Annotated in this window: 52 protein-coding genes, 1 tRNA gene and 1 pseudogene (2 of these 54 cut by a window edge); 39 read left to right on the top strand and 15 right to left on the bottom strand. The window is 63.6% G+C overall.

Annotated features, from left to right (window positions below):
• Positions 1-1,014, bottom strand: partial view of a LacI family DNA-binding transcriptional regulator gene (locus ABIA96_RS27645; protein ID WP_354140199.1) — the 5' portion only. Its footprint begins 39 nt before the window's first position; the window shows 1,014 of its 1,053 coding nt (coding positions 1-1,014); its start codon is at positions 1,012-1,014; its stop codon lies off the left edge, out of view.
• Positions 1,015-1,206: 192 nt separating this feature from the next.
• On the opposite strand from ABIA96_RS27645, the gene ABIA96_RS27640 reads away from it, so the two are divergent.
• The 16 genes from ABIA96_RS27640 (at position 1,207) to ABIA96_RS27565 (ending at position 19,509) form a co-directional block, all read left to right on the top strand.
• Positions 1,207-2,505, top strand: coding sequence for an ABC transporter substrate-binding protein (locus tag ABIA96_RS27640; RefSeq protein WP_354140198.1), 1,299 nt, complete (start codon positions 1,207-1,209; stop codon positions 2,503-2,505).
• Positions 2,506-2,565: 60 nt separating this feature from the next.
• A complete protein-coding gene (locus tag ABIA96_RS27635; protein WP_354140197.1) occupies positions 2,566-3,453 on the top strand; it encodes a carbohydrate ABC transporter permease in 888 nt (295 codons plus the stop codon).
• A 4-nt stretch (positions 3,454-3,457) separates the two neighbouring features.
• Positions 3,458-4,285 carry a carbohydrate ABC transporter permease gene (locus ABIA96_RS27630; protein WP_354140196.1) on the top strand — a complete coding sequence of 276 codons (828 nt, stop codon included), beginning with the start codon at positions 3,458-3,460 and terminating at the stop codon, positions 4,283-4,285.
• 7 nt (positions 4,286-4,292) lie between these two features.
• The gene (locus ABIA96_RS27625) at positions 4,293-5,297 is read left to right on the top strand and encodes a zinc-dependent alcohol dehydrogenase family protein (RefSeq protein WP_354140195.1); all 1,005 of its coding nucleotides are present in this window, start codon (positions 4,293-4,295) and stop codon (positions 5,295-5,297) included.
• A 6-nt stretch (positions 5,298-5,303) separates the two neighbouring features.
• Positions 5,304-6,377, top strand: coding sequence for an ABC transporter ATP-binding protein (locus ABIA96_RS27620; protein WP_354140194.1), 1,074 nt, complete (start codon positions 5,304-5,306; stop codon positions 6,375-6,377).
• Positions 6,374-7,333 carry a sugar kinase gene (locus tag ABIA96_RS27615; protein WP_354140193.1) on the top strand — a complete coding sequence of 320 codons (960 nt, stop codon included), beginning with the start codon at positions 6,374-6,376 and terminating at the stop codon, positions 7,331-7,333. Before ABIA96_RS27620 ends, ABIA96_RS27615 begins: the two co-directional genes overlap by 4 nt.
• The gene (locus tag ABIA96_RS27610; protein ID WP_354140192.1) at positions 7,330-8,367 is read left to right on the top strand and encodes a tagatose 1,6-diphosphate aldolase; all 1,038 of its coding nucleotides are present in this window, start codon (positions 7,330-7,332) and stop codon (positions 8,365-8,367) included. Before ABIA96_RS27615 ends, ABIA96_RS27610 begins: the two co-directional genes overlap by 4 nt.
• A gap of 39 nt (positions 8,368-8,406) precedes the next feature.
• Positions 8,407-9,531, top strand: a complete 1,125-nt coding sequence (locus ABIA96_RS27605; RefSeq protein WP_354140191.1) for a mandelate racemase/muconate lactonizing enzyme family protein — start codon at positions 8,407-8,409, stop codon at positions 9,529-9,531.
• Positions 9,532-9,765: 234 nt separating this feature from the next.
• The gene (locus ABIA96_RS27600) at positions 9,766-10,998 is read left to right on the top strand and encodes a branched-chain amino acid ABC transporter substrate-binding protein (protein ID WP_354140190.1); all 1,233 of its coding nucleotides are present in this window, start codon (positions 9,766-9,768) and stop codon (positions 10,996-10,998) included.
• A gap of 118 nt (positions 10,999-11,116) precedes the next feature.
• Entirely contained in the window at positions 11,117-12,064 is a 948-nt protein-coding gene (locus ABIA96_RS27595; protein ID WP_354140189.1) for a branched-chain amino acid ABC transporter permease, read from the top strand.
• The gene (locus ABIA96_RS27590; RefSeq protein WP_354140188.1) at positions 12,061-13,353 is read left to right on the top strand and encodes a branched-chain amino acid ABC transporter permease; all 1,293 of its coding nucleotides are present in this window, start codon (positions 12,061-12,063) and stop codon (positions 13,351-13,353) included. Before ABIA96_RS27595 ends, ABIA96_RS27590 begins: the two co-directional genes overlap by 4 nt.
• Positions 13,350-14,120, top strand: a complete 771-nt coding sequence (locus tag ABIA96_RS27585) for an ABC transporter ATP-binding protein (RefSeq protein ID WP_354140187.1) — start codon at positions 13,350-13,352, stop codon at positions 14,118-14,120. The genes ABIA96_RS27590 and ABIA96_RS27585 overlap by 4 nt, the downstream gene beginning before the upstream one ends.
• A complete protein-coding gene (locus ABIA96_RS27580) occupies positions 14,120-14,815 on the top strand; it encodes an ABC transporter ATP-binding protein (protein WP_354140186.1) in 696 nt (231 codons plus the stop codon). Before ABIA96_RS27585 ends, ABIA96_RS27580 begins: the two co-directional genes overlap by 1 nt.
• Positions 14,816-15,039: 224 nt before the next feature.
• Complete coding sequence (locus ABIA96_RS27575; protein WP_354140185.1) at positions 15,040-16,251, top strand: ABC transporter substrate-binding protein; 1,212 nt, start codon at positions 15,040-15,042, stop codon at positions 16,249-16,251.
• A gap of 83 nt (positions 16,252-16,334) precedes the next feature.
• Positions 16,335-17,525 carry a CaiB/BaiF CoA transferase family protein gene (locus tag ABIA96_RS27570; protein WP_354140184.1) on the top strand — a complete coding sequence of 397 codons (1,191 nt, stop codon included), beginning with the start codon at positions 16,335-16,337 and terminating at the stop codon, positions 17,523-17,525.
• A 418-nt stretch (positions 17,526-17,943) separates the two neighbouring features.
• On the top strand, positions 17,944-19,509 hold the full coding sequence (locus tag ABIA96_RS27565) for a L,D-transpeptidase (protein ID WP_354140183.1): 1,566 nt from the start codon (positions 17,944-17,946) through the stop codon (positions 19,507-19,509).
• A 30-nt stretch (positions 19,510-19,539) separates the two neighbouring features.
• Here ABIA96_RS27565 and ABIA96_RS27560 read toward each other — a convergent pair whose 3' ends face one another.
• Entirely contained in the window at positions 19,540-20,352 is an 813-nt protein-coding gene (locus ABIA96_RS27560) for a class I SAM-dependent methyltransferase (RefSeq protein ID WP_354140182.1), read from the bottom strand.
• 306 nt (positions 20,353-20,658) lie between these two features.
• Between ABIA96_RS27560 and ABIA96_RS27555 the strand changes: the two genes are divergently transcribed.
• The 7 genes from ABIA96_RS27555 to ABIA96_RS27525 all read left to right on the top strand — a co-directional run bounded on the left by ABIA96_RS27555 (position 20,659) and on the right by ABIA96_RS27525 (position 27,164).
• On the top strand, positions 20,659-21,501 hold the full coding sequence (locus ABIA96_RS27555; RefSeq protein WP_354140181.1) for a shikimate dehydrogenase: 843 nt from the start codon (positions 20,659-20,661) through the stop codon (positions 21,499-21,501).
• Positions 21,502-21,522: 21 nt separating this feature from the next.
• Entirely contained in the window at positions 21,523-22,356 is an 834-nt protein-coding gene (locus ABIA96_RS27550) for an amidohydrolase family protein (RefSeq protein WP_354140180.1), read from the top strand.
• A 24-nt stretch (positions 22,357-22,380) separates the two neighbouring features.
• Positions 22,381-23,535 (top strand): ABC transporter substrate-binding protein, encoded by a 1,155-nt coding sequence (locus tag ABIA96_RS27545; RefSeq protein ID WP_354140179.1) that lies wholly within the window; start codon positions 22,381-22,383, stop codon positions 23,533-23,535.
• 257 nt (positions 23,536-23,792) lie between these two features.
• On the top strand, positions 23,793-24,323 hold the full coding sequence (locus tag ABIA96_RS27540) for a hypothetical protein (protein ID WP_354140178.1): 531 nt from the start codon (positions 23,793-23,795) through the stop codon (positions 24,321-24,323).
• A gap of 44 nt (positions 24,324-24,367) precedes the next feature.
• Positions 24,368-24,952, top strand: a complete 585-nt coding sequence (locus tag ABIA96_RS27535) for a HutD/Ves family protein (protein WP_354140177.1) — start codon at positions 24,368-24,370, stop codon at positions 24,950-24,952.
• Positions 24,953-25,067: 115 nt separating this feature from the next.
• Positions 25,068-26,276, top strand: a complete 1,209-nt coding sequence (locus ABIA96_RS27530) for an adenylate/guanylate cyclase domain-containing protein (protein WP_354140176.1) — start codon at positions 25,068-25,070, stop codon at positions 26,274-26,276.
• 90 nt (positions 26,277-26,366) lie between these two features.
• Positions 26,367-27,164, top strand: coding sequence for an adenylate/guanylate cyclase domain-containing protein (locus ABIA96_RS27525; RefSeq protein ID WP_354140175.1), 798 nt, complete (start codon positions 26,367-26,369; stop codon positions 27,162-27,164).
• Here ABIA96_RS27525 and ABIA96_RS27520 read toward each other — a convergent pair.
• The 3 genes and pseudogenes from ABIA96_RS27520 to ABIA96_RS27510 all read right to left on the bottom strand — a co-directional run bounded on the left by ABIA96_RS27520 (position 27,161) and on the right by ABIA96_RS27510 (position 29,082).
• A complete protein-coding gene (locus ABIA96_RS27520; RefSeq protein ID WP_354140255.1) occupies positions 27,161-28,234 on the bottom strand; it encodes a hypothetical protein in 1,074 nt (357 codons plus the stop codon). The genes ABIA96_RS27525 and ABIA96_RS27520 overlap by 4 nt on opposite strands.
• Before the next feature lie 108 nt (positions 28,235-28,342).
• Positions 28,343-28,660, bottom strand: a pseudogene (locus ABIA96_RS27515) (tetratricopeptide repeat protein); the annotation flags it as partial.
• A 293-nt stretch (positions 28,661-28,953) separates the two neighbouring features.
• Complete coding sequence (locus ABIA96_RS27510) at positions 28,954-29,082, bottom strand: hypothetical protein (RefSeq protein WP_283816809.1); 129 nt, start codon at positions 29,080-29,082, stop codon at positions 28,954-28,956.
• A gap of 282 nt (positions 29,083-29,364) precedes the next feature.
• On the opposite strand from ABIA96_RS27510, the gene ABIA96_RS27505 reads away from it, so the two are divergent.
• Positions 29,365-29,685 carry a type II toxin-antitoxin system RelE/ParE family toxin gene (locus tag ABIA96_RS27505; protein WP_354140174.1) on the top strand — a complete coding sequence of 107 codons (321 nt, stop codon included), beginning with the start codon at positions 29,365-29,367 and terminating at the stop codon, positions 29,683-29,685.
• An 11-nt stretch (positions 29,686-29,696) separates the two neighbouring features.
• Positions 29,697-30,017 (top strand): helix-turn-helix domain-containing protein, encoded by a 321-nt coding sequence (locus ABIA96_RS27500; RefSeq protein WP_354140173.1) that lies wholly within the window; start codon positions 29,697-29,699, stop codon positions 30,015-30,017.
• Between the two features lie 1,605 nt (positions 30,018-31,622).
• On the opposite strand, the gene ABIA96_RS27495 is transcribed toward ABIA96_RS27500, so the two are convergent.
• Positions 31,623-33,029: a DHA2 family efflux MFS transporter permease subunit gene (locus ABIA96_RS27495; RefSeq protein ID WP_354140172.1), complete on the bottom strand. Its 1,407-nt coding sequence runs from the start codon at positions 33,027-33,029 to the stop codon at positions 31,623-31,625.
• A gap of 264 nt (positions 33,030-33,293) precedes the next feature.
• Between ABIA96_RS27495 and ABIA96_RS27490 the strand changes: the two genes are divergently transcribed.
• The 3 genes from ABIA96_RS27490 to ABIA96_RS27480 all read left to right on the top strand — a co-directional run bounded on the left by ABIA96_RS27490 (position 33,294) and on the right by ABIA96_RS27480 (position 35,718).
• Positions 33,294-33,602, top strand: coding sequence for a hypothetical protein (locus ABIA96_RS27490; protein ID WP_354140251.1), 309 nt, complete (start codon positions 33,294-33,296; stop codon positions 33,600-33,602).
• A gap of 20 nt (positions 33,603-33,622) precedes the next feature.
• Positions 33,623-34,513 carry a sigma-70 family RNA polymerase sigma factor gene (locus tag ABIA96_RS27485; RefSeq protein WP_354140171.1) on the top strand — a complete coding sequence of 297 codons (891 nt, stop codon included), beginning with the start codon at positions 33,623-33,625 and terminating at the stop codon, positions 34,511-34,513.
• A gap of 326 nt (positions 34,514-34,839) precedes the next feature.
• The gene (locus ABIA96_RS27480) at positions 34,840-35,718 is read left to right on the top strand and encodes a class I SAM-dependent methyltransferase (protein WP_354140170.1); all 879 of its coding nucleotides are present in this window, start codon (positions 34,840-34,842) and stop codon (positions 35,716-35,718) included.
• A 145-nt stretch (positions 35,719-35,863) separates the two neighbouring features.
• On the opposite strand, the gene ABIA96_RS27475 is transcribed toward ABIA96_RS27480, so the two are convergent.
• Positions 35,864-36,055, bottom strand: coding sequence for a hypothetical protein (locus ABIA96_RS27475; RefSeq protein WP_354140169.1), 192 nt, complete (start codon positions 36,053-36,055; stop codon positions 35,864-35,866).
• 260 nt (positions 36,056-36,315) lie between these two features.
• Here ABIA96_RS27475 and ABIA96_RS27470 point away from each other — a divergent pair, with 260 nt between their 5' ends.
• From ABIA96_RS27470 to ABIA96_RS27460, 3 genes are all read left to right on the top strand, one after another.
• On the top strand, positions 36,316-37,416 hold the full coding sequence (locus ABIA96_RS27470; protein ID WP_354140168.1) for a ParA family protein: 1,101 nt from the start codon (positions 36,316-36,318) through the stop codon (positions 37,414-37,416).
• Positions 37,413-38,189, top strand: a complete 777-nt coding sequence (locus ABIA96_RS27465; RefSeq protein ID WP_354140167.1) for a RelA/SpoT domain-containing protein — start codon at positions 37,413-37,415, stop codon at positions 38,187-38,189. Before ABIA96_RS27470 ends, ABIA96_RS27465 begins: the two co-directional genes overlap by 4 nt.
• A gap of 216 nt (positions 38,190-38,405) precedes the next feature.
• Positions 38,406-39,485 carry an IS630 family transposase gene (locus tag ABIA96_RS27460; RefSeq protein ID WP_354140166.1) on the top strand — a complete coding sequence of 360 codons (1,080 nt, stop codon included), beginning with the start codon at positions 38,406-38,408 and terminating at the stop codon, positions 39,483-39,485.
• Positions 39,486-39,488: 3 nt separating this feature from the next.
• Here the strand turns inward: ABIA96_RS27460 and ABIA96_RS27455 are convergent, their stop codons facing one another.
• The 3 genes from ABIA96_RS27455 to ABIA96_RS27445 form a co-directional block, all read right to left on the bottom strand.
• On the bottom strand, positions 39,489-41,153 hold the full coding sequence (locus ABIA96_RS27455; RefSeq protein ID WP_354140165.1) for an amidohydrolase: 1,665 nt from the start codon (positions 41,151-41,153) through the stop codon (positions 39,489-39,491).
• 541 nt (positions 41,154-41,694) lie between these two features.
• A tRNA-Ile gene (locus tag ABIA96_RS27450) sits at positions 41,695-41,770 on the bottom strand.
• 346 nt (positions 41,771-42,116) lie between these two features.
• A complete protein-coding gene (locus tag ABIA96_RS27445; RefSeq protein WP_354140164.1) occupies positions 42,117-43,094 on the bottom strand; it encodes a Bug family tripartite tricarboxylate transporter substrate binding protein in 978 nt (325 codons plus the stop codon).
• A 106-nt stretch (positions 43,095-43,200) separates the two neighbouring features.
• On the opposite strand from ABIA96_RS27445, the gene ABIA96_RS27440 reads away from it, so the two are divergent.
• A complete protein-coding gene (locus ABIA96_RS27440; protein ID WP_354140163.1) occupies positions 43,201-44,178 on the top strand; it encodes a TAXI family TRAP transporter solute-binding subunit in 978 nt (325 codons plus the stop codon).
• Positions 44,179-44,204: 26 nt separating this feature from the next.
• On the opposite strand, the gene ABIA96_RS27435 is transcribed toward ABIA96_RS27440, so the two are convergent.
• The 3 genes from ABIA96_RS27435 to ABIA96_RS27425 all read right to left on the bottom strand — a co-directional run bounded on the left by ABIA96_RS27435 (position 44,205) and on the right by ABIA96_RS27425 (position 46,752).
• Positions 44,205-45,419 carry an ABC transporter substrate-binding protein gene (locus ABIA96_RS27435; RefSeq protein WP_354140162.1) on the bottom strand — a complete coding sequence of 405 codons (1,215 nt, stop codon included), beginning with the start codon at positions 45,417-45,419 and terminating at the stop codon, positions 44,205-44,207.
• 103 nt (positions 45,420-45,522) lie between these two features.
• Positions 45,523-46,416 carry a substrate-binding domain-containing protein gene (locus ABIA96_RS27430; RefSeq protein ID WP_354140161.1) on the bottom strand — a complete coding sequence of 298 codons (894 nt, stop codon included), beginning with the start codon at positions 46,414-46,416 and terminating at the stop codon, positions 45,523-45,525.
• Positions 46,417-46,425: 9 nt separating this feature from the next.
• A complete protein-coding gene (locus ABIA96_RS27425; protein ID WP_354140160.1) occupies positions 46,426-46,752 on the bottom strand; it encodes a hypothetical protein in 327 nt (108 codons plus the stop codon).
• 29 nt (positions 46,753-46,781) lie between these two features.
• Here ABIA96_RS27425 and ABIA96_RS27420 point away from each other — a divergent pair, with 29 nt between their 5' ends.
• The 5 genes from ABIA96_RS27420 to ABIA96_RS27400 are packed head-to-tail and all read left to right on the top strand — an operon-like array spanning position 46,782 to position 52,273.
• A complete protein-coding gene (locus tag ABIA96_RS27420; protein WP_354140159.1) occupies positions 46,782-47,615 on the top strand; it encodes an ABC transporter substrate-binding protein in 834 nt (277 codons plus the stop codon).
• 54 nt (positions 47,616-47,669) lie between these two features.
• Entirely contained in the window at positions 47,670-48,776 is a 1,107-nt protein-coding gene (locus ABIA96_RS27415) for a molybdopterin-binding protein (protein ID WP_354140158.1), read from the top strand.
• 13 nt (positions 48,777-48,789) lie between these two features.
• On the top strand, positions 48,790-50,739 hold the full coding sequence (locus tag ABIA96_RS27410; protein ID WP_354140157.1) for a molybdopterin biosynthesis protein: 1,950 nt from the start codon (positions 48,790-48,792) through the stop codon (positions 50,737-50,739).
• Positions 50,740-50,794: 55 nt separating this feature from the next.
• Positions 50,795-51,922, top strand: coding sequence for an FAD-dependent monooxygenase (locus ABIA96_RS27405; protein ID WP_354140156.1), 1,128 nt, complete (start codon positions 50,795-50,797; stop codon positions 51,920-51,922).
• Positions 51,923-51,973: 51 nt separating this feature from the next.
• Positions 51,974-52,273 (top strand): hypothetical protein, encoded by a 300-nt coding sequence (locus tag ABIA96_RS27400; RefSeq protein ID WP_354140155.1) that lies wholly within the window; start codon positions 51,974-51,976, stop codon positions 52,271-52,273.
• Between the two features lie 6 nt (positions 52,274-52,279).
• Here the strand turns inward: ABIA96_RS27400 and mobA are convergent, their stop codons facing one another.
• Together mobA and fdhD are read right to left on the bottom strand one after the other, a co-directional pair.
• Entirely contained in the window at positions 52,280-52,921 is a 642-nt protein-coding gene (mobA, locus tag ABIA96_RS27395) for a molybdenum cofactor guanylyltransferase MobA (protein WP_502918852.1), read from the bottom strand.
• Positions 52,902-53,792, bottom strand: coding sequence for a formate dehydrogenase accessory sulfurtransferase FdhD (gene fdhD / locus ABIA96_RS27390; protein WP_354140153.1), 891 nt, complete (start codon positions 53,790-53,792; stop codon positions 52,902-52,904). The genes mobA and fdhD overlap by 20 nt, the downstream gene beginning before the upstream one ends.
• 212 nt (positions 53,793-54,004) lie before the next feature.
• On the opposite strand from fdhD, the gene mobB reads away from it, so the two are divergent.
• A complete protein-coding gene (gene mobB / locus ABIA96_RS27385; RefSeq protein WP_354140152.1) occupies positions 54,005-54,532 on the top strand; it encodes a molybdopterin-guanine dinucleotide biosynthesis protein B in 528 nt (175 codons plus the stop codon).
• Positions 54,533-54,541: 9 nt separating this feature from the next.
• A protein-coding gene (locus ABIA96_RS27380) for a molybdopterin molybdotransferase MoeA (RefSeq protein ID WP_354140151.1) crosses the window boundary here: on the top strand, positions 54,542-55,646 show its 5' portion. It continues 152 nt past the right edge of the window; the window shows 1,105 of its 1,257 coding nt (coding positions 1-1,105); the start codon lies at positions 54,542-54,544; its stop codon lies off the right edge, out of view.

The raw sequence follows: 55,646 nt of genomic DNA, 5'->3' as shown, positions 1-55,646 counted from the left end.
AACCACCAGCGAGAAGTCGATCTCGCGATGCATGATGTTCTGCTCGCCGGCGAGGCTGCGCACCAGATATTCGCCGGCGCGCTGCCAGGTTTCTCCGGTCGGAACGTGGATCGTGGTCAGGCTTGGCCGCAAATGGCGGCTCCAGTCGAGGTCGTCGAAGCCGACGACCGACAGATCGCGCGGCACGGAGAATCCGTCGCGCTCGGCCTCGAGCAGCACGCCATACGCGATGACGTCGTTGCCGCACACCACGGCTGTCGGGCGATCTTTAAGGTTCAGGAGATAGCGCGCCGCCTCGCGCGCGTCGTCCAGCGTATAGGGTACTTCGACATGCCACTGCGGGGGAAGTTCGAGGCCGCTTTCCGTCAGCGCGCGGCGAAAGCCGGCGACGCGGGCGCTGGCGCGGTCGTTGTTGCGCTGGAGCGCCGAGACAATCCCGATGCGGCGATGGCCGAGCTCGATGACATGCGCAGCAGCGCGATGCGCAGCGGATTCGTTGTCGGTGCCGACACAGGGATAGGGCCGGTCAGGCTGGTAGATGCCGACGTTGATGAAGGGCACGGCGTTGTCGGCGAGCAGTTTTCGCAAGCCGTCGTGATGGCAATCGCCGCGCAGCACAAGGCCGTCGACACCGCGGCTGATGAGGTTGCGCGCCTGCTGCAATTCGACGTCGAGATCGTAGCCGCTGGTGGTGAGGAACAGCATGTATCCGACCGAGGACAGATACTGCTGCAGCGAGGCGATGCCGCGGGCGAACATCGTGTTGTCGATCGTCGGTATGATCGCGCCGAGGGTGCGCGAGCGACGTGAGGACAGGATGCGTGCCGGCGCGTGCGGGATGTAGCCGAGCGCGTCGATGGCCAGTTCGATGCGCGCACGCAGGGACGGACTCACGGCACCGGGATTGTTGAGGGCGCGCGAGACCGATGCGGTCGAAACGCCGGCGCGCGCCGCTACGGCGCGGATGCCCTGTTTCACAGACTTGTTCTCAGCCTTGGCGTTGATCAGTCCCATGAATGTAACGTTACATCCTGCAGCACAAACCGCATGGTAGCGGCAATGTCGCAAATCTGCCGTAGATTGTGCGCCTTGTCCATCGCTTGACTCCGCAGATGTGAGGTCTATTTTGTAACCGTTTTCAGATGCTGTTCAAACGTGTTCAAAATGGTCCGCCAGCTTAAGGCGGCCAGCCGGGAGGAGAATTCGATGAAGGCCAGGATGCTCGCGACGCATGTCGCGTTGCCCGTTCTCGCGATTGCCGCCAGCGCGCAGGCACACGCGGCCGATTTCGACTGGATGAAGTTCAAGGGCAAGACCGTCACCTTTCTCGCCAACAACAATCCGGTCTCGCAGGCGCTGCTGACCTACAAGGCTGATTTCGAGAAGCTGACCGGCATGACCCTGAAGGTCGACGGCTATCAGGAACAGCAGATGCGCCAGCGTCTGGTCACCGTCATGAACGCCAATAGCGACGAGGTCGACGTCTTCATGACGCTGCCTTCGCGCGAGGGCGAGCAGTTCGCCGCCGCCGGCTGGTACGGCGATCTCACCGCGATGGCCAGGAACGATGTGGCCAAGGACTACGACCCGGCCGGGCTCAGCCAGGCGCTGCTGAAGGCCGCGACCTTCGGCGGCAAGCTGACCAGCATGCCCATGAACATCGAAGGCCCGATCTTCTATTACCGCACCGACATCTTCAAGAAGTGCGGCCTCGAGGCGCCGAAGACCATCAAGGACGTCGAGGCTGCTGCCGAGAAGATCAAGACCTGCGACAGCGCGGTGACGCCGTTTGTCTCGCGCGGCCTCAAGCCCGCGGTCGCATATACCTTCAGCAACATGCTGCACAATATCGGCGGCAGCTACATCGCGAACGGCAAGTCGAACCTCTGCTCGGCCAAGGGCAAGGAGGCGCTCGACACCTATAGCCGGCTGCTGCGCGACTTCGGGCCGCCCGGCGTCGTCAACTACAGCTTCCAGCAGATTTCGGCGCTCTACCGCAGTGGCCGTGCCGCGATGGCGTTCGAATCGTCAAATGAACTGCGCACGGTGATGGACGGCGGCGCGCGCCTGAAGGACACCGGCCTGTTGCCGTTCCCGGCAGGCGATGCCGGCCAGGTGCCGACCACGATCGGCTGGGGCATGGCGGTGTCCTCGCACAGCAAGCAACCGGATGCGGCCTGGTACTTCGTGCAATGGGCAACCAGTCCCGAGGTACAGAAGAAGATGGCACTCCAGGGCATTGCGCCGCCGCGGCCGTCGGTTGCCAAAGATCCCGAGTACCGCAAGTGGATCGACGAGGAGCCGGTTCGCAAGGAATGGCAGGCCGCGCTCGACGTGCTCGCGACCAAGGGCTCCTCCGAGGTCGGCTATCCCATCGTCGCGAACCCTGAGTCGCGCGAGTTCATCGGCCAGGCGGTGCAGGACCTGATCCTGAAGCAGAAGCCGATCGACCAGGCCTGCGCGGATGCCGACAAGGCGCTCGATGCGCTGATCGCCCGGAAGTAGCGCCTTAACGCCGGCAGGCGTGCTGCCTGCCGCCACCTCACTCCTCAAGGAAACGGATGCATGTCGGACACGGCTGCGACACTCACGCAGGACCGGCAGAAGCTGGAGATGGCGGCGCTCTCGGCGCCGGCCGTGATCTTCACGGTCGCGATGATCGCGTTTCCGGTCGTGTACACGATCTGGCTCGGCTTCCAGACCTTTTCTTCGACCGGCAAGCAGTCCTTTGCGGGCCTCGCCAATTATTCGAAGCTGATCTCGGATTACGAGTTCTGGCACGGACTGTGGATCACCATCGCGCTGTTCGCGCTGTCGCTGGCGCTCCAGCTCGTCTTTGGGGTCTGGCTGGCACTGGTGCTGTTCCACGCCAAGCGGCTCCCGGGCCTCGTGCGCTCGCTGTTCATCTCGCCTTTCATGATGCCGCCAGTGGTGGCCGGCATGATGTGGCTCGTGATCCTCGATCCCTCGCTGGGTGCGGCCAACTATATCCTCCAGTCGTTCGGCCTGCCGCCGTCGGATTGGCTGGCCTCGCCGACATGGGTGATTCCGACCGTCGCGCTGATCGACAGCTGGCAGTGGACGCCCTACGTCGCCCTGATCGTGCTGGGTGGCCTGCAATCCCTGCCGCCGAGCGTCTACGAGGCCGCGCAGATCGACGGCGCGTCTCCGTTCAAGACGTTCCAGCGCATCACGCTGCCGCTGCTGCTGCCGACCATCGTCACCGCGGCGATCCTGCGCAGCGTCGATCTCCTGCGCTTCTTCGACATCATCTACATCACGACCCAGGGCGGTCCCGGCAACGCCTCGAACACACTCAACATCTATGGCTTCCGGGTCGGCTTCGAATTCTTCAACATCGGCTATGCCAGCGCCCTGATGCTGACGCTGACGGCGATCGTGTTCGGCGCCGTGCTCGCCTTCAACCGCCTGCGCGGCGCAGTGGCATGGTGATGTCATGAACGATGCAGCCAATACCGACCGCTGGATCCGCTGGCTCAACACATTGCAGCTCGTGATCGCCGGCGTGCTCATCATGGCGCCGACGGTCTGGATGGTGCTGTCCTCGTTCAAGCCGTCGTTCGAGGTCACGGCCTATCCGCCGACGCTGATCTTCTCGCCGACGCTCGACAACTATGTCGAGCTGACCAGGACCACGCCGTTTCTGAGCTACGCGCTCAACAGCCTCATCGTCACCGTCGGCTCGACCGCGCTGGGCTTGCTGTTTGGAATCCCCGCCGCCTTCGCCGTCTCCTGGACGCGCATTTCGTGGCCGGCGATCCTGACGCTGGCGGCGCGCATGGCGCCCGGCACTCTGTTCCTGCTGCCGTGGTACGTCATGTTCCGGCAAATCGGCCTGATCGGCTCTTACACCGCACTGATCCTCAGCCACGCCGTGATCACGCTGCCGATCGTGATCTGGGTTTTAATGCCGTCGTTCGACGGCATTCCGCGCAGCGTGTTCGAGGCCGCGCAGGTCGACGGATGCAGCGTCACACGCATCCTCTGGCGCATCGCGCTGCCGCTGGTGGCGTCCGGTGTCGCCGTGTCGGCGATCCTCGCCTTCGTGTTCTCGTGGAACTACTTCCTGTTTGCGCTGGTGCTCTCCAATGGCGACACCAAGACGCTGATCGCGGCGGCCTTCAACTTCATCGGCGAAGGCTCGACGCAGTGGGGCGCCCTCATGGCGGCTGCGACGCTGATCGCGTTGCCGCCGCTGGTACTGGCCGCCCTGGTTCAGCGCTGGCTGGTGTCCGGACTGACGCTCGGCGCAGTGAAAGGCTAGGTATCAGATGAACGTATCTCCCCGTCCGAACTCGATCATGCAGGCCGCGGTCTTCCACGGCAACGACCGCATCACCATCGAGCGCGTGGCGATGCCGGACGTCGGCACAGGCGAGGTGCTGGTGCGCGTTTCGCGCACCGCGCTGTGCGGCTCGGACTTCAAGCTCTGGCACAAGGGCGCCGAATTCACCGCCGGCCACGAAATTTTCGGCGTAGTCGAGCAGCCGGGCCACCGGCTGGATGGCCGTCGCTGCGCCGTCTACATTCCCTTGCACTGTGACCACTGCGCGGCCTGCAAGCGCGGCGATACGCAGATGTGCCTGGAGGTCTCCAGCCTGATCGGTTGGAACAGGCCGGGCGGCTACGCCGAATATGTGCCAGTGCCGGAAAACTGCCTGCTGCCGGTGCCCGACGACGTTGAGGACAGCCTCGCGCCGCTGCTGCTCGACACCATCGGCACATCGGGCCATGCCGTGCGCTTCGTCAGCCGTGTGGTGCCGCCGGGGGACGCGGGGCCGGTCCTCGTGATGGGCGCGGGGCCCGTCGGCCTCGGCGTCGTGCTGGCGCTCCGTGCACTCGGCTATCACGACATCCATGTTGCCGATCCGAACACAACGCGGCTGAAGATCGCGCAATCGTTCGGCGCAAAGGCTCATCCGGTCGGCGACACGTCGAAGCGCTTCGCCCTGATCATGGAATGCTCCGGCGCCCATGCGGCGCGCAACCTCGGCATCGAGCTGGTGCTGCCGCGCGGCGCGCTGGTGCTGGTCGGCGAAAACGCCGCGCCCTGGACCATCGAGGAAGGCAAGGTGTTCCGCCGCAAGGACTTTTACATGATCCGGACCTTCTACTTCCCGGTCTCGGATTTCGAGCCGAATGTCGAGCTGCTACGCAAGTACAAGGACGAATACCGCGTCCTCGTCGACGGCGAGTTCGCCCTGCAGGCGCTGCCTGATAATTTCGCCCGCTTCGCCAAGGGCGAGTTGATCAAGCCCGTGCTGGCGCTGGACTGAGCGATCATGGCCTCGATCTCGATCCGCAACCTCACCAAACGCTACGGGAATTTCACCGTGATCCCCGATCTCAATCTGGAGATCGCGGACCATGAATTCGTCGTCTTCGTCGGCCCGTCCGGCTGCGGCAAGTCGACCTTGCTGCGGATCATCGCCGGGCTCGAGCCGATTTCGTCGGGTGATCTCTATATCGGCGACAAGCGCGTCAACGGCGTTCAGGCTGCGCAGCGCGACATCGCGATGGTGTTCCAGGATTACGCGCTCTATCCGCATATGCGGGTCTACGACAACATGTCGTTTGCGCTGGAGCTGCGGGGAACGCCGAAGGCCGAGATCGATGCGCGGGTGAAGCGCGCGGCAGCCCTGCTGCACATCGAGCCTTATCTGGACCGCAAGCCGAAGGAGCTTTCCGGCGGACAGCGCCAGCGCGTCGCCATGGGCCGTGCCATCGTGCGCAATCCCAAGGCGTTCCTGTTCGACGAGCCGCTGTCCAATCTGGACGCAAAGCTGCGCGGGCAGGTCCGTGCCGAGATCAAGGCGCTGTCGCAGGAGCTGAAGACCACCATGGTCTTCGTCACCCACGACCAGATCGAGGCCATGACCATGGCCGACCGGATCGTGGTGCTCCAGAGCGGCACGATCCAGCAATACGACACGCCGGAGACGGTCTACGAGCGGCCGGCCAACCAGTTCGTTGCGGGCTTCATTGGCTCGCCCGCGATGAATTTCTTTCCGGTCGACTGGCGCGAGGAGCGCGCGATCCTCTCGCAAGGCGGCACGGCGGTGCCGTTGGACGGTGAAACCGCGAACCGTCTGCGTCAGGCTGGTAACGCCGTGCTCGGCATCCGCCCTGAGCACTTTGCCGTTGCCGCTGATGGAGCCGATGGTATCGCGATCGACGTCAAGCTGGTCGAGCCGCTCGGCTCGGATACGCTGATCCATTTCGATCTCGCCGGCGTCTCTGCCATCGCGCGGGTCGATCCGTCGCTGCGGCCGAAGGTCGGCGACCGCCTTACGCTACGCCCGCAACCGGGCAAGACGCATCTGTTCGATGACGCCAATGGGCAGGTTTTGCGGTGAGCGCATCGGTCGGCATTGGAGATATCTCGGCCCTCGCGAACGTCGCGTCCAGGGCGAAGCCCGTGCACGTGATCTGCCTCGGGCTCTCGGCGCTCGATCAGGTCTGGCGTGTCGATCGTCCCTTCGCGGGTGGAAGCGAGAAGATCAAGGCTGTCGAATACGGCACGCTTGGTGGCGGCATGGCCGCCAATGCGAGCGTGGCGGTGGCAAAGCTCGGTGCGTCCGTCGCGTTCTGGGGGCGGGCAGGGAATGATGCCGCCGGCCATGAGATGAAATCGGCCTTCACCGCTGAAGGCGTCGATGTCGATAACTTCCGGCTGTTTCCCGACGGCCGCTCGTCGGTGTCCGGAATCATCGTCGACAGTTCTGGTGAGCGACAGATCGTCAATTTCCGTGGCCTCTACCCGGAGGCCGCAGACTGGCTTCCGCTGGAATCCGTCGCGCGCGCATCCTCCGTGCTGGCGGACCCGCGCTGGGTCGAGGGCGCCGCGACGCTGTTCCGGGAAGCGCGATCGCGCGGCGTCGCGACGGTGCTCGACGGCGACGTGGCCGACGCCGAGGTGTTCGAGCGGCTCCTGCCGCTGACCGACCACGCGATCTTCTCCGAGCCCGCGCTCGCATCCTTTGCCGGTTCGGCCAAGGATGAGTCTCTGGCAGCCCTCGCGCGCTTCGGTTGCCGCGTCATCGCTGTCACCCGCGGCGAAGGCGGCGTGAGCTGGCACGAGAACGGCCAGCTGCACCGGCAGGCTGCCTACGCCGTCGATGTCGTCGACACCACAGGCGCGGGCGATGTCTTTCATGGCGCCTATGCGCTGGCGATCGGCGCCGGTCTCGACGTGCGCGCCGCCATGGCGTTTTCGGCGGCGGCCGCCGCCATGAAATGCCGCCGCGCCGGCGGCCGCAACGGAATCCCCACCATCAACGAGTGTCTTGTATTCATGAGGACGACGCCATGAGAACGATTGGAAAGAACCGCGGCCTGGCACGGCTTGCTGACGCGGATGGCCACTTTCGCATGGTCGCGCTGGATCAGCGGCCGCCCTTGTTCGATGCCATCGCGAAAGCAAAGGGCATCACGCGGGACCAGGTCCAATATTCCGACGTCACGGCGGCGAAGCGCCTCCTGGTCGAGAATCTCGCGCCGCATTGCAGCTCGATGCTGTTCGACCCGAATTTCGCGGTCCCCGCCGCGATCGATCTGCTGCCGCCGCGCTGCGGCCTGATCATGACGCTGGAAGAGCATCGCGTCGAGGAAACCGCGGCCGGCCGCAAGTCGCGTGCGATCACCAATTGGAGCGTCGAAAAAATCCGCGCCATGGGCGGCGATGCCGTCAAGGTGCTGGCCTGGTACCGGCCGGACGCCGATGCGGCCGTGAACGAGCACCAGAAGCGTTTTGTGCGCGAGATCGGCGAAGACTGCGCCCGCCACGACATTCCCTATGTCCTGGAGCTGCTGGTCTACCCGTTCCTCGGCAGTGCCAATCACACCGCCGACTACGTGGAATCGCCCGGCAAGCTGCCCGGCCTCGTCATCGACAGCGTGCGCGAGTTTGCCAAGCCGGAGTATTGCGTCGATCTCCTCAAGCTGGAGAGCCCGCTTGCGGCCAACAGCCTGCCGGCCCGTGATGGCGGCGCTGAAGCCAAGGCTGCGCAAAGGGAGTTCGACGCGATCGGCGACATCTGCCGCGAGCGGAGCATCCCCTGGGTGCTGCTGTCGGGCGGCGCTGCGCCGGACAAGTTCGAGCGGGTCCTCGACTACTCCTATGCTGCAGGCGCCAGCGGCTTCCTGGCGGGCCGCACCATCTGGCTCGACGCCGTCCTGAAGAATTTCCCGGACCGCGCGGCGGTGTCGGCCAGCCTGCGCAAGGATGGCCTGAATGTGCTGGAACGGCTCAATCAGCTGACGACGGCCAAGGGTACGCCCTGGAAGGCGCGCTTTCCGGTATTCACTGATATCAAGCAGGAGGGTGACTTCGCGCGCGCCTACTGAGATGGTAGCGGCTCCGCGTGGTCTCGCAGGATCTGCAATATGACTGACAGTTTCACCATCCGCTCGATCGAGGCGTTCTGCTATCGCTATCCGCTGGCAACGCCGGTGGTGACGTCGTTCGGCAGGATGCTGAACCGTCCCGCCGTCTTCGTTCGCGTTGTCGACGAGGACGGCGTCGAGGGATGGGGTGAAGCCTGGTCCAACTTCCCCGCTCCAGGCGCAGAGCATCGCACCCGGCTCGTCAATGAAGTGCTTGCGCCTGCTCTTGTCGGACGCAAGTTCGGCGATCCCGCCGAGGCCTTCGAGGCCCTGACTGGGGGCACCGAGGTGCTCGCACTTCAATGCGGCGAGCCGGGTCCGTTCGCGCAGGCGATTTCGGGTATCGATCTCGCGCTGTGGGATCTCACCGCAAGGCGGCAGCGCTTGCCGCTGTGGCGGCTGCTCGGCGGGCAGTCGAGCAGGATCAAGGTCTATGCCAGCGGCATCAATCCCGGTGGTGCCGCACAGACGGCCGAAGCCGCACTCGAGCGCGGCCATCGCGCGTTGAAGCTGAAGGTCGGGTTCGGTGCCGAGACCGATCTCGCCAACCTCTCCGCGCTGCGCGCTATCGTCGGTGCCGGCATGCTCGCCACCGACGCCAATCAGGGTTGGTCGGTGGATCAGGCATTGGAAATGCTGCCGCGGCTCTCCCAATTCGATTTGCGCTGGCTGGAGGAGCCGATCCGCGCCGACCGGCCGCGCGACGAGTGGCGCAAGCTGCGTGCGGGCGCGAAGATGCCGATTGCCGCGGGCGAAAACATTTCCAGCGTGGAAGGCTTCAAGGAAGTCGTTGCGGAGAATGTGCTCGGCGTGGTTCAGCCAGATATCGCGAAATGGGGCGGGCTCAGCGCCTGCGCCGGCCTGGCGCGTGACATTCTGAAATCGGGAAAGACCTTCTGCCCGCACTATCTCGGTGGTGGCATCGGGCTGCTTGCCTCGGCGCATCTGCTCGCGGGCATTGGCGGCGACGGCTGGCTCGAGGTTGATGCCAATGACAATCCGTTGCGCGATCTGTTCTGCGGCGCCGTCGCTGACGTGACGGATGGAACGATCGTCCTTGGCGAGGAGCCGGGGCTCGGGTTCACGCCTGACCTGTCAGGGATCGCAGACTATCGCAACCTCTAGCGGGCGCAGACGTGCGGCGATTCCACGCGAGTTCCTGCTTACGTCCTATTCCTTGCCGCGGAATGCTAGGGAGGAGATGGACTGCCGCATCACATTTCATAGCGGCGGCCCGAGCCATGTCCTGTTGCGCTTGAAAATCAAAGTTTGTTCTGCTCATTAGGGCTCTGAAATTGCGCTGCAACATGCGCAAAAAGTCCATCGACTAAAGTCGATAGTCAGCGAGGAAACGAAATAATGCGCAAGCTCACTTTGGCCATTGCCGTGATTGCCCCGATGCTCGGTCATGCCGCGTCCGCCGAGGACACCCTCAAAATCGGCTATATCGATCCGCTCTCCGGCGGCGGCGCCAGTGTCGGCGAGGGCGGTCTGAAGACGTTCCAGTATCTGGCCGACGAGATCAACGCCAAGGGCGGCATCCTCGGCCATAAGGTCGAGATTCTGCCGCTGGACAACAAGACCAATCCGCAGGAGAGCCTGGTGCAGGCCCAGAAGGCGATCGATGCCGGGGCCCATTACATCACGCAGGGCAACGGCTCCTCCGTCGGCGCCGCGCTGGAAGACTTCGTCACCAAGAACAACACGCGCAATCCCGGCAAGGAAGTCCTGTACTTCAACTACGCCGCCGTTGATCCGAGCATGACCAACGAGAAGTGCAGCTACTGGCATTTCCGCTGGGACGCGAACTCCGACATCAAGATGGAAGCGCTCACCAACTATATGAAGGACCTGCCTTCAGTTAAGAAGGTTTACCTGATCAATCAGGACTATTCGTTCGGCCAGTCGGTGCGCACCGAAGCGCGCAAGATGTTGGCTGCGAAGCGGCCCGACGTCCAGATCGTTGGCGATGAGCTGCATCCGCTGCTCAAGGTCACCGACTTCTCGCCCTACATCGCCAAGATCAAGGCGTCCGGCGCCGACAGCGTCGTCACCGGCAATTGGGGCCAGGACATCGCGCTGCTGCTCAAGGCCGCTGCCGATGCGGGCCTGAAGGTCAACTGGTACACCTACTACGCGGGCGGCGCCGGCGGCCCGACCGCGATCAAGCAGACCGGCCTCGACCATCAGGTCTTCCAGATCACCGAAGGCTTTGCCAACTCTGGCAATAAGGATGCGATGGACTATGAGAAGGCGTTCCGCGCCAAGGTCAATCTGTCGCTCTGGTACCCCCGTGCGGTCAACGAGATGCGGATGTTCAAGGTGGCAGCCGAGAAGGCGAACTCGATCGATCCGGTGAAGGTCGCGGCGGCGCTTGAGGACCTGAAGTTCGAGGTTCTCGATGGCGGCCAGGGCATCATGCGCAAGGACGACCACCAGTTCTTCCAGCCGATCTACATCTCCTCCTTCGGCAAGCTCGCTGCGAACGAGCCGTTCGACGAAGAAAACACCGGCTGGGGCTGGCATCTGGTCTCCAAGGTTGATACCGCGCAGGCGATGGTCCCCACGACCTGCAAGATGGCGCGGCCGTAATCACGAAACCAGCCGTTGTCCCGCGGTCGTGTTGGTCGCGGGACAGTGGCGGTCGGACTATTCTTGATTGGGCGATGTTCGCCGGGGCCATCTGGCCCCGGATATTCATGAGTGCGCTGTGCTTGAACTCATTGTCATTTCGACCCTGAACGGTGTGCTGTTCGGCATGCTGCTCTTTCTGCTGTCGAGCGGGCTGACCGTCATCTTCAGCATGATGGGCGTGCTCAACTTCGCCCATGCGAGCTTCTACATGCTCGGCGCCTTCTTCGGATTTCAGCTCACGAAATGGATCGGCTTCTGGCCGGCGCTCGTGCTGGCGCCGCTTCTGGTCGGCGCCATCGGCATGGCGGTGGAGCGCTACGGCCTGCGCAACACCCACAAGCACGGCCATGTCGCCGAGCTGCTGCTGACATTTGGCCTTGCGTTCGCGATCGAAGAGATCGTCTCGATGATCTGGGGCAAGAGCCCGCTCGACTATCGCGTGCCGGCTCTGCTCGACTTCCCGGCCTTCACGATCTTCTCGACCAACTATCCCGCCTACAAGATCTTCATGCTGGCCGTGTCGGTCGTGATCTTCATCGCGCTGCTGGTCGTACTCAAGCGCACCCGGGTCGGCCTCATCGTGCAGGCGGCGCTGACGCATCCCCACATGGTCGGGCATCTCGGCCATAATGTCGGACGCGTCTTCATGGCCGTGTTCGGGGTTGGCAGCGCGCTGGCCGGTCTTGCCGGCGTCATTGCAGGTCCCGCTTTGGTGACGCAGTCCGACATGGCCGCTTCGCTCGGGCCGATCCTGTTCGTGGTCATCGTGTTCGGCGGCCTCGGCTCCTTGCCGGGTGCCTTCATCGCCTCGCTCGTCATCGGACTGGTCCAGACCTTCGCGGTGGCGCTCGATGGCTCGCTGGCGAGCGTCTTCGGGCCGCTCGATCCGTCGGCGGGACCGTCCGTCCTGACCGACATCTGGAACGTCACGATCGCGCAGGTCGCGCCGATCGTTCCGTATCTCCTGCTGGTGATCATTCTGATCGTACGCCCCTTGGGCCTGATGGGGACGCGCGAGTCATGACCACGGCTACGAAAACGACCTCCAAGGCGGCGGTAGATCCCGGCGGCGGAGGCCTGCGCTTTTACGGCATCTGGCTGGTCGGCATCATCGTGCTGATCGTCCTGCCGACGATCTTCTCGTCGGGCGGCTCGCTGACATCCTTCAGCCTGATCGGCATCGCGATCTTGTTCGCGCTGTCCTACAATATCCTGCTCGGCCAGACCGGCCTGCTGTCGTTCGGCCACGCCGTTCACTACGGCCTCGGCGGCTTTGCGGCCTGCCACATGATGAATGCGGTGGTGTCGCACGGCTGGCCGATCCCGCTGCCCTTCATTCCGTTGTTCGGCGGCATCGGCGGTCTCGTCTTCGCGATCGTCATCGGCTGGGTGATGACCAAGCGCGCCGGCACCGTGTTCGCGATGATCTCGCTCGGCATCGGTGAACTGGTGGCCTCGTCCTCGCTGATCCTGCGCTCGGTGTTCGGTGGCGAGGCCGGCATCACCACGGACCGGACCGCGCTGCCGAAATTGCTCGGCTGGTCGTTCGGGCCGCAGCTTCAGGTCTATTATCTCATCGCCTTCTGGCTGGTGCTCTCTGCCATCGCGATGTACGCGCTGACCCGGACGCCACTCGGGCGGATCTGCAACGCGGTCCGCGACAATCCGGAGCGTGTCCAGTTCATTGGCTACGATCCCCACGTTGTCCGCTACATCGCCTATTGCTTTGCCGGGTTTTTCGCGGGCGTCGCCGGCGGCCTGACCGCGATCAATTTTGAGATCGCGAACTCCGCGCTGCTCGGTGCGATCCAGTCTGGCCTCGTGCTGTTCTCGACCTTCATTGGCGGCACCGCCTTTTTCTTCGGGCCGATCCTCGGCGCGATCCTGGTCACCTATCTCCAGCTCGGGCTAACCAACCTCACCACGGCCTGGCAGCTCTATTTCGGCATCATCTTCATCGGGATCGTGATGTATGCGCCGGGCGGCATCGCCGGCCTGTTGATGATGCATCGGCCGCTGATCCGCGCCGGGACGCTGTGGACGGTGATCCCGTCCTATCTCGTCGCGATCGTGCCGACGATTGCCCTGGCTTGTGGCGTGATCCTGACGATCGAGACGGTCGCGCGTTTCTCCGGCGGCGATCCCATCAATCTGTTCGGCATCGCCTTCAGTCCGACATCGCCGGTGACATGGATCGCGGCTGCGATTCTCGTTGTCGGCGGCTTCTTCATCGCGCGGCTGACCTGGCGGCGGATCACGGAGGCATGGGATCGGGCTGCCACGGTTGCACGTGACCGGGGGTATCTGGCATGAGCGGAGCGGGATCTGAAAAGAGCGCAGCCATCGAAGTCCGCGCCGTCGAAAAACGCTTCGGCAATGTCGGCATCATCCGTGACCTCAATCTCAGCGTCGCCAAGGGTGAACGTCACGCCATCATCGGCCCGAACGGTGCCGGCAAGTCGACGACGTTCAACCTGATCAGCGGACACATCGCGCCGACGTCGGGCGAGGTGAAGTTGAACGGCGATCTGATCTCCGGGCTGCGACCGTTCGAGATCAACCGGCGCGGCCTGTCGCGCTCGTTCCAGGTCACCAACGTGTTCGCGCGCATGACGGTGTGGGAAAACGTGCGCTGCGCCGTGCTTTGGGCGACCGGGCATCGCTACGCGTTCTGGAAAAACGTCGACAGCCTGCCCGAAGTGCGGGACCGCACGGCCAAGATCCTCGACGACATCCATCTCACGCACCGGCGCGATGTGCCGGCGGGACTTCTGACCTATGCCGAGCAGCGCGAGCTCGAGATCGGCATCACCATTGCGAGCGGCGCCACCGTCGTCATGCTGGACGAGCCGACCGCAGGCATGAGCAACGCCGAGACTGAGCGCGCCGTGGCGCTGATCCGTCGGCTAACGGAGGGCAAGACGCTTGTGATCGTCGAGCACGACATGAGCGTCGTGTTCGGTCTCGCCGACCGCATCTCGGTGCTGGTCTACGGCCACATCATCGCCTCGGGCACGCCGGAAGAGATTCGGCGCGATCCCAAGGTCAAGGAAGCCTATCTCGGCGAGGAAGCGCACTGATGCTCGAGGTCAGGGATCTCCACGCCTATTACGGCAAGAGCCACATCCTCCAGGGTGTCGACCTCGATGTCGGCGCCGGCGAGGTCGTGAGCCTGCTCGGGCGCAACGGCGTCGGCCGCTCCACCACGGTCAAGGCGATCATGGGCGAGGTCACCCCGCAAGGCACGATCCGCTTCAAGGGCAAGGACATCGCCGGCCTGCCCAGCTACAAGATCGCACGCCTCGGCCTCGGCTATGTTCCCGAGCATCGCGACATCTTCCCGAGCCTGACGGTTCGCCAGAACCTCGTGCTCGGCATCAAGGATACACGCCGTCCGGGCAAATGGCGGCTCCAGGACATGCTCGACATGTTCCCCAACCTCGCCGCGCGCGCCGATACGCCCGCGGGCGTGCTGTCCGGCGGCGAGAAGCAGATGCTCACGACGTGCCGGACGCTGATGGGCGATCCCGATCTGATCATGATCGACGAGCCCACCGAAGGTCTCGCGCCGCTGATCGTGCAGCAGGTCGGCGATCTCATCGCGCGGATCGCGCAGGCCGGCGTCGCCATTCTCCTCGTCGAGCAAAAACTGTCGATCGCGATGCGCATCTCCAAGCGCGTCTACATCATGGGCCACGGCCGCGTCGTGTTCGAGGGAACGCCGGATGAGCTGAAGGCGAATGCCGCCGTACGGCAGGAATGGCTCGAAGTCTGACGCTCACATTCCCGTGTGACGCGCGCATCAATCGAACGGCTGCAAGCTGCGCATACGCATCTGAATTCTAAGCTACATCTCACGCCTGATAATCAAGGTATCGTCTGCCTCGCTGCATCGCGAGCGATGCGGCAGATGACAACCAAGAACAGAAGTGGAGGACGTTGACGGCGGCCTGTGTGCCCGCGCGTCGACGCACTCCGCCAGGGAAGGAGATGCCGCGCATGCCCGGCCACAAATTCAAGTTCATCGGCGGAGCTGTCGCTCTGCTTGCCGTCCTGGGCACTGCCTCAACTGCTGGGGCCGGAAATTACGACACCGGCGCGACCGACACGGGCATCAAGCTCGGCCAGACCATGCCCTATTCGGGCCCGGCCTCGGCCTATTCGGCGATCGGCCGCGCCGAAATCGCCTATTTCAAGATGATCAACGAGAAGGGCGGCATCAACGGCCGCAAGATCGAGCTCCTCAGCATGGACGACGCCTACTCGCCGGCCAAGACCGTCGAGCAGACGCGCCGGCTGGTCGAGAGCGACGAAGTTTTGGCGATGTTCTCGATGCTCGGCACCGGCCCGAACATCGCGGCGCAAAAATATCTCAATGTCAAAAAGATCCCGCAGCTGTTCCCGTCGAGTGGCGCGAGCCGCTGGAATGATCCACAGCACTTCCCCTGGACCACCGGTTCGCAGCCGACCTACCGGACCGAGGGGCGAATCTACGCCAAGTGGATTCTGGCGAACAAACCCAACGCCAAGATCGCCGTGATCACGCCGAACGAAGATCCCGGCCGCGACTATCTCGCCGGCTTCAAGGAGGGGCTCGGCGAGCATGTCGACCAGATCGTGTCAGAAGCCGTATACGAGACGACGGACGCGACGGTCGACTCCCAGATCGTCAAGTTCAAGGCCGCCGGCGCCGACGTTCTCTTCAACGAGTGCACGCCGAAATTCGCGGCGCAAGCGATCAAGAAGGTCGCCGAGCTCGGCTGGAAGCCGCAGATCATCGTTCCCGCCGTCTCGAATTCCGTCGGCTCCGTGCTGGCCCCCGCCGGGCTCGAGAATTCCGTTGGTATCGTCACCGGGGCCTTCCTGAAGGATCCCGGCGATCCGCGCTGGGAGAATGATGCCGGCATGAAGGCCTGGCGCGAATGGATGAAGACCTACAATTCCGGAGCTGATCCCGCCGACATCTTCAACGTCACCGGCTACACCATGGCGCAGATGATGGGGATGGTGCTGCAGCGCGCCGGCAACGACCTTACGCGGGCCAATTTGATGAAGCAGGCGCAGTCGTTCAAAGATATCGAGCTGCCGATGCTGCTGCCGGGTATCAAGCTGAACACCTCGGCCGAGCAGGTGACGCCGATCCGCCAGCTGCAGATGGCGCGGTTCAATGGAAAGTCGTGGGAGCTGTTCGGCGACGTTCTCGGCGACTAGTCTCGATGTGTCGTGACAGGCGGGCAGGGCGCTGGCCCTGCCCGCCTGCCCGTGAATGCTTCTCCAACCACAGTGAAGAGACGATGGCACCAACCGGCCCCCTCAGCGGCATCCGCGTTCTTGATCTGACGAGCGTGCTGTTCGGTCCCTATGCCGCGCAGATGCTTGGCGATTGGGGCGCCGATGTCATCAAGATCGAACCGCTGTCGGGCGACACCTGGCGCTACACAGGCCTGTTCCGGAACCGCGGCATGAGCGGCCAGTTCATGGCGGTCAACCGCAACAAGCGCAGCCTCGCGCTCGACCTGAAACATCCGGACGGCAAGGCGGCGCTGGCCAGGTTGATCCCGACGGTCGATGCGCTCGTCACCAATGTGCGGCCGGCGGCGATGGCGAGGCTCGGCTTCGGCTACGGGGATTGCGCAAAGCTCAATCCGCGGCTGATCTACGCGGCCGCGACCGGCTTCGGCCAGGATGGCCCCTGGGCGGCGCGCCCCGCCTTCGACGAGATCATCCAGGCGGCTTCGGGCCTGGCATCATCGATCGGATCGGACGAGGAGCCGGAATTCATCCCGAGCCTCGTCGGCGACAAGATTTGCGCGATGGCAATGGTCGGCGCGGTGTCAGCGGCCTTGTTCCGGCGTGAGCGCACTGGCCAAGGCCAGATGGTCGAGGTGCCGATGCTGGAAACCATCGCCGGGTTCAACAGCATCGAGATGCTGGGCGGACATGCATTCGATCCGCCGATTGGCCCGACCGGCTACAAGCGTATGAAAAACCGGCGTCCAGTGAAGACCAAGGACGGCTGGCTGACGATGCTGCCTTATTCGGGCGACAATTGGTGCGCCTTCTTCGAGGCCGTTGGCCGCCCAGAGCTGATCGAGCAACTTGGCGTGCGCGATCCCGTGCTGCGCTCCCAGAACATCGACAAGGTCTACGATCGCATGAGCGAGATCGGACCGACCCGCACCACGGCGGAGTGGGAGGAATTGCTGCTGCGGCTCGACGTGCCGCACACCGCCTTCGCCCGGTTGACCGAGATCGGCGAGCAGCCGCACCTCGCGGCCGTCGGGTTGTTTGCGGATATCGATCACCCGACCGAGGGACGGATTCGCCAGGCGCGACCGGCGACGAAGTTCTCCGAGAGCCCCGCTGGCATCCACCGCATGGCGCCGCACCTTGGCGAGCATTCGCGTGAGGTGCTGCACGAAGCAGGTCTAAGTGATGCCGAAATCGAAACATTGGTTGCGAACAAGGCAGTTGGCGCCCCCTAGAGCGGGCGCGCCATTCTGATGTCGAGCGGCTATCGCTTGCCGTTGGCGGAGGCCGTCATGGTCGCCGGTCCAATCTGCGAGAGAGTTGAGGACATCCGCTCATCCTCCAATACGCCGTTCATCGAGATTACCGACGACAGTGCCGCGACCTGACGCAATTCCCCGTGATTCCGGTCACATCCCGTCCTCGCGGCCTCCCACGGCGGACATTCTGCCGCAGCGCGCGTCCGCCAGTTCCAGGCCGGCCTTGCCGCGGACCGACCTTTCGCCCGCGCGGACCGTCGTATAAGAGAGTTTCGTCGCCGGAACGGACCGAATATCGCCGGAAACGGAACGGATGGTGGCTGCGATTTCTTAATCCAAAGATCGCAATCTGACCGATGATTGACCAAGTGCGGACAGGCAACCGGGGAATGGCATGAAAGACCTGATGACGACGGCGCAATCCAATGGGGTGATGCGGCGTTGGGGGGCTCCCGGAATTGTGATGTTCGTAGCCGCGCTCGCACTGACCGCGCCGATCTCGAGCGCCATGGCGGCCAAGCAGCCGCGTCAGACCGCCGAGGCGGTGGCGCAGCGCGAGGCCGGCGAGCCGATCATGGCGATCGTGTCGATCAAGAGCCAGCAGGTCACGTTCTACGATTCCGAGGGCTGGATCCTGCGCGCGCCGGTCTCGACCGGCACGACCGGTCGCGAGACGCCCGCGGGCGTCTTTGCCGTCATCGAGAAGGACAAGGACCACCACTCTTCCATGTACGACGATGCCTGGATGCCGAACATGCAGCGCATCACCTGGAACGGGATCGCGTTGCATGGCGGACCGCTGCCCGGCTATGCGGCGTCGCACGGCTGCGTGCGCATGCCCTTCAACTTCGCCGAGGGCCTGTTCGACAAGACCAATATCGGTATGCGGGTGATCATCTCGCCGACCGACGCTGCCCCAGTCGATTTCTCGCATCCCTCGCTGTTCGTGCCGAGCAAGGAGGCCCTTGCCGCGGCTCCCGGCCGCATCGACAAACTTTCCGGCGAGGCTGAGGAGGCCATCAGAGAGGCCGTCGAGACCAAGAAGGCTGCTGCCGTGGCCGCGAAGGACGCACAATCGCTCCCGGCTTCGCTGCGCAAGCTCGAGCAGCAGAAGGCCCGCGCCGATTCCGAGAATGCCTATGCCGATAAATTGGTTGCGAATGCCAAAACCGACCAGGCCAAGGCGAAGGCCGACGAGCTGAAGCAGAAGGCCGCCACCAAGGCCGCGGATGCGGCGACTCAGCTGGACGCCGCCAAGGCCGCGGCACAGCCGAAGCGCGACGCCGTTGCCGCCACAAAGGATGCCGCCAAGGCCGCCGCGGCCAGGAAGGCCGATGCCGTGAAGGCTGCGACCGACGCAAAACTCGCGCTTGAGCCGGTCTCGGTCTACATCAGCCGCTCGACGCAAAAACTCTACGTGCGCCGAAATACTCACAAGCCCGCGCCGGACGGCGGCGGCGAGGTGTTCGACACCAGCATCGAGGTTCCCGTCACCATCCGCAATCCGGACCAGCCGCTCGGCACACACGTTTTCACGGCGATGGCGAAGAACGACACGGGCCTGCGCTGGAGCGTTGTCACCATCGACGACGGCGACACCGCCAAGGATGCGCTCGACCGCATCACCATCCCGCAGGAGGTGTGGGATCGCATCGCGCCGACCGCATTGCCGCGCTCGTCGATCATCATCTCGGACGAGCCGCTGAGCGCTGAGACCAATTACCGCACCGAGTTCGTCGCGGTCCTGAGCAACCATCCCCAGGGCGGGTTCATCACCCGCAAGCCGACTGCGCCTCCGATGGAAGTTGCCACTGACGATGGCTGGGGCAATGGCGGCAACGGCTTCGGCTTCTTCTTTGGGCAGCGCGATCCCAACCCGCAGCCGGTCAATCCGCGCCGGCGCGCCGGCCAGTACCAGTACTATCAATCGACGCAGCCGATGCAGCGGAGCTTTTGGTAGGCGCGAGACCCGAGGCGGGGTCTCCGGCCTTTACGATCGTGCCGTGATCACCAGGGCTTGAATCTTGGCCTCGACAGGTCCGGACCCATGGCGGGTCCGGATCGCTTCCGCAACGGCATCGGTCGCAGCCTCGAGCTTGCTTGCATCCCTTGCTTCGATCTCGCCGCGCAGCGGCGTTCCCTGGCAATAGGCGACCGCCACGTAGTCCGCCGTAGGCCCGCGGCTCATCGCTGTCAGCGTTTCGATCGATATGTCGGTGAAGCCCGCGCGTTCGAGATCTGCCCTGATGACGGCCTTGTCGTGATAGCCGTGCGGCGTCCGCGCCATGAAGAGTGGCGGATCGTCGGGAAACATCTTGCCGAGCGTGATCGTCGCGTCATCCGCGAATACATTGTCCTCGATACGGTCCCAGACACTGAACAGGTAGGTGCCATCAGGCTTCAACACCCGCTTCGCCTCGGCGTAGCCTTTGCTGCGGTCCGGAAAGAACATGGCGCCGAATTGGCAACAGACGGCGTCGAACGTGTCGTCGTCGAATGGTAGGGTCAGCGCATCGGCCCGACGCCAGGACATGCGGGGGTCTTCACCCTGACGCTGCTTCGCGACCGCGAGCATGGGGTCGTTGAGGTCGGTCGCGACATAGCGGACGCCGGCAGGCAACAATGCCGCGACGGCCCGCGTCACCGCGCCGGTGCCTGCGGCAATCTCGAGCAGGTCCGAGGGCGACAGCGCGGCGATGCGCCTGGCAAGGTCGTCGGCATAGACGGAGAAGATCAGCGGCACCAGATATTCGTCGTAGAGCTTTGGGACCGAGCCGGCGAAAACCTTGTCAGTGCTGGACATGCATGCCTCGCTGAAGGTTTGGACGTCACAGGGTAGCACGGATCACGCAGGGGAGAGCTGGATGAGCGCCAACATGGTTCGAGACGCCCGTTTCGGCGGGCTCCTCACCATGAGGGTCCGATATCTCGCCGCAAAAACGCGACCTCATCCTTGCGCCCGCCGTCGGCGGGCGTCTCTCGAAGGATGGCCGGGGGCGAGCCCAAATTCGCATTGCACCGGCTAGCCATTCCCTCTAATTGTCTTGGACAAATGACCAAATAAAATGGTCGCGCGCCGAAGGGTGCGGGCCGGGACGGGAAGCGCAGCATGTCGCAGGCGGATGGTTTTGGGCTGGCGGGGGTCATCGGCTTGCCGGTCGCGCATTCGCGCTCGCCGGTCATTCACAATTACTGGCTGAAGGCGCACGGCATTCGCGGCGCCTATGTGCCGCTCGCGGTGAAACCGGAGCAGCTCGAGGATGCACTCGGCGGGCTGATCGCGCTCGGATTCCGCGGCTGCAACGTCACCATGCCGCACAAGCAGACGGCGATGCCGCTGCTCGACCGCGTCAACGAGACTGCCAAGCGCATCGGCGCCGTCAACACCATTGTCGTTGAGGCCGACGGTACGCTGTCCGGCTTCAACAATGACGGCAACGGTTTTGTGCAAAGCCTGCGCGATGCCAAGCCGGACTGGCGCGGCAATGCCGGGCCGATCCTGCTGCTCGGCGCGGGCGGTGCCTCGCGCGCGGTTGTCGTGGCGCTGCTGGAGAACGGCGCCCGCGAGATCCGTATCGCCAATCGCACGGCCGAGAAGGCGCAGGCGATCGCGACCGAATTCGGCTCCGCCATCAGCACCGTCGCGTGGGGCGATCGCGCCGCGTCGCTCAGTGATGTCGCGCTGCTCGTCAACTGCACCGATCGCGGCATGGTTGGCAAAAGCGCGCTGGAGATCGACCTGTCGCGGCTGAAGCCCGAAACGCTCGCCGCCGATCTCATCTACACGCCGCTCGAAACACCGTTCCTGGCCGAGGCCCGCGCGCGCGGTTGCGTCACCGTGAATGGGCTCGGCCTGTTGCTCAACCAGGCGCGGCTTGCCTTCAAGGCCTGGTTCGGTGTCATGCCGGACGTGACGCCCGAGCTGATCAAGGCCATCGAAGCCACGTTCTGACATGTACGGGAGGTTTTCGCCATGACATTGCCGGCGGGCCCCAAGATCGACTGCCACATCCACGCCCTCGATCCCGTTCGTTTTCCCTACAGCGCCGAGACGCCGTACCGGCCGAGCGGGCAGGAGATCGCGCCGGCTGCGCAGCTCATCCGCGTGTTCGATACTTTCGATGTCCGCCATGCGCTCGTGGTCGCCACCAACACCGGCTATGGCAGCGATGGTCGTATCCTGCTCGACACGCTGAGGCAGGGTGGTGGCCGCTTCAGGGGCGTCGCCGTCGTCGAGAACGACGTCGACGTCCGCGAGCTCGAACGGCTGAAAGCTGCCGGCGTGGTCGGCGTCGCCTTCAACGTTCCGTTCCACGGCGCCGACTATTATCGCAATACCGCGTCGCTGCTGGAGAAGGTCGCAAGCCTCGGCCTGTTTCTCCAGATCCAGGTCGAGAACGATCAGCTGCTCGATCTGTTGCCGCTGATCGACAAATCGCCCGTGCGTCTGGTGTTCGACCATTGCGGACGGCCGTCGGTCGCACAAGGCGTGAGCGGCAGGGCCTTCCAGGCGCTGCTCGCGATCGGCCGCGAGCGCGACGCGCATATCAAACTCTCCGGCTATTACAAATTCTCCGAGCTGCCGCATCCCTACGAGGACACCTGGCCGTTCATCGCCGCGCTGGTCGGGGCCTTCACGCTCGATCGCTGCGTCTGGGGATCGGACTATCCGTTTCTCCGCGCCGCTGAACGGCTCGACTACGGGCCGTTGCTCGCGGTGCTGACAAAACTGTTTCCGGACCCGGGTGACCGGCATCGCCTGCTATGGCAAACGCCGGCAAAGCTGCTCGGCTTCGACGGATCATAAGAGAGAAAGCAAGGGGAGGATATCATGAGGCAACTTGCAGGGACGCTCGCCATCGCCTTGGCGGCTTCGCTTTCGACGGGCGCGGCCCGCGCGCAAAGTACCGTCTACATCCCTGATGTCATCGAGCTCTCCGGCCCCGGCGCCGTCTCCGGCACCAATTGGCGCGACGGCGTCGCGCTCGCGGTCGACGAGATCAACGCCGCCAGCGGCATTCTCGGCCGCAAGATCCAGACCGAGCATCTCGACACCCAGAGCAACCCCGGCATCTCGCGCGCGCAGGTGCAGAAGGTTCTGGATAAGGACCCCTATGTGGTGCTCGGGCCGATCTATTCCGGCTCGGTCAAGGTCAACATGGCGCTGACGCAACAAGCCGAGATCCCGCAGATCGTCGGCGCCGAGGCGGCGGACATCACGACGCAGGGTAATCCATGGGTGTTCCGCACCGCCTTCGGTCAGCAATTCTCGATGCCGAAGATCGCCAATTATCTGCACGACAAGCTCAAGGTGAAGAATGTTGCGGTCGTCTGGGTCAACAATGATTTCGGCAAGGGCGGTCACGACAATTTCGTGAAGGAGATGAAGGCGCGTAATATCGAGGTCGCGGCCGATATCTCCACCGAGCAGGGCCAGGTCGATTTCGGCTCCGACATCATCAAGCTCAAGAGCGCCAAGGCCGACGCCGTCTTCGTCTACACCAACGAGGAAGAGAGCGCGCGTTTCCTGATCGAGGCGAAGCGGCAGGGCCTGTCGACGCCGCTGTTCGGCGAGACGACCCTGCTCAGCCAGAAAGTGCTCGAACTCGCCGGCCCCGCCGCCAACGGCGTGCGCGGCCATGTCGGTCTCTCAGCCGATGCGCCAGTGCCGGCGATCCAGGAGTTCGCGAAGAAGTTTTCCGCGCGCTTCAAATATCTGCCCGATCACAACGGCATCAAGGGCTACACCGCGGTCTACCTCGTCAAATACGTCACCGAGAAAATCGGCAAGTTCGACAGCAAGGCGTTTGGCGCGGCGATGAAAGGCCTGACGCTGACGCCCGACAAGGCACCGGGCATGCTGATGGAAGCAAGCTGGGACCAGAACGGCGACATCGATCGCGCGAGCTTTCTGGCCGAGATCGTCGACGGCAAGCAGAAGATCGTGGAGACCTTGCCGAAGCTGAACGGCGGCAAGAGCGAGTGAGCCTGTAGCCCGGATGGAGCGCAGCGCAATCCGGGACCGCGTGCTCCCCGCGCGAGTTGCCCCGGATTGCACTGCGCTCCATCCGGGCTACGAAGGCGCACGACCTCCATGCAATCCCGCGATGGGATCAATCTGCCGGGCAATTTTTGCAGCGTCGCGCGATGTTGAGAGGCCTTCGCGCGAGAAAGTCGATGAAAATCAACATCGCGTTCGCTGGCACAAATATTGCTGATTGTTTCCGCGCAATGACCGAGGGAATGACGATTTTGACCAGCGTCAGCTACACTGTCCCGCCGAACTGGACCGCAGGCTCCGACAAATCCGGCGCGAGCAAGAACAAGAATCCGAACGATCCGAACATGCTGACCACGGGCGCCTATGGCAGCGCGTTCGAGCTGATGCTCGACAGCCACGCCAACAGCGACGGCACCACCACGGAATCGCTGACCTACAAGAGCTACAGCGGCAAGACCAACGGCACGTTCTCCGCGACTGCCGAGACGGGTACGGGCGCCGATCTCTCAAGCGCCTATCAGTCGCTGCTGGCGACGCTGCAGGCCAACGGCGAGATGGACGACAAGACCTCAGCGCAGCTCGACGACGCCATGGGCAAGCTCGACGCCAAATCAGCCGGCGGCAGCACCGACGCGACGGTTTCCGGCGGCGGCCTGTTGGTGCTGGCCGGCGGCCCCGTCAATTTCAACGGCATCTCGGCCTATCAGAACCAGTTCGTGGATTCGCTCGTCAACGAGCTCAGCACCAGGCTGAACCTCGACGCGAAGGCGTGAGGCGATTAATGATGGGCGGATGATCCACGACTGGATGCCCGTATATGAAGACCACGCTGTTGACATCCGAAGACTACACCCGTTCACCCTGGAAGAACGGCGGCGGCATCTTTACCGATATCGCGGACGCGCATCGCACCGATGCGGCGGTGAAAGACTGGGACAGCCTGCTGTGGCGCTTTGCCGCCACGCCGATTGTGGCGCCCGGGCCGTTCTCCCATATGCCCGGCATCGACCGCTTGCAGATGGTGGTCGGCGGGCGTGGGCTGGTGCTCAAGGCTCCGGGGCAGCAATTCGACGAGCGCGAGCCGTTCACGACCGTGCGCTTCACCGGCGAGCATGAGATCGTCACCGAGCTCGAGGCCGGCCCGGTCGAGGTCGTCAATCTGATGGCGCGGCGCGGGGCGGTGGAGATCGAACTTGGGGCGCTCAGGGAGCCCGGCGAGCGGCCGTTGCCCGCCGGCACGCATCTGCTCTACGCGGCGCGCGGTGACTGCAGCATCCGTCTCGATGGTGAGAATTTTGAGATTTCGCACGAAAACACGTTGAAGGTCGAACTGACCGGTGCGTCGACACTCGCGCTCGTTTCGGGGCTGGCCGTGCTGGGGTCGATCAAAATCGTCGCCTGAACGGCGATCCTGCCCACCAGAGCGATGCGCACAATCCGTGCAACTGGCTAGGTTGACGCGGCCGCGCCGGAACACGATATGACCGGGACGAAAGACCGCCGTCCAGAGGCAGATGATGAGCGCGCCGCGAAATGATGAATTGATCCACTCCGGCAGCGACGGCGTCGTCGACTGGCTGACCAACGGTACGCGCGACCAGCGCTTCATCGACAACATCTTTGCCGAGATGTGCATCCGCCTCCAGCAGGCCGGCATTCCGCTCAAGCGGTCGACGCTTCACGTCATGATCCAGCACCCGCAATGGCTGGGGGCCCGATTCATGTGGTCCGACGGCATGCGCGAGGCCGAGATTGCGCGGGTCGATTTCGATGTCAGGGAACGGTCGGAATATATCGGCAGCCCCGCCAACGAAATGTTCGACGGTGCAACCGAAGTGCGTGAGAATCTCGAACGAAATCCGGCGCTCGGCCGCAAGCACGCGCTCTATGACGAGATGCGGGCCAAAGGCCTGACCGACTATGTGGCGTGGCCGCTCTACCACACCCTCGGCAAGCGGCATCTCGTCACGTTCTCGACCGACCGTCCCGGCGGTTTCGACGATGCCCATGTCGCCGCGTTGAAGAAAGTGTTGCCGGTGCTGGCGCTGGTCAGCGAGATCCGCATCAAGAACCGCCTGGCACGGACGCTGCTGGAGACCTATGTCGGCACCCATGCCGGCGAGCTGATCCTCGCCGGCGCCACACGGCGCGGCACCGGCACGACAGTGCGCGCCGCGATCATGATCTGCGACTTGCGCGATTTCACGAAAATCTCCGACAACTGGCCGCGCGACGACGTCATCGATCTCCTCAACGATTATTTCGACGCGATGTCGGACCCGATCGTGCGGCACGGTGGCGAGATCCTGAAATTCATCGGCGACGGCCTGCTCGCCATCTTCCCGCTTCATGAGCCGAACGCCTGCGCCAATCTGCTGCGCGCCGTGACCGAGGCCCGCCGGGCCATGGCTGCGCTGAACGAACGCAACAACGGAACGGGCCGTGCGCCGATGAACTACGGCATCGGCGTCCATGTCGGCGACGTCATGTACGGCAATATCGGCTCGACCAGCCGGCTCGATTTCACCGTGATCGGTCCCGCCGTCAACATGGCCTCGCGGCTGGAGACGCTCACCAAGCAGGTCGGCAGGCCGGTGCTGCTGTCGCGCGACTTTGCGGAGCTGGTGGCGCCGGAGTTCGAGCTCGAGCGGGTCGGCCGGCACGCCGTGCGGGGCTTCAGCGAGCCGATCGAACTGTTTGCGTTTCAGCCGGGTGCGGAGACGTAACGGCCGCGCTCGCGCGTGCTGTTGCCAACGCGCGGGCGTCCAACTACGCTCTAGGTCCGCCAAGTTGGTCCAGCGATTGGCCGCGCATTCATGCCCAAATTTCTACGCATCGGCCTGCATCAGTCGAACGTATCAGGATACACGTCGAAAGCGTGGTGCGTGCGGCGAGTCGGCTCGGCGGTGTTCCTGAAATGGGGCGCCGTGGAGGTCCAGGGCGCCGGAAAGGGACGCGTGGTTTACTGGACGCGTCTGCCGCAGGAGAAAACAGTTCGCTGTGGCACGGCGGAGCGCGCCCAGGAGTACGCGAAATCCGCGATCGCGCGGCGGCGCAGCCATGACTATGAACCGCTGCCAGGTGCCATCGCGGCCCGGCGCAAATCCGCCACCGGCAGCGCCGACCTCAAGCAGGCGCTCGCCACGATCCTGATCGTCGACATCGTCGGCTCGACGGCAAAGGCCGCGAAGCTCGGCGATGCGCGCTGGACCAAGGTGGTGAGCCTCTATTACGCGGCGGTTCGCAAAGAGCTGAAGTCTTCGCGCGGCAAGGAAGTCGTGACGACCGGCGATGGCGTGCTCGCGACCTTCAAAGCGCCGGCCGCCGGCATCAATTGCGCGACCGCGATCCGGGAGGCCGTGCGCACGCTCGGGCTCGATATCAGGGTCGGCCTGCATGCGGGCGAGTACACGATGAGCGGCGGCGAAATGGTGGGTCTCGCCTTCCACATCTGCACCCGCGTCGCCGCAAAAGCGCGCGCCGGCGAAGTCCTGGTCTCGCGTGCGGTGAAGGATCTGCTGGTGACGCAGCCCCAGATCCGCCTCAGGGATCACGGCAGTCACCAGCTCAAGGGCGTGCCGGCGCGGTGGCGGCTGTATCGGGTGGAGGGTTAGGAGGCGACGGCAGCTACCGGTTCGTCATTCGCGTTGTGGCGGTTGCGCCACGCGGACACCAAGGCCTCCAGTTCGCCGCGAACGTTGTCCACGACGCTGGCCCAGTCGCCTCGCTTCGGTTGCCTGAACAGTCGCATGGACCGATACCACGGGCTGTCGTCGCGATTGAGCAGCCAGCGCCAGTCCGGGTTGAAGGGCAGCATGGTCCAGACGGGCGCGCCCAGCGCGCCTGTAAGGTGCACGACGCTGGTGTCGACCGAGATCACCAGGTCGAGACAGCAGACCAGCGCCGCCGTGTCGCTGAAATCAGTGAGCTGCTCCGTCAGGTCGACGATATCACGGCGTTCGCGGAGGAAGGCGCGGTCCTGATCCCTCATGCCTTTTTGCAAGGAGACGAACTGCACGTCGCAATCCAGCAACGGCACAAGCGCGCGCAGGGATATCGACCGATTGTGATCGTTCTTGTGACCGGGGTCCCCCGACCAGACCAGGCCGACGCGAAGGCGATTGCGGGGACCAAGCCGGTCCTCGAGACGGTCTTCAAGCCGGTCTTGCCACGCCTTCACGCGCGCCGCCGGCGCCGGCAGGAAGCCTTCCGCGAACGGGATCGTGTCGAGCCGCGTCCCGAACGCAAGGGGCAGGCTTCCAAGCGGGCAGTGCAGGTCGAACGCCAGCGACGTCACAGACGATCGGTCGATGCATCGTGCGACGCCGGGCACGTCGGCCAGGAGCCGCTGGACGGCAGGCTTGACCTCCAGGATGATTTGAGCGCCGAGCTCGGCCACGAGGGGCACGTAGCGCGCAAACTGAATTGAATCGCCCAGGGCCTCGTCGGCATGAAGCAGGATGGTCTTGCCTTCGAGCGGCTGGTCGCGAAGCCAAAGGGGTTTGGAAAATCCGCGATCGACGAGGCCGAGAGACGAGGCTTTCCAGCGCGCCTCGCGTCCCGACAAGCCCCGCTCGAAATCTCCGGTCAGCATCTGCAGCAGCGCGAGATTCCAGATCGTGTCCGCATTGCCAGGCTCGACCGCGAGCGCTTGGTGAAAGGCCGCGAAAGCCTCGTCCAGCAATTGCACGCTCCACAGCGCCCGCGCCTTTTCGTTGAGCGCTGCGGAAAAATCCGGACGAAGCGCGAGCGCGCGATCGAAGCTCGCAAAGGCCTGCTCCATCCGGCCGAATCGCGAATGAAGCGTGCCGAGGTTCTTGTGCGTTTCCGCCTCGCTCGGATTCAGCGCAATCGACCGCTCGAAGTCGGCCTGCGCCTCCTCGAACCGGCCCAGCCGCTGCAGGCAAAGCCCGCGCGTCTGATACAGCGGAGCGACGTCAGGATTGAGCCCGGCGAAGATGTTGAAGCATTCCAGGGCTTCGGCGTAGCGGCCGAGATTGAACAGCGACTGGCCCTGTTTCGCGGCTTCAAGACTCTTGGTGGCCGCCAGATTCTGCGGCACGACCTTCTGCGATTGTTTGGCCGCGGCCCGGCGTTCTTGACGGTTCATGAGGTGACCAGAAAAGCTGTGCTTGCGGGATCTGCCGAGCGCGATCGGAGCACCCCATTGAAGCAGTTTCTGGTCCGATGCTGGTGCGAAGCTGGCGCGGGGTGAGCATTCCATGCCTAGGTGCCATCTTGCGTACTCTCTCCACCGTCATCGCGAGGAGCTCGCGACAAAATTGCGAAGCAATTTTGCGCTGATGCGACGAAGCAATCCAGAGTCTTCCCGCGGAGGGACTCCGGATTGCTTCGCTGTGCTCGCAATGACGGAGTCTAGGAAGTGAGAGGCAGTCCGCGATGTTACCGCAACCCCGTGCCCTTGCAGCGCTGGCACTTCACCACCTTGTCGCCCTTCTTGAGCAAACCTTTGCCCTCGCAATTTTTGCATTTCTGCTTCTTCTTGATGTTCGGGCCTTTTTCACTGACCATGAAGGTCTCCTGCCGGTTGAGAGCGGTGAACTAGTGCTTTGTGAGGGGGGCTCGGCGAGTGCGATAATCCACCCGGACGCCAACGACGTTGCCATTTTCATTCATCTCGGCTTTCTTTGAGGCTCCTTGGGGGCTGCAGATGTCCGTAGTGTCTTGCCGGTTTGCTTCGACGGTGCGAACTGCAACGAGGAGGCGAGCCGGATTGCCATTGCGGGACCGTACATTATATGGTACATACCGTCATATCGAATAGCATGCCAAATCATCCCCACAATACCCGTCGTGTTTTACCGCACGCAAGGCGGGACCGAGATTGTGCGGGACTGGCTGCGGAGCCTGGACGACGCCGATCGCCAGGCCGTAGGCCTCGACCTCATGCGCGTTCAATACCGGTGGCCGGTGGGTATGCCGCTTTGCCGCGCGCTGGGCGATGGCTTGTGGGAGGTGCGTACGTCCTTGCCGAGCAACCGGATTGCTCGCGTTCTTTTCAGCGCTCAGCAGGGCCGCATTCTGGTCCTTCACGGGTTCATCAAGAAGACTCAGAAGACACCGCCGGACGACCTGGCTCTTGCACGGCGCCGAAACCGCGAATTTGAAAGATGAAGGAGACTGATATGGCCGAGAAGAAGAATGTGGCCAGAAAGAAGAAAGCAATCCGTTCCATCGTTAAACTCACAACGCTCGATGATTTCCTCGGTGAGGAAGGCAAGCGCGACGAGTTCGAGGCCGTCGCCGTCAAGGAAGTCCTCGCGTGGCAGATCGAGCAGGCCATGAAGGAGAACAACATATCTCGCAACAATTTGGCCCAGCGCATGAAGACGTCGCGCAGTCAGATTGGACGTCTGCTCGACCCAAAGGACGGCAATGTCACGCTGGCCACGCTTCAGCGCGCCGCGCGGATGGTCGGGCGGTCATTGCGGCTGGAGTTGGTTTGAAAGACATCCGACACGTCGCTTCGCCGGTAGCGTGCGCCGTCCCGGCTCGATACTGGAACGGGCTAGCGCTTTTTTCAGTAGGCGTTCAGATCCACGGCACGCCGGTCACGAGACCCCAATTGCCCATTGTATTGGTCTACGCCACCGTGGCTTTGTCATGAGACTTAGGGCGGCCAGGGCGTCCGCGTAGTTTGTAAACTTGACCTCGTGACCTTTCGGCCCGACGCGGTAACCGCCAGCACGGCGGCAAGTGAGGGGATCGAATTGGCTTCCATCGGCGGAAACGGGGATTGGCATAAAGAATTCTTTCAGCACGGGGCGAGATGCCTACAAGTCGTCTATAGCGTCCGAACGAGGACCGATCGTAGAATCTCGAAAAGATGTTCGGCCACCGACTGAGGTGCGAGAGAAGAAGGCAATGAGGGACAAATCACGAGGCGACATTATAGCTGGTGTGATCTGACCTGAACTGCGCGACGGACACTCATCACGAAACGCGGCAGGTTCGGGACGCGCGCTGCTCGACACCAAGAGGCCGCTGGAATCGCCAGCGGCCTATCCGGGAAAATAGGTTTAGGTGAAGTAATTTACCCAGCCCCGGCGCTTTGCGCAGTATCGCGCGGAGCGTCCTGAAGGTGGAGTCTAAAACCGTGGTCCGTGGAGCGGAACATTTTTAACGTTACGAATTAAGCACACGGAAATCTGACCTATCGCCTCGACGTGACATGTAGCTCGCAGAGCCGCGTCGTTATCGATTTCACGCAGACAACGGTGAATACGAAATAGTGCTTTGTAACCGGGATGAAGAGCGAAATTGTTTCGGCCGGCGAAATGCGCCGTGGGTGCCGCAGTCGGGCGAACTCCAGCCACCCCTGGCGGGACTGAAAATTTCGGCCGACCTGCAATCACCGGCGCGGCTTCGTTTAGCGCTCGCAGGCAACAGTCCGTCTCTATGCGCTAGAAGTTCGCAAGGAGAGTGTACGCGAGAACTGTCGAAAAAACGCCCAATCCAATAATTGCGACTTTCAGAATGAGGACTGCAGCCATGCTGTTCCTCCATATTTGCAAATCAGCAGAATCTTACGCCTGCGGTTCTCGGCCGCAAGCACAAAGAGGAGAACCGGGCTTCGCTATCTCATCTTCCCAAACCGCCTGCGTCACGTTTCCTGTCCTAATTAGGGGAAAGCGAATTATCCTGGTGTGCATTCACCTAGGCTAGGGCGAGTGGTCGCAATCCGTGCCTGCGCGAATATCCTGGCGCTCTCGCCGGCCCCGGAGGGGCATGTCGGAAGCAAAAACGCCGCCTGCTCAATGAATCGCAGGCGGCGGCGTTCCAGCCCCGAGGCGGGTAATGCAAAACCCCGGTGATGATTAGTCTGTATGGACTAGGCTGAGGTTCAACGTTCCCGATACGAAATTCGCGATGTCAGTCCGTCTTCGCTTCCGCGTGGCTCCAGCTACGCCGGACACCACGCTTCGCCGTTCCGGCCTGCCGTGGCTGCGCCACGAATTGCGGTGAACAGTGTGGGATACAATTCCTGAGCCCCGAACCCGCCAAAAGCCGCGCGGGTCATCAGGTTCACTGTTCACCCTCATCCGTGAGCGTCACGCATCTTGCGGCGCGGCCGCGCCGGCGGTCCGTCGCCGTGCCGGGAGGAAAAACCCCGCAATCGCGCCGGCCAGCGACAGAGTTGCGGCGAGGCTCATCGCCGCGGCGAATCCGCTCTCGAAATGCGCAACCGAATCGACCCCGCCGTTGGCCGAGAAGTTCGCGACCAGCGCAGCGACGCCGAACATGCCGCCGAGGAAGCGGCCCATGTTGAAGACGCCGGACGCCTTGCCCATTTCGGCCACCGCGACCGAGCTCAGGACGGCGTTCTGCGCTGCTGGCGTCGCCATCGAGACGCCGACGCCGGCCAGCACCAGCGGCGCGACCAGGGCGGAGTAGGGAACCGTGGGACTCACGATCTCCGCGATCCAGCCAAGGCCGATGGCTTGCATCAGCAGTCCCGTCACCACCAGCGGCCGCTCGCCGAACCTGTTGACGACCGCGCCGGCGACCGGGGCGGTGACGAACAGCGTCGCCGTCCAGGGCAGCAGGCGAAGTCCGGCGCCGAAGGCGTCGAAGCCCAGCGCGGTCTGCAGGAACTGCGGTAGCAGGAACAAGACGCCATACATCGCGGCGTAGAACAGGACGCTTGCGGACATGCCGGCGGCGACGGCGCGCGATGCAAACAGCCGCATCGGCACCATCGGCGCGGCCGCGCGCAATTCCCAGAGCACGAAGCCGGCTGTGAACGCCAGGCCTGCCATCAGCGTGCCCATGACCTCGGCGCTCGCCCACCCCACGGCGTTGCCGCGCAACAGGCTCCAGACCAGCGCCAGCGCGGCGAGGGCGACGAGCGATATCCCGGGGATGTCCAGGGCGGCCGCCGGTCCGAAGCTTTCGCGCAAGCGTGCCAGCACCAGGGCGATCGCGATCAGGCCGATCGGCAGGTTGATCCAGAAAACCCAGCGCCAGCCGAAATGTTCGGTGATGGAGCCGCCGACGGCGGGGCCGATGATCAGCGCGCAGCCGATGATGCTGCTGAAAATGCCGAGCGCACGGGCGCGCTGTTCCCGGCCGAACGTGCTGCCCAGGATCGCCATCCCCAGCGGCATCACCAGCGCGGCGCCGGCGCCCTGCAGCGCGCGGGCGGCGATCAGCGCGCTCGCATTGCCTGCGAGCGCACAGGCCGCCGATGCAACGACGAACAGGGCGATCCCGGCCGCGAACATGCGGCGGCGACCGAAGCGGTCGCCGAGCGCGGCGCCGGCCAGGAGCAGCACGGCAAAGGTCAGGTTGAAGGCGTTGACGGTCCATTGCAGCGTCTCGACCGGGCTGCCGAATTCGGCGCGGATGGCCGCGAATGCCGTCGTGAGGATCATGGCGTCCAGCGCCATCATGAAGGATGCCAGCGCGGTGACGCCAAGCACCCACTTCTGTTCGGCGCGAAAGGTAGGGGTCTGCATCGCCCTGTCTCCGTGTGTCGAGCCGCCCTGTCGCGGCGCGTTCTGCGGGTGAGACGAGGCCGGAGGCGCAAAGGATGCGGCCAAAATAATTTATTCCGGGCCGCATCCTTTGCCGGCCGGCAAACGTCCTTGGAGGGTGACGCGGCCATTGACGCGACCTTGATCCGGAAAAGCGGGGCGACCTCCTTCCGGGAAGGTCATGCTAAAATGGAAAGATGGCGCGCGATGAGCGAGCCAGGTCGCGACATGAACAAGGAGCGCGCGATGAAGCGGACGTTGATCAGATACAAGGCCAAGCCGGAGCTGGCCGACAGGAACGCCGAGCTGGTTTCGGCCGTATTTGCGGAATTGAAGGCGGCCAGCCCGGACGGCGTACGCTATCTGACCCTGCGGCTGGAGGACGACACGTTCATCCATTTTGTCGAGGCCGCGACCGAGGACGGATCGAGCCCGATTCCGAAACTCAAGGCGTTTCAGGCGTTCCAGGACGGCATCCGCGACCGCTGCGCCGAGCCGCCGCTGGTTCGTGACGTGAAGATCGTCGGCAACTACCGTATGCTGGACGAATCCTGAACAGGCGAGGCGGAGAAGCAATGGCGCCAGACCCGCTGGCCAATATCGATATCGAGCCCCTGCTGGCGCGGATGCGACCGAAACTGCATCGCTACTGCGCGCGCATGGTTGGCTCGGTCATCGACGGCGAGGACGTGCTTCAGGATGCGCTGATCAAGGCGATGGAAGCGGTGCAGGCGGCCGCGCCCGTCGTCAATCCGGAGGCCTGGCTGTTCCGCATCGCGCACAACACTGCGCTGGATTTCCTGCGTCGCCGCAACCGGCAAGCGGGGCTGCATTCGGCTGAGGAGGTGGACATGATCGCCGACCAGCTCGATGATGTGGAAAGCCGCCAGATCGCTGCGACCAGCCTGCGCACCTTCATGCGGCTGTCGACGGCTCAGAGATCCAGCGTGATCCTGATGGACGTGCTCGGCTGCTCGCTTGCCGAGGTCTGCGGCATCATGGATTTCAGCCTGCCGGCGGTGAAGGCCGCGCTGCATCGCGGGCGCACTCAGCTGCGTGAGTTTGCCGGGGAGCCTGACGATATGCCGCAGCCGGGCCTGTCGCAGGCCGATCGCACGCGGCTCAATGCCTATGTCGGCCATTTCAATGCCCGCGACTTCGATGCGATCCGAGCCATGATCGCCGACGACGTCAGGCTCGAGCTCGTCAACCGCACCAGGCTGAAAGGCAAGGCCGAAGTCTCGAATTACTTCGGCAATTATTCGAAGGTCAGCGACTGGCACCTGGTGACGGGGCAGGTCGAGGGGCGCCCCGCGATCCTGGTGTTCGATCCGAACGAGCCGGACGGGCGGGCGAAATATTTCATGCTGCTGAACTGGTCCGCCGGCAAGCTCGCCACCATCAGGGATTTTCGTCACGCAGCGTACGTGATCGATGGTGCGGAGTGCGTGGTGGATAGAGGGTGAGTGGATGAACGCTCCGAGCCGTCGCGAGACGATTCGGCGGTGAGCAAGGCGCGCTGACGCATCGCGAGAAACCCACTGTCACTGTAACTGTCGTGTCTCACTGGAGGGGTGCAGTCCAGTGCAGTCACCGTCGCTCGAAGGAAGAGAGTATCGCGATTGGGTGGCCCGCCTGGCGGACCGTGCCTGCGAAAAGGCATGGCAGCGTAGCTGCGATTGCCGGGACATTCGATGCCCGCCGATCATTGGCCGGAAAACGCAAGTCGTCTAGGATCATTGCGCAGTTTTGTCCTTGAGATCGGAATGACCAGAGAGCGATGAGCAAGTCCATGAACGCCAGAAGAAAGGTTCTGTTGGCCGCGATTGCGGTCAGCGCAGGCCTGCTCCTCAACACTTACGTCGCGAGTGCGCAGGAGAAGCAACCACTTTCCTCCGAGCAAATCGCGCAAATCGTGAAGAGCGCTGATCGCACTGCAGCAGATCGAACCAACGATCAGCGCCGCAAGCCCGAGCAGATGTTGGGCTTCATCGGGATTCGCCCCGGTATCGTCGCACTCGATATCAGCGCGGGCGGCGGTTACACCACGGAATTGCTCGCGCGTGCGATCGGCCCCGCCGGCAAGGTTTACGGTCAAAGCCGGCCGCGCGATCCGAACCAGGTCGTGGCGTCCCGGGCCGCGCCCGAGGGCAATAGCAACCCGACCGCCGCGCCTGCTGCGGCAACTGCCGCGCCTCCAACCGCGCCACGTCCGTCCTCCGTGGCGCTTGCCGAACGTGACAACGCTCTCCGAAGCAACGGCGTCCAGGCAGCCCCCATCGTTGCGCTCGCCCGACCGTTTGAAGACCCTGTCTCACCCGAGCTCGAGGGTGAGCGCCTCGATCTCGTGACATTGATGTTCAACTATCACGACCTCGGACACCTCGGCGTGGACCGCGCGGCGATGAACAAGGCGATCTTCCGCGCGCTCAAGCCGGGAGGTTTCTATGTTGTCGCCGATCACGCGGGGCGACCGGGGACCGGCATCTCCGAATCCGGCACGTTGCACCGCATAGAAGAAGCATTTCTTCGGCAGGAGGTTGAGGCGGCCGGCTTCAGACTGGTCGACGAAGGAAACTTCTTGCGCAATCCGAACGATCCCAGAGACAAGAATACGCCCGACCCACCCCAACCCAAGGACGAGTTCGTGCTCAAGTTTAGGAAGCCTTGAATACGAGCGGGCGGAAGGCGGATTACGGAGACGATGAATTCAATGCGCCAACCTTCGACCTACCAAGGGCGGCGTGGGCATTGAGTGCACTGTCACCGTAATTCTAGGCAACGATTTATGCGTCACACGCACGATTTCAAGGCCCTCAGAGTGACGCCTGTTTGCGTGCCTGACGCGCCTCAGATGCCGAGAACCGGTAGCCGGTCATGAACTGGTGCCCGTCCGCGTGCTCCAAGCCGATGAGGGCCAGGTGGACGTACCGATGGAGGAGTTCGGTCGATTTCTCCCAGGCAATGATGGTCTGGCGTGAACCGACCTGAAGTGCGAGCCTCAGCATGTCCTGGGTCAGGCCATGTCGTTTGCGCCACGCGCCCGGAGATCCGCGCCGGTTATGCTGGGGGAGCCCAAGAATGTCGGTTCAGATTACGTTGACAGTGCACTTAATTCACGAGGCTTTGGGTGCGCGGTAGCGGTCGAGATCATTACGTGCACTGGCGCGCGTGACCCGTTGTACGAAATTGTACTAAATTCTAGTATTTCGCATCTATGCTGGGGGAGAAATATTGATTAGATAGAGAGAATTTCTCGGGGAAGTTGATGGCACCGAAGATTGTAACCATATTCAATAATAAGGGCGGTGTCGGAAAGACCACCTTGACCTATCACTTGGCTCACGCGCTTGGCGAGCTTGGAAAAAAGGTCCTGCTGATTGACCTCGATCCCCAGTGCAATCTGACGATCTTCTCGCTCGAAATGGAGCGTATCCATGAGGTCTGGGCGGCCGAAGACGACTTTGTTGAAGATTTCGCTGCGGCGAGAAAGCAGACGCCGGCACTGGATTTTCAGAAGATGCTTCAGGAGCCGCGATCAATCCACTTCGATCTTAAGCCCACGGAAGACGGCACCGGCGAGATCAACAACTTGCCGCCGCCTGTTAAGCTGGCCGAGAACGTTGACCTCATACCTGGCCGCCTGACACTTCATCTCTTCGAGGCAAAAATAGGCGAGCGATGGAGCGGCATCTATCAAGGCGATCCGCTGGCTATCCGAACGGCAACGCGGGTGCGCCAAATCGCTCACCAATTTGCGCAGATAAACGGGTATGAACTCGTGATCTTCGATACCTCACCCAGCCTAGGCGCTCTCAATCGGCATCTACTGACGCTGGCAGATGGCTTTCTTATTCCCTGCGCGCCTGACTTGTTTTCAGTTTACGGTATCCGAAACATTGGCAGTGCCCTGCGCCTTTGGCGCAAGCAGTTTGATACCATTTTTCAATTGCTGTCAGATTCGAAGCGCGACCAGTTTCCGAAGAAGTTTGTCAAGCTCATCGGCTATACTATCTACAATGCGAAACGTTATGGCGGCTTGGGCAACGACCTAGATCTGGCCACTGCACATTATCATTACGCTCAACAGATACCTCAGACGATCTCCAAGTTTATAGATGCGGAGAATTCCCTGCCCTTCAAGAAAATCTTGAACGGCTCGATCGGGAAGACCGCTGTTATTCACAGCCACAACACCTTTCCCAGCATGTCGCAAAAGTATCACAAGCCCATGTGGAAATTGCCGAGCATCCAACTCGCAAGCGAGGACAGCAGCACGATCGGCGGTAACCGAGGCAAGTACGAAGCAACCCAAGACAGCTACCACGCCTTCGCCAAAGACTTCCTCGAAAGGGTGGCCCAGCTTTGAGTCCAGATGCAAACGACTGGCCGGACGACAATGCAACAGCAGGTTCGGTGGAGTTAGCGGTATCCGGCCCCGTGGAGGAAGGGGTTGCCGTTCAGCATCTGCCGATCCCGGCCGATGCAGAACTGGATGCAATTGAAGCAGCATACAAGGCCATGACGCATGACTTGGGAATTTTCATGTCCGGGGTTGAGCGGTACATTGGCGAGAATCCATCTCTCGTCGTTGACGGCCATCGGCTAGTGCATTCATCCAAAAGTCGCTTGAAAGATCCCGGACATCTGCGCGCTAAAGTCGTGCGTAAGGCCGCCGAAGGCAAGTCCATCACCCTCAACGACTTCTACGCCAAAGTTACAGACCTTGCTGGTGTCCGGATATTGCATTTGTTCCAAGAGCACTTCTCTGAGATCGACGCCGTGATCCGCAAGAAAGTGGCTGAGGGGGATTGGTTCCTTGCCGAGCGCCCTAAAGCATATACATGGGATCCAGAGGCTGCGGCCTACTTCAATCTGTTCGATGTCGAGGTTTCGGAGAAATCGACTTCCTACACAAGCATTCATTATCTGGTGAAACCTCGCGCGGATTCGAGGCTGTGCTGCGAGGTCCAGGTCCGCACCTTGTTCGAAGAAATTTGGGGCGAAGTCGATCACCAGATCAACTATCCAATTCCGACTGAAAATGTATCACTCCGTGAGCAGATCAAGGTGCTTTCGAAGATCGTAGGTGCCGGTAGTCGTCTTCTAGACTCGCTGAAACGGGTCCAGCAGGCAAACTGAGAGCGATCCGTTTGGCGCGTTTCCTAAATTAAGAGTTGCGGCTAATCGGATTTTGAACGCCGAATTTGTGCACTGTCGCCGTAGTCTCAAATATCGCTGCAGCGAACAACAAGCCGAGATCCGTGAGAGCAACATGGCATGCGTCTAGTGGTCCCTGCCTAACATAAGAGTCCCTTTAGGGGTTCCCTTTGTTCGACGCGCGTGCGAGTCTCGCGCATGCGCACCGGGATATCCATCAAGATCACACGACCAGATCGCCGTAGGCTTGAAGCGATCACCAGGGACCGTAACGCCCCGCAGAAGCACGCTTGGCGAGCGGACATTGTGCTTCTGAGCGCCGACGGCGTCGGCACCAACGAGATCATGCGGCGGACCGGCACATCCAAGACCTGCGTCTGGCGCTGGCAGCAGCGGTTCATGGAAGAGGGTGTCGACGGCCTCCTGCGAGACAAGACGCGCCCCTCGCGGATCCCTGGGCTCGGCCCGGAGGTGGCCGAGCGTGTGGTCGCTCTCACGTTGGCCGATCCGCCGACTGAGACGACCCACTGGACGGCCGACCTGATGGCGCAGGCGAGCGGCATCAGTGCCAGCGCGGTCCGTCGCATCTGGAAGGCGCACGGGCTCCAGCCTCATCGATGCCGACAGTTCAAGCTCTCGAACGATCCGAACTTCGTCGCCAAGCTGCGCGACGTTGTAGGGCTCTATGTCGATCCGCCGGCCCACGCCATCGTGCTGTCGGTCGACGAAAAGAGCCAGATTCAGGCCCTCGATCGCACCCAGCCGGGCCTGCCGCTGAAGAAGGGCCGGCTCGGAACCATGACACACGATTACAAGCGGCACGGCACCACGACGCTGTTTGCTGCTCTCAACGTCCTCGACGGCACGGTCATCGGGCGCAACATGCAGCGCCATCGTCATCAGGAACTCATTCGATTTCTGAACACCATCGAGGCGAAGGCTCCGGTCGGCAAGATCATCCACGTCATTCTCGACAACTATGCCGCCCACAAGCATCCGAACGTTCGCGCCTGGCTCGATCGCCACCCGCGTTTCGTCTTCCACTTCACACCAACCTCGTGCTCCTGGCTCAACGCCGTCGAGGGGTTTTTCGCCAAGCTCAGCCGGCGTCGATTGAAGCGCGCTGTCTTCCACTCCGTCGTCGATCTCCAGGCCGCTATCAACCGCTTCGTCGCCGAAACCAACGCCGACCCGAAGCCCTTCACATGGACCGCCAACCCCGACAAAATCATCGCCGCCGTCAAGAGAGGGCACCAAGTGTTAGATTCCATCCACTAGCCCTCATTTCGCATTCACGAAAACATGCCCCGCGTACACAACGTTGCCACCCACGACCGTCAGCAGAGACGCCGTCGCGCCAATCTGCTCGACCGGCACCGACATGAAATCCCGGTCGAGGATCGCAAAGTCCGCGAGCTTGCCAATCTCCAACGTGCCGCGCCGCGTCTCGTCGAAGCAGAACCAGGCGCTTCCCACGGTATATAGCCGCAACGCGTCTTCGCGGGACGGTGTTTCGTCCGGGCCGCGCGTCGACAGGCCGCCGACGGTCTTGCCGTCGAGCATCCATTGCAGCGCAACGAACGGATTGTAGGATGCGACCCGATGCGCATCCGTACCGGCGCCGACATGGACACCCATGCGCAACGCCGTGCCGATGGGCGGCATGGTGCGCGCCCCTTCGCCGGCCTGCGCCACGATACGGTCGCCGCCGAGATACATGGCGTCCTGCATGGTCCAGCCGATCCCAAGGGCCTTCATCCGCGCCAACGTTTCCGGCGTGGTGTTGTCGAGATGGGCGATGGACCAGCGCAGCGGCGCGATCGGCGTCTCCTTGTTGACCTCTTCATAGAGGTCGAGCAGCTCATGGACGGATTTGTCTTCCTGCCAGTGGATGGTGACCGTCAGCCCTTGCTTGGCTGCCCAGCGAACGATCTCGAGGAATTTTGCCTTGGCGGCGGCGTCGGGCGCGTTGTTGTTGTACATGGCGCCGGTGATGCGCTCGCCGATGCCGTTGAAGCGCAGCATGTCGTCGCCGAAGCCCATCGGCAGGAATGGCGTGAGGCTCTTGTACTCCTCGAATTCCGCGCCGACATTCTGGGCGAACAGGCTGAAGGCGACCCGCACCGACAGTGATTTGTCGCGCCAGAGTTTTTGCAAGGCAGCGTAGTGGCCGGGATAGATGCTGAAGCCGCCGGGATCCACGATCCCGGTAATTCCAAGACGATTGAGCTCTGTGAAGAACTGCCTTGTGCCTGCGACATTGTCCTCGAAGTTCGGCCGCGGCAGGCGATCGAACAGTGCGGAGATGCTGACGATGGTGCCGTTGAACCAGCCTGTGGCTTCGCCCGATGCAGCGCGCTCGGCCGTGATGCCGGCCGGCAATTGATCCGCTGATATCTCGAGGGCCTGCTGTGCTTTCGGTGTCATCAGCAATGCCGAATAGAACAGCTGGATGTAAGCCGGATTGTCGGGAACCGCCGACATCACCTCGGCGAGCGTCGGCCGCCGCTTCTCCGCAAATTGCAATTCGCTCCAGCCACCGGCCACGATGATCCAGGAAGATGGGCGCGCCTTTGCCGCCTGGCGCAAGCGGTCCATCGCCTCGCCAATGGTCTTTGCGCCGATCCAGTTGACCTCGGTCGCGTAGGTGAGACCGGCGCGCACGGCGTGAATATGGGAATCGATCAATCCCGGAATGATCGTGCGCCCGCCTGCGTCGACGCGGCGCGTCGTGGGCCCGATCAGACCTTCCATGGCATCGTTGCCGCCGACGGCAACGATTCTGCCCTCGCGGACTGCGATCGCCTGCGCGGTCGTCGATGCCGAATCCAGCGTCACGATTTTTGCGTTCGTGACCACGAGGTCGGCCTTTTGGAGGTCGGGCTTTTGTGCGTAAGCCAAAGTCGCCCAGCACGAGATCACCAAAATCGCCAGAAGCTTGCGCATGTTCGGTTCCGGAATGAGAGAGGCAGGCGTGAGAGGGTCAAGAGCGTCGTGATCTTGATCATGTCGCGAATGAGATCAGCCAGTCCACCGGAAAATCCGGTGATGGCTGCGTCATTGATTTTATGGCGAGCTCGCCTGCGGCCATCCTTCGAGACGCCCGCCTTCGGCGGGCCCTCAGGATGAGGACGGAGTGTGTGGCTGTGGCAGTAATCTCACCGGGCAAAGCTGCCACTCAGCCTCATCCTGAGGAGACCGCGTAGCGGTCGTCTCGAAGGACGAGGCGCTTGCCCAGGCCCTCGCCAAGTTCATATGCGATTGCCCTGCCTGTTGGGCGACGGGACCCGTCCGTCTTCGCTTACGCTGCGCTCCAGCTTCGCCGGACACCACGCTTCGCTCTGCGCTCTCCGCGTGGCCGCGCCACGCGTAGCCGATGGTCCGTCCGCCTTCGCCCTGCGGGCTTCGGCGCGACAGCCTTCGCGAGCTTCGCTAAGAGTTCGCGGCGCTCGCTTGCCTGGCCGAAGCTCGCGAAGCGAGCGAAGGCTGGTGGGCCCGGCAGGACTCGAACCTGCAACCAGACCGTTATGAGCGGCCGGCTCTAACCATTGAGCTACAGGCCCCGCCGCGAGACGGCCTGCGGGAATGCGCGGCCGGCAACGGTGCGCGGTTCGTTTACAGGGCCGGAGGCGGGGGTGCAATGCCGGGGCGCGCCGATCGAAACGCCGGCGCCGCATTGCCGGGGATATTCCGAATAACCGAATTTTGTGATGATGGGCTTATGCCACTGTTTTGCCCGACGTGTCAAACGGCTTTTGCGGTGGTGTTCGTTTTCGGTTCTGTAACCCGCTGAAATTGCCAGCTTTTCTACTGTGCATGGGGTTGTTTTTGAGTTTTTGTTTGGAGGGGGACCCGCAGGTCCCCCTCGCGCTGCGTTCGCGAGCTATCGGCCCGCGGCGGGCCGCCCGCTCAGTCCACCGAGACCCCGGCGAACTCCACGACCTTGCGCCACTTGTCGGTCTCGTCAGCGACCAGCTTGCCGAACTCGGCGGGCGTCATCGGCCTGGGGATGCCGCCGTTCTCGGTCAGCCGCGCCGCCACCTTCGGGTCCTTCAGCGCATCGCCGACGGCCTTGTTGAGGATCTCGACGATTTCGCCCGGCGTGCCCTTCGGCGCGGAGATGCCGTAGAAGCCGACCGCTTCGAAGCCCGGCACGGTCTCGGCGATCGCCGGCACGTCGGGCACGGCGGGCCAGCGCTGCGGCGAGGTCACGCCCAGCGCGCGGACATTGCCGCCCTTCGACTGCTCCAGCGCGGACGGCAGATTGTCGAAGATCAGCTGCACCTTGTTGGAGATGATGTCGGGGAAGGCGATCGCCGATCCGCGATAGGGCACGTGCACCATGTCGCACTTGGTCATCACCTTGAACAGCTCCGCCGACATGTGCACCGAGGTGCCGTTGCCGGATGAGGCGAACGAGATCTTGCCGGGGTTGGCCCTGCAATAGTCGATGAACTCCTGCACCGTCTTGGCGGGAAACGCGTTGGAGACGACCAGCATGTTGGTGAGCTGCATGATGCTCGCGACCGGCGTGGTGTCGCGCAGAAAGTCGAACGGCAGCTTCTTGTAGAGCGAGGTCGAGATCGCGTTGTTGGGCGCGACGAACAACAGCGTGTAGCCGTCGGCCGGCGAATTGATCGCAGCACCGGCTGCGATGTTGCCGCCGGAGCCGGCGCGGTTCTCGACGATGACTTGCTGGCCGAGGCGATCCGAGAGCGCCTGCGCCATGATGCGCGCGACGATGTCGACCGGGCCGCCGGCGGCAAAGCCGATCAGCCAGTGCACGGGGCGGTTGGGGTAGTCGGCGGCGGAGGCGGGTGGGGAGGCGGCGAAAAGACCGAAAAGAAAAACCAACCCGAAAAAAGCGCTACGCAAAATTCGCAACATGACGTCTCCCATTGTTCTATTATCGTTATGGCCATGCTTTCACAAAAACCGCCCGCTGCCTACATCGCCGCAGGTCGGTGTTGACGCAGGCGCAGCCGGAACGACCATGAAATTCGCGATCACGATTCTCGTCAGTGCGGCGCTGCTCGCAAATTCCCTTGCCAGTCCCGCTGCTGCTCAAACCGGAGGCAACGCCATTTCGACCACCACAATCAGCTTGGGCACCGCGACGCCGGGCGGGGGTTTCCCGCTCTATGGCAATGCCTTCGCAGAGGTGATGAACGCGGCGGATGCCTCGCTCACCATCGCCCCGCGCAACACCAAGGGCAGCAACGAAAACATTCCGCTGCTGGAGAAGGGCGAGCTCGATCTCGCGCTGGTCGCGGGCGAGCCGGCCTACGAGGCCTTTGCCGGCATCGGGCGGGCGCCGGTGCGGCTGAAGATTCTCACCGCGATCTATTCCAACCCCGGCATGTTCGTGGTGCGGGCGGATAGTCCCTACAGGACCATTCACGACCTGGTCGGCCAGTCCGTTGCGTTCGGCGCCAGAGGCTCGGGCCTGCCGATCCTGGCGCGCTATGTGCTCGACGGCCTCGGCCTGAAGCAGGACGAAGACTTCAAATCCGTCTACCTCGATCGCGCCGGCGATGGGCCCGCGATGGTCGAGGATGGCCGCGTCGCAGCACTCTGGGGCGCCGGCATTGGTTGGCCGGGTTTTGCGGCCGTCGCCTCGGGCGCATCAGGCGCGCGGTTCATCGCGCCGACCGCAGAGGAGATCACGCGCATCCGCGCCAAGCATGCATTCCTCAAGCCGCTGACTGTGCCGGCCGGCTCCTATCCCAAACAGTCCGAGCCGATCGCCTCGCTCGGCTCCTGGAGTTTTGTGCTGACGCGCGAGGATCTGCCCGACGATGTCGCCTATCGACTCGCAAAGACGCTGCGCGGCGCTGAGGCGATTTTCTGCAAGAAGCTCGCGCAGGCCTGCGAGACCACCGCGGCGAACACGGTCGCGGCGGCGCCGAAGCCGGAGCTGATTCACCCGGGTGCGATGAAGTATTTTCGCGAGATTGGCGTGGTGAAGTGACGGCCGCCTGAGCGACCGTCACTTCCTCACTTCTTCACCATCGCACACGCCGGGTCCGGCGGGCCAAACGCCTTGTCGCCCGGAATGGTCGCGAGGATCTTGTAATAGTCCCACGGATATTTGCTTTCCTCCGGCGTCTTCACCTGCACCAGCCAGAGGTCGTGCACCATCAGATTGTCCTCGCGCAGTCTGCCGTTGCGGGCGAAGAAATCCTCGACCGGGGTCTCGCGCATTTTCGCCGCGACCTTGAGCGGATCGTCGGTGCCGGTCGCCTTGATGGCGTTGAGATAGTGCGTCACGCTGGAATAGACGCCGGCCTGCCACATCGTCGGCATCTTGTTCATCTTGGCGAAATAGCGCTTCGACCATTCGCGGGTCTTGTCGTCCATGTCCCAGTAGAACGACGTGGTCAGCAACAGGCCCTGCGCTGCCTGCAAACCGAGGCCGTGGATATCGGTGATCAGCGCGAGCAGTGCGGCCATCTGCTGGCCGCCCTTGAACACGCCGAACTCCGAGCCGGTCTTGATCTCGTTCATGTTGTTGGGCGGGCCTGCCGCGATGCCGATGATCTTGGCCTTGGAGGCCTGCGCCTGCAGCACGAAGGAGGAGAGGTCGGGCGTCGCCAGCGGCGGCCGCACCGAGCCCAGTACCTTGCCGCCATTGGCGGTGATGACGCTGGAGGCGTCACGTTCGAGGGAGTGGCCGAAGGCGTAATCGTCGGTGATGAAGAACCAGCTGTCGCCGCCGCGCTTCACCACGGCGTCCGCGGTGCCGACCGCGAGCGCGCGGGTGTCGAACACCCACTGCATCGCGTAGGGCGAGCAGAACTTGCCGTGGAAATCGGCGGTGCCGGTGGAGTGGGTGATGAACAGCCGCTTCTTCTCGTTGGCGACGTTCTGCACCGCGAGGCCGACGGCCGAGACCGGCACGTCGACGATCAGATCGACCTGATCGACGTCGTACCAGCGCCGCGCGATGGCACCGCCGACATCGGCCTTGAGCTGGTGGTCGCCGATCACGATGCTGATCGGCTTGCCGAGCACGGTGCCGCCGAAATCGTCGATCGCCATCTGCGCCGCCGTCACCGAGCCCTGGCCGGTCGGTGCGGAGGCGGGGCCGTTCATGTCGGTGAGCACGCCGATCTTGACGATGTCGTCGGACACCTGCGCCGACGCCGCACCCGACAGCAGCGCCGCAGTCAAGGCGGCCGCGACCGGCAGTCCAAATCTCGCTGGATTCACGCTTGTCCTCCCCTGATCCGGCTCGTTGGCCGGAGTTGCTTGTCCCGGGTATGGCCCGGCTGAATTGGTTTCTTTTGCAACTATTAGGGGGTGGGCGTCAATGTCAGGCCGCGAAGCGGAATTGCCCGGCGGGCGAGGGATCGTAGCCGGTGAGCTCCTCGGCGCGCTGGCGCAGCCGCCGTTCGCTCAGGAGCCGGATCAGGGCCTGCATGGCAGGGCGGAAATAGCTGCGCTGCCGCATCGCGAGGTCAAAATTCTCCCAGACCAGCGGCACGAAATCGAGGCCCGCGGAGCGCGCCGCCGCGCGCGTCGCAACGCCGCAATCGGCCTGCCCGGCGCGGACCAATTCGGCGAGATCCGGTCCGCTGAAGGCAGGTGTCTCGACCCGGCGCAGATCGCGCATCGAGGCGCCCGCGCGCGTCAGCAGCACGTCGAGCAGCATCTGCGCGCCTGTGCCCTGTTGCCGCATCGCCATCCGCGAGCCGAGCGCGAGCACGTCGGAGAGGCCACGCAGCCGCTTCGGATTGCCCGGCGGCAGCACCAGGCCCTGCTCGCGGCGCACGAAGGCGATCAGCAGCGCATCATGCAGGTCAGGCGCGTCCCGCAGCGCCGTCGCGCTGGCGTCGGAGGCGAGATTTCCTTCGGCGTCGAGGCTGTGGAAGTGCACCGCGACTGCCATCACCTCGTCGCGTTGCAGGCGCTCGAGCCCGCGCGCACTGCCTTCGGTCATCGATCCCAGGCCGGAGCCTGATTCACGCAGGCTCCAGTCCAGCAGCTCGTCCTGGCTGCCGCCCACCACCGGTGGCGGCTCCGCCGTCAGCATGCCGGCCGGACGCGCCATTCCCGACAGTACCCAGAGGTCGAGCTCATGCCGCGGGAAGAGCCATTTGCCGGTCACCTTGGTGCAGGGGATCGCGCCGTTGGTGACGAGTTCGTAGAGCTTGCGTTCGCCGAGACGGAGATAGTCCGCGGCTTCACTGGTCGTCAGGAATTCCATCCTGCATTCCTATGCAAATTCTTGCTTCTTTTTGGCGGTCAACGCAGGTGGAATTCTGCACTTCGATTTCAGTCCGCGCGAACCATGCCTGATGATCTCGTTGCTTTGCAACACATCCTGACACGTGTTTCGATTTTGGTTGACGATCTTGCGACGGTCGAATGGTGCGGGCCTTGTGCCGCGTTTGCAATCAACGTGCCGGTTGATTGATTGCCGAAACTTCCCGACTGCCGCACCTCGACGTTGTCGTTTCGGTAGCAGATAGAGTCCATCTCTATCTCCTGTTGCTTCCGCGCAGGTCAAATCCGTCACGAGTGCGGCGCAATCGATCATCATGATTGCGTCTTGTTCGATGGGAACCCGTCATGGCTGTTCGCCGACTGACCGTTGCATTTGCGCTTTTCTGCGGCCTTGCCGGGGGCATCGCGGCCTCGCCTGCCGAGGAGCGTGCGATTGTGCTGGCCTCGACGACATCGACGCAGGACTCCGGCCTGCTCGACTATCTGTTGCCGATCGCCCGCGACAAGACCGGCATCGAGGTGACGGTGATCGCGCGCCGCAGCGACGAGGTGCTCGACGGCGCGCGGAGAGGCGAGGCCGATGTGGTGTTGACGCACGCCCGGCCGCAGGAGGAGAAATTCGTCGCTGACGGTTTTGCCACCAAGCGCTACGACGTGATGTACAATGATTTCGTGCTGATCGGGCCGAAGAGCGATCCCGCCGGCGTGAAGGGCAAGGACATCGCGACCGCGCTGAAGGCGATCGAGGCCAAGGGGGCACCGTTCGTGACGCGCGGCGATCGTTCCGGCACCCATGCGGCGGAGCTCGCGCTCTGGATCGTCGCCGGCATCGACATCGCCAAGACCAAGGGCGCCTGGTATCGCGAGAGCGGGAAGGGCATGACCGCTGCCCTCGACGCCGCCCGCACGGCCAATGCCTATGTGCTCGCGGACCGCGCCAGCTGGATCGCCTTCAGGGATCGCGGTGATCTCGACATCGTCGTCGAGGGCGACAAGCGGCTGCTCAACCAGTATGGCGTGATGCTGGTGAACCCGGAGAAGCATCCGAACGTCAGGAAGGAACTGGGTCAGATCTTCATCGACTGGTTGATCTCGCCGGAGGGGCAGGCGGCGATCGCCGGCTACAAGGTCGACGGGCAACAGGTGTTTTTTCCGAACGCCGCCAAGCAGGGCGGTTGATGGTCGAGGCGCGAGCGGTTGCCAAATTGCGAGATGCGTGGTCCATCATGAGGCATGACCCAGCGCTTGCCACCTTCGCTCACGCCGCTCGACACCGCGCTCGCTGCGCTGCTGCGGGGCATTGATCCGGTCGCGGCGGTCGAATTGCCGCTGATTGAAGCGGTCGGCTGTATCGCCGCGGGGATGCCGTTGCTATCAGCCTATCCGCCGCGCGACATCGCCGCCGTGGATGGCTGGGCATTGCGCGCCAACGACCTCGTTGGCGCGTCCTCCTATTCGCCGCTGCCTTTGAGCGAGCCTCCAGTATGGGTCGACGCCGGCGAAGCGATGCCGGCGGGATGCGACTGCGTGCTCGATGCCGGCGCGGTCGAAATGGCGGGACCGCTCGCCCAAGTGCTTGCCGAGGGTGTGCCGGGGCAAGGTGTCAGTCGCGCAAGTAGCGACATAGCCGAACGCTCCTCTGCAGCCGCTGCAGGATGCCTCATCGGTGCGGCAGCTCTGATGCTCGCGCGCGTGGCTGGCAGCGAAAGGCTGAGCGTCAGGCGGCCGCGGCTGCGCATCGTCAATGCGCCGGGCGCAACGGCGACGATGCAGATGATCGCCGGCATCGCACGCGCTGCGGGACTGGATGCGAGTGCGCATGAAGCCTGCGCGCGCGACGCGACATCGATCGCGGAGGCGCTCGATGTCTCCGCCTGCGATCTGCTGCTGACGATCGGTGGCAGCGGCGTCGGTCGCGAGGATGCCGCCGTCACGGCGCTGGCTCAATGCGGGGCCGAATTCACCCATGGCCTTGCGCTCCAGCCCGGACGCACCGCGGCCGCTGGGCGGCTCGGAAGGGTTCCCGTCGTCGCCTTGCCAGGGGCACCCGCTCCGGCGCTCGCGGTCTGGCTCGCGCTGGTGCTTCCGCTCATCGACAAAATATCGGCGCGGCAGCCACGCCGCCGAGTGACGCAGCCGCTGGCGCGAAAAATCGCTTCCAGCGTCGGCATTGCCGAGATCGCTCTGCTGGCCGAGGAACATAAAACGTGGATGCCGCTTGCGGTCGGTGAATGGCCGCTCCACGCCATCGCCAGAGCGGATGCATGGCTGCTCATTCCCGCCAGCCATGAGGGATTTGCGGCAGGCGAGCCGGTCGATGCTTATCTGATGCGGGAATGATATGGGTTCCGGCATGACGATGATCCCAAAAGCCCCAGATCGCAGCGCGCTCGAACAGGAGCAATTCCTCAAGATCCTCTCGCGTGAGGAGGCACTGGCACGCTTCGAGGTGGCCCTATTCCCGCGCGCGATCCCCAGCGAGCAACGCAAGCTTGCCGATGCGCTCGGCACGGCACTGGCTGAAGACACCACCGCACCGATCGACGTCCCGCCGTTCGATCGTTCGAACGTCGATGGCTTTGCCGTGCGCTCGGCGGATCTTGCGACGGCCGGCGAGGGCGCGTCCGTGCGCCTCGCGCTGAACGGCGAAACGATTCACTGCGGTGTGGCCCCGGCGCTGCAAGTGGCGGCAGGAACCGCAACGCCGATCGCCACCGGCGGCCCGCTGCCGCGTGGCGCCGACGCCGTCGTCATGGTTGAACATACTCAGCCGGCCGGTGCTGACGCGATTGATGTCCGTCGCGCCGCGTCACCGGGGCAGTTCGTGTCGTACGCCGGATCGGACATCGCGCGCGGTGAGGCGTTGCTGCGCGCCGGCACGATCATCGGCTCGCGCGAGATCGGTATGCTGGCGGCCTGTGGCATCGCTGAGGTGAAAGTTGCGCGGAAGCCGCGCGTCGCGGTGATCTCCACCGGCGACGAACTGGTGCAGCCTGGCGAGGCGCTTGCTCCTGCTGCGATCTACGACACCAATGGTGCCATCGTCGCGGCCGCGATCGATGAGAACGGCGGCGAGGCAGTCTTCCTCGGCGCCATTCCCGACGACGAAGCCAAGCTCGAAGCCGCCATGCGCCAGGCGCTGGCCGATTCCGACATGCTGGTGCTCTCGGGCGGCACGTCGAAAGGCGCGGGCGACCTGTCCCATCGCATCATCGGCCGGCTCGGTACGCCCGGCATTATCGCGCATGGCGTCTCGCTCAAGCCCGGCAAGCCGCTGTGCCTTGCGGTGTGCGATGGCAAGCCCGTGGTGATCCTGCCGGGTTTTCCGACCTCGGCGATGTTCACCTTCCACGACATGATCGTGCCGGCGCTGCGCAAGTTGGCCGGGCTGCCGCCGCGCTCTGATGCCAAGGTGAGTGCGACCGTGCCGGTGCGCATCGCCTCCGAGCTTGGCCGCACCGAATTCGTCATGGTCTCGCTGGTCGAGGGCAAGACCGGCCTGATTGCCTATCCCTCCGGCAAGGGCTCCGGTGCGATTACCTCGTTTGCGCAGGCCGACGGCTTCTTGCGCATCGACGCGCTAGCGGACCAGATGCCGCCCGGGACCGAGGCCGAGGTCACGCTGTTTACGCCGCATGTGCGGGTGCCCGATCTCGTCATCGTCGGCAGCCATTGCACCGGCCTCGATCTCGTCACTGCCCCGCTCGCGCATGGGGGCCTCACGGTGCGCTCGATTGCGGTCGGCAGCCTCGGCGGACTTGCGGCAGCGAAGCGCGGCGAATGCGATCTCGCGCCGATCCATCTGTTCGACGACAACAGCGAGACCTACAACACGCCTTATCTCGTCGAGGGACTTGAACTCGTGCCGGGCTGGCGACGGATGCAGGGCATTGTGTACCGCAACGGCGACAAGCGCTTCGAGGGACTCGGCGCGAAGGAAGCGGTTTCGGCTGCGCTTGCTGATGCCAGCTGCATCATGGTCAACCGCAACCAGGGCGCCGGCACGCGCATCCTGATCGACCGATTGCTCGGCGGTGCGCGCCCGGAAGGCTATTGGAACCAGCCGCGGTCGCACAATGCGGTCGCCGCGGCCGTCGCGCAGCACCGTGCCGATTGGGGCATGACCATTGCGCCGGTCGCCCATGCGGTCGGCCTCGGTTTCATTCCGTTCGCGGAAGAGCATTATGACTTTGCGCTGGTGACGGCACGAAAGCAGCGGCCTGCGGTGCAGGCGTTTCTTGACGCACTCGGCTCGGACGAGGCCAGAGGGGCGCTTGTGCGAGCTGGCTTCCGGCCCGCGTAGACGGCAAGCGACGACGCGGCGTTCAAGCCGCGCGGAAAACAGGGTAGGGGACGCGATGGCAACGCCGCTTTCGGTTGCGATTGTCGGTGCCGGAATGGGCGGGCTCGCGACCGCCGCGGCGCTTAGGCGCGTCGGTGTCGATGTGATGGTCTATGAGCAGGCCTCCCGGTTCGCCCGCATCGGCGCCGGCATCCAGATCGGCTGCAATGCGATGAAGGTGCTGCGCGCGCTCGGGCTTGAGCAACGGATGCGCGAGCACGCGTTCTATCCGCGCTCCTGGAATAACCGCGACTGGAGGAGCGGCGACGTCAAGTTCGACATGATCTTTGGCGAGAGCGCGGAGGAGAAGTTCGGTGCGCCCTACCTGCTGGCCCATCGCGGCGATCTCCATGCGGCGTTGGCGAGCGTGGTGCCGGATGAGTTTGTGAGGCTCAACCACAAGCTCGTCGGTCTCGACGAGACCGGCGAGCGCGTCCGGCTGAGCTTTGCTGACGGCACCAGCGCTGTTGCCGATGCGGTGGTCGGCGCCGACGGCGTGCATTCGGCGGTGCGCGACATTCTGTTCGATACCGCGCCGGTCAAATTCACCGGCCGCATCGCCTACCGCACCACCTATCCTGCCGCGCTGCTCGGCGAGAAGATCGATGACTGCACGAAGTGGTGGGGCGAGGGTCGCCACATCGTGATCTATTACGTCAGGCCCGATCGCAGCGAGGTTTATCTCGTCACCAGCCAGCCTGAGCCCGACTTCCGCATCGAGTCCTGGTCGGCGAAGGGCGATGTGCGCGATCTGCGCGCCTCGTTCGAAGGCTTTCATCCCCAGGTCGGCCAGGTGCTGGCGGCGTGCCCCGACGTGCACAAATGGGCGATCATGGATCGTGATGCGCTGGAGCGCTGGGCCGATGGCAAGGTGACGCTGCTCGGCGATGCCTGCCATCCGATGACGCCCTATATGGCGCAGGGCGCGGCGATGGCGATTGAGGATGCCGCGGTACTGTCGCGCTGCCTCGAAAGTGTCAACCGCGACGGCGTCGTGGATGCCTTCCGCCGCTTCGAGGCGACGCGCAAGGTGCGGACCACGCGGGTGCAGGAGACCTCGCGTGCCAACATCTGGCTGAAGGAGCGGACTGATACGAGCTGGGTCTACGGCTACGACGCCTGGTCGGTGCCGCTGGCGGCTTGAGCCGATGAACGCCTACGGCAGCGGCTGCGACTAACGGTCGTGAGCAACCCGATGACCGCGTTAACCTCCCTCAATTTTCGCAGGATCGCCGCCCTCGTGGCAGCTGCCGGCACGCTATTCTGGCTCTACACATTCTATGCGATCGCCCATGTACCGCAGGGCGATAGCACCGGCTTTCAATGGCTCGCGGTGTTTCCACTCGGCATGATCTTTGGGCTGTTCTTCCTGCCGGCCTGGCTGCTGGTCGCCATCAACCGGCTGCCGCGGTTCACCACTCTGGTCGGCCTTGCCGGCCTGATCGCCTTCGCGATCATCTGGGCGCAGCTTCTCAACGAGTTTCCAAAATCGTAAAGCGGCTCAGGCGGCGTCATCGAGCGCGGCCAGCCGTTCGGCCTCGGCGATGTCCTCGACCGTGTTCGCATTGAAGAACGGATCGAGCGGCTCGGCCGGCCACGCCACCGTCGCCAGCTTGTAGCGCGCGGTCCAGCGGTCGATCTTGCGGAGATCCTCGACGACCAGCGCATGACGCAGCTCGTCGCGCAAGGCGACGCGCCACAGGCCGATCACCGGATGCGACTGGTCACTGGATGCGGCGACCGCTAGCTGCGCGTTCTCTCGCGCTCGCGCCGCATGCAGGCGCGCGACGAGGTCGCGTGGCAGGAACGGGCAGTCGCCGGCGGCGCTGAGCACCCACTCGATGTCGGGCCGGTTCGCCGCGGTCCAGTCGAGCGCAGCGAGAATGCCGGCGAGCGGGCCGGGGAAGCCGGGCACGTCGTCGGCAATGACCTGCAAGCCGAACACAGCGAAACGTGCGGGATCGCCATTCGCATTGAGGATCAATCCGTCGCACTGGGGCGAGAGGCGCGTAATCACGCGCTCCAGAATAGTGTGGCCGCCGATCGTGCGCATCGGTTTGTCGCCGCCGCCCATGCGCCGCGCCAGACCACCGGCGAGCAGCACGCCTTGCGTCAACGGAATCTTAGTCGTCACCACTTTCACCCTTGCGCTTGTGCTTCGCCGACTCCTCTTCGACGTAAGCGAGGTCTTGGTCGTAGACGATCCGTTCTTCACCCGCGAGTGCGATGAAGCGCTTTCCGCGGGTGCGTCCGACCAGCGTCAGACCCACTTGCCTCGCGAGATCGACGCCCCAGGCGGTGAAGCCGGAGCGCGATACCAGGATCGGAATGCCCATCCGCACCGTCTTGATCACCATTTCCGAGGTGAGACGTCCCGTCGTGTAAAGGATCTTGTCGGAGGCATCGACGCCGTGGCGGTACATCCAACCAGCGATCTTGTCGACGGCGTTGTGGCGGCCGACGTCCTCGGTGTAGCAGAGCGGCTCGCCCTCTTTGCACAGCACGCAGCCATGGATCGCGCCGGCCTCGAGATAGAGCGAGGGGGTGGTGTTGATGGTCTGGGCCATCTGATAGAGCCAGGATGTGCGTAGCTCGGCCTTCGGCAGCGCGACGCTCTCGACCGCCTCCAGCAGGTCGCCGAAGGCGGTGCCTTGCGCGCAGCCCGATGTCTGCGTGCGCTTCTTCAGCTTGGCCTCGAAATTGGTGTGGTGCTGGGTGCGCACCACCACGACCTGGAGGTCGTCGTCGTATTCGACCTCGGTGACTGCGTCACTATATTTCAGCATGTTCTGGTTCAGCAGGTAGCCGAGTGCCAGGTATTCCGGATAGTCGCCGATCGTCATCATGGTGACGATCTCCTGCGAATTCAGGTAGAGCGTCAGCGGCCGCTCCATCGGCACCTTGATTTCGACCTTGGCGCCGGTCTGGTCAGTCCCGGTCACGCTCTGGGTCAGGCGCGGGTCGCCTGGATCGGGGACGATCAGGGGCACTGGGGCTTTGTCGATCTTCATCATGGCCGCGACGTTAGCATGACATTCGGGTCAAGCCGATATAAGCATGCTAGTGGAAAGCGAAAATGCTTCCTCTCGTCATTGCGAGCGTAGCGAAGCAATCCAGAATCTTTTCGCGGAGACACTCTGGATTGCTTCGTCGCTACGCTCCTCGCAATGACGAGGAGGGAGCGGGTTCCACCCAGGACCAAGTCGCTCGCGGAGACGGAGCTTGAATGAAAGTCATCGGCCTTGCAGGCTGGAGCGGTGCGGGCAAGACAACGCTGTTGACGCGGCTGATCCCGCATTTCAACGCGCAGGGCCTGCGCGTCTCCGTCATCAAGCATGCACATCATCGGTTCGACGTCGATGTGCCCGGCAAGGATTCCTGGCGTCATCGCGAGGCCGGTGCGGCCGAGGTCCTGGTGGCTTCGTCGAACCGTTGGGCCCTGATGCACGAATTGCGCGGCGTGGCGGAGCCTGGGCTGCCGGAACTCTTGGGCAAGCTATCGGCGGTCGATCTCGTGGTGGTCGAAGGTTTCAAGCGCGAGCCGCATCGTAAGATCGAAGTGCATCGCGCCGGCAACGACAAGCCGCTGCTGTTCCCTGATGACCCCCGGATTGTCGGAATCGCGACCGACACTGCGGTTGAAACCCGGCTGCCGACCGTCCATCTCGATGATATCGAGGCTGCGGCGGCATTGCTGCTTCGGGCGGCGATGCCGGTCGAGGAAGCGGTTGCAAGAAGCGCGGCAATGCGCTGACGAGGCACCATGGCGCAACTGTCAGACGATTGCTTTGCCTTCGGCGGCCCGATGATGTCGGTCGACGAGGCCGTTGGGATGATTACGGCACGCGTCAGTGCGATTGCGGATACCGAGACGGTCGTGCTCGCTGACGCCGATGGACGCGTGCTGGCGCGGGATATCGCGGCGCCGCTGCCGCTGCCGCCCTTTACGAACTCGGCCGTCGACGGCTATGCCGTTGGCAATGCCGACCTTCCGGTCAAAGTGGAGCAGGCATTCCTGCTCGATGGCCGCATCCAGGCCGGCGGCTTTGCACAAGCACCGATCAAGCCCGGCCACGCCGCGCGTATCTTCACGGGTGCGCCGATGCCGCCGGGGGCCGAGGCCGTCTTCATGCAGGAAGACGTCCGCATCGATGATGCCGGCAAGATCGTGCTGCCACCCGGGTTGAAGCCGGGCGCTAATGTTCGCGCGGCAGGAGAAGACATTCCCGTTGGCCATGTCGCGCTGCGCGCCGGTCAGCGGCTGCGGCCCCAGCATGTCGCGCTTGCCGCAGCCTTCGGTCTGACCGGGCTCGATGTCGTCCGGCGTATCCGTGTCGCCGTATTCTCTACCGGCGACGAACTGGCCTCGCCCGGCGAGCCGCGCGCGGCATCGCAGTTGTTCGATTCCAATCGCTTCATGTTAATGGCGATGCTGCGCCGTCTCGGCTGCGAGGTCTCCGATCTCGGTATTCTGCGTGACGAACCCACCTCGCTCGCGAATGGATTGAAGCAGGTTGCGGGCCGCCATGATCTAATCCTCACCACCGGCGGTGTCTCGACAGGCGAGGAAGACCACGTCAAGGCGGCGGTCGAGAGCGTCGGCTCACTGGTGCTGTGGCGGATGGCGATCAAGCCGGGCCGGCCCGTGGCGATGGGCATCATCGGCGGCACGCCGTTGATCGGGCTGCCCGGCAACCCCGTCGCCAGTTTTGTCACATTCGTCCATGTGGTGCGGCCGACCGCCCTGGCGCTCGCTGGCAGTTTGCCGGAACGATTGTTGCCAATCCCGCTGCGTGCGGCGTTTACCTACAAGAAGAAGTTGGGCCGACGCGAATATGTTCGCGCCTCCTTGCGTCGTGCGCCGGATG

This window comes from Bradyrhizobium sp. LB11.1 (genome assembly GCF_040549385.1).
Taxonomy (GTDB): domain Bacteria; phylum Pseudomonadota; class Alphaproteobacteria; order Rhizobiales; family Xanthobacteraceae; genus Bradyrhizobium.
The sequence above is the reverse complement of the archived record's forward strand: the minus strand, read 5'-3'. Positions and strand labels throughout refer to the sequence as shown.

What these genes read in the sequence shown, in the direction of transcription:
- ABIA96_RS27490 (WP_354140251.1), top strand. Translation starts at nt 33,294, where the DNA reads ATGAAGCGGACGTTGATCAGATACAAGGCCAAGCCGGAGCTGGCCGAC.
- ABIA96_RS27620 (WP_354140194.1), top strand. Translation starts at nt 5,304, where the DNA reads ATGGCCTCGATCTCGATCCGCAACCTCACCAAACGCTACGGGAATTTC.
- ABIA96_RS27495 (WP_354140172.1), bottom strand. Translation starts at nt 33,029, where the DNA reads ATGCAGACCCCTACCTTTCGCGCCGAACAGAAGTGGGTGCTTGGCGTC.
- ABIA96_RS27445 (WP_354140164.1), bottom strand. Translation starts at nt 43,094, where the DNA reads ATGTTGCGAATTTTGCGTAGCGCTTTTTTCGGGTTGGTTTTTCTTTTC.
- mobB (WP_354140152.1), top strand. Translation starts at nt 54,005, where the DNA reads ATGAAAGTCATCGGCCTTGCAGGCTGGAGCGGTGCGGGCAAGACAACG.
- ABIA96_RS27600 (WP_354140190.1), top strand. Translation starts at nt 9,766, where the DNA reads ATGCGCAAGCTCACTTTGGCCATTGCCGTGATTGCCCCGATGCTCGGT.
- ABIA96_RS27605 (WP_354140191.1), top strand. Translation starts at nt 8,407, where the DNA reads ATGACTGACAGTTTCACCATCCGCTCGATCGAGGCGTTCTGCTATCGC.
- ABIA96_RS27640 (WP_354140198.1), top strand. Translation starts at nt 1,207, where the DNA reads ATGAAGGCCAGGATGCTCGCGACGCATGTCGCGTTGCCCGTTCTCGCG.
- ABIA96_RS27470 (WP_354140168.1), top strand. Translation starts at nt 36,316, where the DNA reads ATGGCACCGAAGATTGTAACCATATTCAATAATAAGGGCGGTGTCGGA.
- ABIA96_RS27545 (WP_354140179.1), top strand. Translation starts at nt 22,381, where the DNA reads ATGAGGCAACTTGCAGGGACGCTCGCCATCGCCTTGGCGGCTTCGCTT.
- ABIA96_RS27530 (WP_354140176.1), top strand. Translation starts at nt 25,068, where the DNA reads ATGAGCGCGCCGCGAAATGATGAATTGATCCACTCCGGCAGCGACGGC.
- ABIA96_RS27475 (WP_354140169.1), bottom strand. Translation starts at nt 36,055, where the DNA reads ATGCTGAGGCTCGCACTTCAGGTCGGTTCACGCCAGACCATCATTGCC.
- ABIA96_RS27570 (WP_354140184.1), top strand. Translation starts at nt 16,335, where the DNA reads ATGGCACCAACCGGCCCCCTCAGCGGCATCCGCGTTCTTGATCTGACG.
- ABIA96_RS27585 (WP_354140187.1), top strand. Translation starts at nt 13,350, where the DNA reads ATGAGCGGAGCGGGATCTGAAAAGAGCGCAGCCATCGAAGTCCGCGCC.
- ABIA96_RS27535 (WP_354140177.1), top strand. Translation starts at nt 24,368, where the DNA reads ATGAAGACCACGCTGTTGACATCCGAAGACTACACCCGTTCACCCTGG.
- ABIA96_RS27485 (WP_354140171.1), top strand. Translation starts at nt 33,623, where the DNA reads ATGGCGCCAGACCCGCTGGCCAATATCGATATCGAGCCCCTGCTGGCG.
- ABIA96_RS27555 (WP_354140181.1), top strand. Translation starts at nt 20,659, where the DNA reads ATGTCGCAGGCGGATGGTTTTGGGCTGGCGGGGGTCATCGGCTTGCCG.
- ABIA96_RS27550 (WP_354140180.1), top strand. Translation starts at nt 21,523, where the DNA reads ATGACATTGCCGGCGGGCCCCAAGATCGACTGCCACATCCACGCCCTC.
- ABIA96_RS27500 (WP_354140173.1), top strand. Translation starts at nt 29,697, where the DNA reads ATGGCCGAGAAGAAGAATGTGGCCAGAAAGAAGAAAGCAATCCGTTCC.
- ABIA96_RS27455 (WP_354140165.1), bottom strand. Translation starts at nt 41,153, where the DNA reads ATGCGCAAGCTTCTGGCGATTTTGGTGATCTCGTGCTGGGCGACTTTG.
- ABIA96_RS27410 (WP_354140157.1), top strand. Translation starts at nt 48,790, where the DNA reads ATGACGATGATCCCAAAAGCCCCAGATCGCAGCGCGCTCGAACAGGAG.
- ABIA96_RS27440 (WP_354140163.1), top strand. Translation starts at nt 43,201, where the DNA reads ATGAAATTCGCGATCACGATTCTCGTCAGTGCGGCGCTGCTCGCAAAT.
- ABIA96_RS27590 (WP_354140188.1), top strand. Translation starts at nt 12,061, where the DNA reads ATGACCACGGCTACGAAAACGACCTCCAAGGCGGCGGTAGATCCCGGC.
- ABIA96_RS27400 (WP_354140155.1), top strand. Translation starts at nt 51,974, where the DNA reads ATGACCGCGTTAACCTCCCTCAATTTTCGCAGGATCGCCGCCCTCGTG.
- ABIA96_RS27480 (WP_354140170.1), top strand. Translation starts at nt 34,840, where the DNA reads ATGAACGCCAGAAGAAAGGTTCTGTTGGCCGCGATTGCGGTCAGCGCA.
- ABIA96_RS27525 (WP_354140175.1), top strand. Translation starts at nt 26,367, where the DNA reads ATGCCCAAATTTCTACGCATCGGCCTGCATCAGTCGAACGTATCAGGA.
- fdhD (WP_354140153.1), bottom strand. Translation starts at nt 53,792, where the DNA reads ATGATGAAGATCGACAAAGCCCCAGTGCCCCTGATCGTCCCCGATCCA.
- ABIA96_RS27625 (WP_354140195.1), top strand. Translation starts at nt 4,293, where the DNA reads ATGAACGTATCTCCCCGTCCGAACTCGATCATGCAGGCCGCGGTCTTC.
- ABIA96_RS27405 (WP_354140156.1), top strand. Translation starts at nt 50,795, where the DNA reads ATGGCAACGCCGCTTTCGGTTGCGATTGTCGGTGCCGGAATGGGCGGG.
- ABIA96_RS27540 (WP_354140178.1), top strand. Translation starts at nt 23,793, where the DNA reads ATGACGATTTTGACCAGCGTCAGCTACACTGTCCCGCCGAACTGGACC.
- ABIA96_RS27575 (WP_354140185.1), top strand. Translation starts at nt 15,040, where the DNA reads ATGCCCGGCCACAAATTCAAGTTCATCGGCGGAGCTGTCGCTCTGCTT.
- ABIA96_RS27425 (WP_354140160.1), bottom strand. Translation starts at nt 46,752, where the DNA reads ATGATGATCGATTGCGCCGCACTCGTGACGGATTTGACCTGCGCGGAA.
- ABIA96_RS27610 (WP_354140192.1), top strand. Translation starts at nt 7,330, where the DNA reads ATGAGAACGATTGGAAAGAACCGCGGCCTGGCACGGCTTGCTGACGCG.
- ABIA96_RS27580 (WP_354140186.1), top strand. Translation starts at nt 14,120, where the DNA reads ATGCTCGAGGTCAGGGATCTCCACGCCTATTACGGCAAGAGCCACATC.
- ABIA96_RS27460 (WP_354140166.1), top strand. Translation starts at nt 38,406, where the DNA reads ATGCGCACCGGGATATCCATCAAGATCACACGACCAGATCGCCGTAGG.
- ABIA96_RS27560 (WP_354140182.1), bottom strand. Translation starts at nt 20,352, where the DNA reads ATGTCCAGCACTGACAAGGTTTTCGCCGGCTCGGTCCCAAAGCTCTAC.
- ABIA96_RS27415 (WP_354140158.1), top strand. Translation starts at nt 47,670, where the DNA reads ATGACCCAGCGCTTGCCACCTTCGCTCACGCCGCTCGACACCGCGCTC.
- ABIA96_RS27430 (WP_354140161.1), bottom strand. Translation starts at nt 46,416, where the DNA reads ATGGAATTCCTGACGACCAGTGAAGCCGCGGACTATCTCCGTCTCGGC.
- ABIA96_RS27565 (WP_354140183.1), top strand. Translation starts at nt 17,944, where the DNA reads ATGAAAGACCTGATGACGACGGCGCAATCCAATGGGGTGATGCGGCGT.
- ABIA96_RS27510 (WP_283816809.1), bottom strand. Translation starts at nt 29,082, where the DNA reads ATGGTCAGTGAAAAAGGCCCGAACATCAAGAAGAAGCAGAAATGCAAA.
- ABIA96_RS27630 (WP_354140196.1), top strand. Translation starts at nt 3,458, where the DNA reads ATGAACGATGCAGCCAATACCGACCGCTGGATCCGCTGGCTCAACACA.
- ABIA96_RS27420 (WP_354140159.1), top strand. Translation starts at nt 46,782, where the DNA reads ATGGCTGTTCGCCGACTGACCGTTGCATTTGCGCTTTTCTGCGGCCTT.
- ABIA96_RS27635 (WP_354140197.1), top strand. Translation starts at nt 2,566, where the DNA reads ATGTCGGACACGGCTGCGACACTCACGCAGGACCGGCAGAAGCTGGAG.